Here is a 53,077-nt window from a genome sequence, read left to right as displayed (position 1 = left end):
ACCAGTTGTTCCGCCAGGGGCATCGCTGGGTAGCTATGTGCGGAAGGGATAACCGCTGAAAGCATCTAAGTGGGAAACCCGCCCTGAGATGAGGTATCCCGGGGACTTGATCCCCCTGAAGGGCCCTTGTAGACTACAAGGTTGATAGGCCGGGTGTGTACGCGCAGTAATGCGTTCAGCTAACCGGTACTAATCGCCCGTGAGGCTTGACCACTACTCAACGGATGAACGTTTTCGGACGCATTCGACGGATCGGCACCCGCGCGGGAAGCGCGCGGCGTTTCACGGAACCTGTCTTTCGGCGGCGATGGCGGAGAGGCAACACCCGTTCCCATCCCGAACACGGAAGTTAAGCTCTCCAGCGCCGATGGTACTACGGGGTTACCCCCGTGGGAGAGTAGGTCGCTGCCGAATTGATTTCAGAGCCCTTGCACCGGAAACGGCGCAGGGGCTTTTTTTGTATAATCGATCGGGGACACTCCGCACGGGCGGGGACACTCCTGGGTTTTTTCGTCGGAAAACAAGGAGTGTCCCCGCTTGGAAGTGTCCCCGCCCAGGAGGTTTTTCCGTCCATGTCCGGCCACAACAAGTGGAGCTCGATCAAGCACAGGAAGGGGAAGGCCGACGCCCAGCGGGGGAAGGCCTTCACGAAGATCACCCGGGAGCTGATCACCTCCGCCAGGATCGGGGGGGGGGACCCGGGGGGGAACTCGCGGCTGCGCGCCGCCATCCAGGCGGCCCGCGCGGTGAACATGCCCAACGACAACGTCACGCGGGCAATCAAGAAGGGGACCGGCGAGCTGGATGGGGTCTCCTACGAGGAGTTCCTCTACGAGGGGTACGGCCCCAGCGGGGTAGCCGTGCTCGTCAAGGTCCTGACCGACAACAGGAACCGCACGGTGGCCGAGATCCGGCACCTCCTCTCGAAGCACAACGGGAACCTCGGCGAGACCGGCTGCGTGAACTGGATGTTCTCGAAGAAGGGGACGATCCTCGTACCCCGGTCGGCGATCGGGGAGGAGAAGCTGATCGAGCTGGCGCTGGAGCTGGGCGCCGACGACGTCGCCTCCGACCCGGAGTCCTCCGAGTACGAGGTCCGCTGCGATCCGGAAAGTTTCGACGCGGTCCGGGAGGGGCTGAAAGAAAAGGGGGTCGGGATCGTCTCCGCCGAGGTGGCGATGGTCCCCCAGTCCACGGTCCACCTCGAGGGGAAGGCGGCCGACCGGATGCTGCGCCTCATGAACGCCCTCGAGGAGTGCGACGACGTCCAGAACGTCTGGGCGAACTTCGACATCTCCGACGAGGCGATGGAGGCCTTCGGCGGGTGACCCGCCGCCGCATCCTCGGAATCGACCCGGGCTCCCGGAGCACCGGGTACGGCATTATCGACCTTTCCGGGAGCAACCTGTTACCCGTCGCCTGGGGGGTGATCTCCACCGGGTCGCCCGACTCCTTCCCCGATCGCCTCTTCCGCATCTACGAGGAGCTGACCCGGGTCATCCGGCTCCACGGCCCCACCGAGGCGTCGGTGGAGAAGGTGTTCCTCGCGAAGAACGCCGCCTCCGCCCTCAAGCTCGGGCAGGCGCGGGGGGCCGCCATCGTGGCCTGCCGCGCCTCGGGAGTCCTCGTCCACGAATACAGCGCGAAAGAGATCAAGCTCTCCGCTACCGGCTTCGGCGCCGCGCCGAAGGAGCAGGTCGGCGAGATGGTCTGCCGCCTCCTCGGCATCCGGGTAAAGGTCCCCCCCGATGCCTCCGACGCCCTGGCGATGGCCTTCTGCCGGGCGGTGACCCGGGATCCGGCGTAGGGCCCCGAAGGAGATCCCTTTCCGGACACCCGGGGGTCCCAACGGCCAGTGTGGAACGATGGCGGCACGTGCTATCATGATTTCCCATGATCGACCATCTGCGCGGACGCCTGTCGGGCGGGGGGAAGGATTTCGTTGTCGTGGAATGCGCGGGGGTGGGCTTCCGCGTGCACGTGTCCTCCGTAACCCGCGCCGACCTTCCTCCCGACGGGGAATCCTGCCTCCTGCGGACCTTCCTCCAGGTGCGCGAGGGGGGCTCCGATCTCTTCGGGTTCTCGTCGGAGACCGAGCGGCAGATCTTCCTGGCGATCATCGGGGTGAGCGGCGTCGGGCCGAAGTCCGCGGTCGCCGTGCTGTCGGTCCTGGGGATCTCCGGCGTGCTGTCCGCCTGCGCGCGCGAGGACGCGGCCCCCTTCACGAGGGTCCCCGGCATCGGGAAAAAACTGGCGCAGCGGATCGCGATGGAACTGCCGGACCGGCTCAGGAAAGTGGCGGTCGAATTCACTCCCGCCCCGGAGGATGAGGGACCCGCGGGTCCTTCCGCTCCCGAGGCCGAAGCAGTCCAGGCGATGGTCTCCCTGGGCTTCTCCCGGGCCGAGGCGCAGGTGACGGTGGGCGGCGTCCGCAAGGAGGCCGGGGCGGAGGCCTCCACGGAGATCCTGATCCGGGGCGCGCTGAAGCGGCTTTCGGGACCGCGCCGGTGAGCGGGAACGCGCACGAGGGAGGCGAAGTGGAAGGACGCGTCGTGGATCCGAAGACCGGCGGGGGGGAAGGGGGATCCGAGCTCTCCCTGCGGCCGAAATTCCTCTCCGAGTTCATCGGGCAGGCCCCGATCGTCTCCAACCTTGCGACCTTCATCGAGGCGGCCAGGAACCGGAAGGAGCCGCTCGACCATGTGCTCCTCTCGGGTCCGCCGGGCCTGGGGAAGACGACGCTCGCCCACATCATCGCCAACGAGATGGGGGTGGGGATCCGGATCACCTCGGGGCCGGCGATCGAGCGCAAAGGGGACATCGCCTCGATCCTGACCGCCCTCGAGCCGGGAGACCTGCTCTTCATCGACGAGATCCACCGGTTAAGCCGCGTTGTGGAGGAGCTGCTCTACTCGGCGATGGAGGACTTCGCCCTCGACATCATCCTGGGGCAGGGCCCCTCGGCCAAGTCGATCCGGCTCACCCTTCCCCCGTTCACGCTGGTGGGTGCGACCACCCGGACCGGGCTGCTCACCTCTCCCCTGCGCGACCGCTTCGGGGTCCATTTCCGGATGGAGTACTACCGCCCCGAAGAGCTCGAGGAGGTGATCCGTCGGTGTGCGAGGTCGCTCTCGATCCCGGTGGACGCGGAGGGGGCGCGGGAGATCGCCCGCCGCTCCCGGGGGACCCCACGCGTCGCCATCCGCCTCCTGAAGCGGGTCCGCGACTTCGCCCAGGTGAGCGGTGAGGGGAGGATCCACCGGGAGATCGCCGACCATGCGCTGCTCAAGATGGAAGTGGACCGGGAGGGGCTCGACGTGATGGACCGGAAGATCCTCCGGGTCATTCTCGAGAAGTTCCACGGCGGACCTGTAGGCGTGGAAACGATCTCCGCGTCGGTGAGCGAGGAGCGGGACACGATCGAGGATGTCTACGAGCCGTTCCTCATCCAGCAGGGGTTCCTCAAGCGCACGCCGAGGGGCAGGGTGGCCACGCCCGCCGCCTACCGGCACCTCGGGGTGACCCCTCCCAAGCGCTCCCCGCAGCAGGAGGGTTTGTTCGGGGACGGGTGAATCATCGACGTGCTGGGCGTGGAGGAATTCAAGCCGATCGTCTCCTCCGGCATGGACGAGGCCGGGACGACACGGAGCTACAAGGAGATGATGGGGCGGTACACCGCGCTGCCGTTCACCAGCGCCGAGTCGCTCGATCTTGACCATTACGTCACGAACAAGTCGCTCGACGGCCTCTTTTATATGGTGGCACAGGAGGAGAAGAAGATCCGGACCGATCCGGCGGCGAGAGTCACCGATCTGCTGAAGACGGTCTTCGGGGGGCGGTAGGGGAGATTTTCGGGATGGCCGGGTTCGGGAAGATCCTGCTGATCGCCGGACTGGCGGTCGCGGGGATGGGGCTTCTCCTGCTCCTGACGGACAAGGTCGGATGGATCGGGAAACTTCCGGGCGACATCACGGTCCGGCGGGAGAATTTCACCTTCCATTTCCCGATCGTCACCTGCGTTCTGGTCAGTATCGTGCTCTCCCTCCTGTTCTGGCTCTTCCGAAAATAGAGGTTGTGGATTTCCAACGACATTCCGTGTTGCAGTGATGCAACACCCGCCCGGTTCCCCCGGAATCCCGATGAACTATCTTCCTGAAATGAATGGGTTTCCCTTCCAACTAAAAACGGCATGCGGATTGCATCACCTTCCTTGAAAGAGACCGGGAGAGGTCCGGATGAGGCAATTCCAGCATACGATTTCACGGCCGGTCGAGTTTTCCGGGGTGGGGCTCCACTCCGGCGTTCCCTCGGCGGCCCGGATCCTCCCGGCGGCGCCCGGTACCGGAATCCTGTTCCGCCGAACCGATGTCGGGGCGGAAATCCCCGCCTCGGTCGAGAACGTGGCGGAGACCGCCTATGCGACCGTGCTCTCCAGCGACGGGGTGAGGATTGCGACCGTCGAGCATTTCATGGCCGCCCTGTTCGGCATGGAGATCGACAACGCGGTGGTCGAGGTGAACGCTCCCGAGCTGCCGATCCTGGACGGGAGCGGGCTGGCGATCGCGAAGGGGATCGCCTCCGCGGGATCCGCCGCGCAGCCCGCCCGGAGAAGGTACCTCCGGATCTTCGAGAACGACCGGATCCGCCGGAACGGATCGATGATCACCATGGCACCCTCCGTGGATCTGGAGATCCTGGTCACGGTCGATTTCCCCGGAACTGCGATCGGGCGGCAGTGGGCGAAGTACACCCAGACCCCGGAGAACTTCCTCCGGGAGATCGCCCCGGCCCGAACGTTCGTGCTGCGGGAGCAGATCGAGGCGCTCCGATCGGTTGGACTTGCACGCGGCGGTTCGCTCGACAACGCCATCGTGGTCGACGGAGCCGACGTGCACAATACGGAAGGGCTGCGGTTCCCGGACGAGTTCGCCCGGCACAAGCTGCTTGATTTCCTCGGGGACATCGCGCTGCTGGGGCGGTCGCTGCGGGGCTCTTTCGTCGCGGTCCGGCCGGGGCACACGGTGAACCACGATCTGACGGAATACCTGGCGGCCGCCGGATCTTCCGGTTTCGACGAGAGACGCGTTGCCGCGGGGGAATCCCCCGAAGCCATACCGGTAACTGCCTGAAACCCCACCCGAGTGGCCCGGGAACCGGGCCACTCCCCCCCTGTTTTCGCGCACCTCCGGAACTGTTGCAGGTTTGCCTCATCCGGGTATAATGTCCCGGGAGGCCACGTTGCGCTACCTTGCCGTACCGCTGATCCTGTTCGGCATCCTGCTGGCCCCCGGCCTCTCTGCGGCCGCCCGCCCGGAGCCGAAAATCATCGAGATCCACGGACAGGTCAAGGGCGAGAAGGCGACCGTCCGCTTCCGCCTCTACGACGCCTTTACCCCCGAGATGGTCGAGGCGCTCAAGAGCGGGATCGAAATCTCCTTCCGGACGGTCGTGCGGGTCGAGCGGATCCACCGGAACTGGTTCGACGTGACGGTTGGCGAGGTCACCGTGTCCCGGTCGGTACGGCACGACTCCCTGTCCCGCATCTATCGCCTGAGCCGGGGAGGCGTGGAGGAGACTCTCCCGGACCTGTTCTCGGCGCTTGATGGAATGACCTCGTACGAGATCGTCCTGCCGCTCCGGATCCCGGCGATCCAGGGGAAACTCTACCGGGCCCGTATCCGGACCCGGCTGGACCGTGTCGGCCTCTCCCAGCCGCTCCGCACGATCTTCTTCTTCTCGTCCATCTGGGATGTCGAAACCGACTGGTGGAAGGGAGATCTTTCCGCGCCATGAAGCCGGTTCCCCGCATATCGCCGGAAACGGCACGGGACGGAGAGTCCGCCCGAAGACGGCGGGAGAAGATCGCCATCGGGATCATCCTGATCCTCGTGGCGGGGCTGACGATCCTCGAGGCGAATCTCGCCGCGATCGGGGGGTCGGTCGCCTTCAGCAGCAACATCGTCATCTTCGCGCTGATCAATCTGAACGTCATTCTCGTCGTCCTGCTGATCTTCCTGGTGACCCGGAACCTCTTCAAGGTGATCCTGGACCGGAAGCGGAACATCCTGGGGGCGAAGATACGCTCCCGCCTGGTGCTCATCTTCATCTCGTTCTCCCTCGTCCCCACCATCCTGCTCTTCTTTGCGGCCGCGAACATCACCACGACCGGGATCAAGTCCTGGATCGGCGGACGGGTCGGCGTGGCCCTGAACGAAGCGCTCGACATGGCGCGGAGAAACCTCGAGGAGAAGGCCCTCTCCCTGGCGCCCCTTGCGGACCGGGCGGCGGAGGCCATGGCCTCGGGCGGAGGGGATCCTTCCGCGGAGGAGCTGTGGGCGAAGGCGGGAGGCGAAAAGACTTCCGGGGTTTCCCTGGTCCTTGCGGGGCCGAAAGGGGTGCTCGGGTCGGCCGGGGAGGCATCTCCCGAGACGGTGAAGGAGATCCTCTCCCGGATGAAGGGGGAAGCGGCGGGGACGCCGGGGAAGGAGACGGCCACCTTCGTCGGCGACACCTTCGCCTCCGCGGTCCGCCGACTTCCGGACGGCCGCGCGGCGATCGCGGTCCGGACCCTGTCTGCCGAGGAGGCCCGCGGCATCCGGGAGATCGCGAAGGCCTACGACGAGTACCACCAGGTCCGGCTGCTCGACGACCCGATCCGCGCGAGCTACATCGCCACGCTCGTCCTGATCACCCTGCTGATCGTCTTTTCCGCCTCCTGGATGGGGATCTACCTGGCGCGGCAGATCACGGTCCCGGTCCAGATGCTGGCCGAGGGGACCGAGAAGGTCGCCTCCGGCGATCTCGACGTCCGCCTCGAGTACCGCTCCGACGACGAATTCGGGACCCTGGTCGCCTCCTTCAACCGGATGACGGCCGACCTGCAGGGAATGAAGCGGAACTACGAGGAGGCCAACGTCTCCCTCACCTCCACCTACGAGGAGATGCGCAGGAGGACCCGGTTCATCGAGACGATCCTCACGAACATCTCCACCGGCGTGATCGTGATCGACCGGGGGGGGCGGATCGCGATGATCAACAAGGTGGCGGAGCGGCTCCTTGGGATCCGGACGGAGGCGGCGGTCGGGAAGCCCTACAAGGAGGTCGTCCGGGAGGAGCATTACGAGGCGGTGCGCGCTCTCTCCCGGGAGGTGGGGACGATGCCGGGAAGGACGCTGGAGCGGCAGGTGGGCCTGACGGTCGGCGGGAAGGCGGTCTCTCTGCGGGTGAGCATCGCCGTGCTCCACGACGACTCGGAGGAGTATCTCGGGCTCGTCGTGGCCTTCGACGACCTCTCCCAGTCGATGCGCCTCCAGAAGGTCCTCGCCTGGCGGGAGGTGGCCCGGAGGATCGCCCACGAGATCCGCAACCCGCTGACGCCGATCCAGCTCTCCACGGAGCGGCTCGAGAAGAAATTCGCCGCGGCGCACGAGGGGGACCCGGCTTTCCGGGAGTCCACCCGCACGATCCTCTCCGAGGTCGGGTCGCTCAAGCGGCTCGTCGAGGAGTTCACCCGGTTCGCCCGGATGCCGGCCCCGGCCTTCAAGGAGGGCTCGCTCGCGGCGGAGCTGCGCCCGGTCGTGGAGACGTTCCGGACCTCCTCCCCCGGGATCGCATGGGAGTTCGAGGCGGACGACCTTCCCGACGCCTGGTTCGACCCGTTCCAGATCCGGCGGGCGGTGACCAACCTGCTGGAGAACGCGTCGGCGGTCCTCGAGGGGAAGGGGAGGGTCCGGGTCCGCTGCGGCTACGAGCCGAAGCTGGACCTGATCCGGATCGCCGTCTCCGACGACGGCCCCGGGGTGCCCCCGGGAGACCGGGACCGTCTCTTCGAGCCCTACTTCTCCCGGATGGAGGGGGGAACCGGGCTCGGGTTGGCGATCGTCAGCACGATCGCCGCCGACCACCGCGGAACGGTGAGGGTCCGCGACAACGAGCCTCGGGGGGCGGTCTTCGAGATCGAGTTCCCCGCGCATCCGAAGGGAGGGGGGTGAGGCAGTCTTGCGGCATTCTGTGCTGGTGATCGACGACGAGACGAACATCCGGAAGACGCTCGACGGGGTCCTGTCCGACGAGGGATACCGGGTCCACGCCGCGGAGACGGCCGAGGCGGGCCTCCAGCTTCTCTCCCGCACCCTCGTGGACTGCGTGCTGCTCGACGTGTGGCTCCCGGGGATGGACGGGCTGGAGGCGCTCCGGAGGATCCGGGAGACCTACCCGCTCCTGCCGGTCATCATGATCTCCGGGCACGGGACGATCGACACCGCGGTCAAGGCGGTCAAGACGGGGGCGTACGACTTCATCGAGAAGCCGATCTCGCTGGACAAGCTGCTGATCCACATCTCCCGCGCGATCGAGCAGGGGGAGCTCCGGGTCGAGAACGTGGAGCTCAAGGAGCGGGTGGAGAAGCAGTACCGTCTGATCGGCGGGTCCGCGGCGATGCAGGAGGTCCGGGCCGGGATCGCCGCCGCGGGCCCCACGAACGCGTCGGTCCTCATCACCGGGGAGAACGGCTCCGGCAAGGAGATCGTCGCCCGGGAGATCCACCGGCACAGCAAGCGGGCCGGGAAGCCGTTCATCCCGGTGAACTGCGCCGCCATCCCCGAGGAGCTGATCGAGTCGGAGCTCTTCGGCCACGAGCGGGGCGCCTTCACGGGCGCCGTCGGGAAGCGGCGGGGGCGGTTCGAGCTCGCCTCGGAGGGGACGATCTTCCTGGACGAGGTCGGGGACATGAGCCCCCGGACGCAGGCGAAGATCCTCCGGGTGCTGGAGGAGAAGGCGTTCGAACGGGTGGGCGGCGGGGAGAGGGTTCGATCCGACGCGAGGGTCATCGCCGCGACGAACCGGAACCTTCCCGACGAGGTCGCGGCGGGGCGGTTCCGGGAGGATCTCTTCTTCCGGCTGAACGTCTTCCCCGTCTTCGTGCCTCCCCTCCGGGAGCGAAAGGAGGATATCCGGATCCTCGCCGCGCATTTCGCCTCCGAGGCCTGCCGGGAACTGGGGAAGGAGGAGCGGGAGTTCTCGCGGGAGGCGACGGAGATGCTGCTCCGGCATCCCTGGCCCGGAAACGTCCGGGAACTCCGGAACGTGGTGGAGCGGCTCGTGATCCTGTCGGTGGACAGGATCGTCGGGGACGAGACCGTGCGGCGCGTGCTGGCCGCTGAAGCTCCTCCGGCGGAAGGGGCGGCGGCGGAGACCGTCTTCGAACGGGACGATTACCGGGAGGCGGTCCTGGCCTTCGAGAAGGAGTACCTGCTCCGGAAGCTCCGGGAGAACGACGGGAACATCAGCCGGACCGCGGAGAAGCTTGGGATCGACCGGACGAGCATCCACCGGAAGATGCGGCAGTTCGGAATCTCCCCGGAGGGGGGACGGAAATAGGGGGTGAGGCCCGAGCGGTTCGGCAAGTACTTCGTCGTGCAGAAGATCGCCTCCGGGGGGATGTCGGACGTCTACCTCTGCCGGCTCCGCGGAGAGGAGGGGTTCGAAAAGAAGGCCGCCGTCAAGGTGGTCCATCCCCGGCTCTCCGCCAGGCCGGACTTCCGGGAGCTCTTCATCCGGGAGGCCCGCATCGCCGCCTCCCTCTCCCATCCCAACCTGGTCCAGGTGTTCGATTTCGGGAGGGAGGGGGAGACCTACTACCTCGCCATGGAGTTCATTCCGGGCTGGAACCTCGCGCAGGTCGCGGCCCAGATCCGGACAAGGTCCGTTCCGGTTCCGCTGCCGATCTGGAGATCCTGGACCGAGGGGGTCGTCGAGGGGCTGGGATACCTCCATTCCCGCAGGATCGTCCACCGGGACGTCAGCCCCGGAAACGTCCTGGTGTCCCGCGACGGCGGCGTGAGGCTCGCCGATTTCGGGATCGCCCGTCCGGACCGGGAAGTGGAGCGGCCGCCGCGGGGATGGGAAGGGAAGGCCTCCTACCTTTCCCCGGAGCAGGCCGGGGGCGGGAGGGCGACCTTCGCGTCGGACCTGTTTTCCGCCGCGGTGGTGGCGGCGGAGCTCTTTCTCCCCGGGCGGCTCTTCGAGGGGAGGGACGAGGAGGAGACGCTGTCCCGGATCCGGGAGCATTCCGCCGGGAAGATCCCCGCGGGGTTCTTCCCGCGGGAGGTCGCCGGGATCCTGGTCAAGGCCCTGTCCCCCTCTCCGGAGGAGCGATACCCGGGCGCCGCCTCCTTCTCGCGGGCGATCGCGGAGGCGGTTCCCTCGGTTCCGGCGAGGTCCGACCAGGCCTCCTTCGTCGACCTCCTGTTTCCCGCGGCCGCGTTCGAGGAGGAGACGGTCGTGGAAGGGGGGGCGCCCGCGTGGAACCGGGCGGGGATGGTCCGGGAGAGAAAAGAGGGCTACGGAGAGGCGGCCGGACGGCGCCTCGGGATCGGGATCGCGGCAGGCCTGGCGGCGGTTTCGCTGGGTACCGCGCTCTACCTGGGAGCGGTGAAGGGGCGGGCGCCGGAGCAAGGCGGGGAGGCCCCTCCGTCCGCCGGGGGGAACACGGTTTCCGTCCCCCCTGCTCCTTCCCGGCAGGCTCCCGCGGCACGCGAGGATCGACCGGCGGAGCCGTCCGTCCTCCCGTCCTCCCCGCCCGCATCCGGCGCGTCGGAAAGCCCCCGGGGGCTGCTGATGGAGACGGAGCCGGGAGGGGTGACGGTCGCGCTGGACGACGGTACCTTCCTCGGGAAGACCCCCTTGCGGATCGACCTCTCCTCGTGGGAGGGAAGGACGCTGCATCTTAGCAGGGACGGGTTCGAAGAGAAGCGGATACCGGCGGCGGCGCTCTCCCGGCTGCCCGGGTTCCGGGTGGAGATGGAGCGCCGGATGGGAACGCTCCCGGTCCTTCAGGCGATTCCCTGGGCGAAGGTTTATGACGGCGACCGCTTTCTCGGCGTGACGCCGATCTCCTCCCTGCGCCTGTCCGTGGGCCCGCACCGTCTCCGGTTCGTGAACGAGGCGCTGGGGGTGGACCGGACCGAGACCGTGGAAATCGGGGAGGGGATGAACCCCAGGCTCATCGTCCCGCTGGTGAAGCGGGAGGGGGAGAGTCGCGGCGACTAGCGGCTACGGGGAGGCGGCCTCCTCCCCGCGCGGCGGCTTCAGCAGGAACGCCACGAAGACGGCGATCCCCGTCGCGACGGCCGACAGCAGGTAGCTGACGGAGAAGCTCCCGGCCGCCTTCGCGACGACCCCGGCCAGCCCGGGGCCCAGGGTCTGCCCCGCGCCGAAGAAGAAGGTGACGGCGGAGAATCCCACGGCCGCGCGTTCCGGTCCCAGGTAGTCCACCACCGCGGCCCCCATGATCGTGGGGATCGACCAGGCGGCGATCCCGTAGAGGAACACCGACAGGTAGAGGGCCCAGTTCCCCAAACTGGAGGCGGCCAGTCCGTAGGCCACGGTGTGCACCGCGAATACCGCCATGAACCCCCGTTTCCTCCCGATCCGGTCGGACAGCGAGCCGAAGAGGGGGCCCGAGAACAGCCCGAAGAAGCCGACGAAGGCCCAGAAGCGGCCCGCCAGCGCCTCCGCCATCCCCCGCTCGGCGACCATCGTGGTGACGATGAAGGTTCCGTACACCATGTAGGTCAGTCCGAACAGGAAGTAGATGACCCCGAGGTGGGCGATGATCCCTTTCCAGGGATTCGCGGCGGGGGCAGCCCTTCCGGCCGCCGGATTCCCGGGAGAGGGGTTCCCGGGGTTGCCCGTTTCGCCGACCGGGCGCAGCCCCATCTCGGCCGGCGAGTTGCGCAGGAGAAGCCAGGCCGCCACGGCGACCAGCACCGACAGCCCCCCCAGGATGCGCCACCCGGTTCGCCACCCGTCCGGGCCCAGCGTCCGGTTCAGGAAGGGGACGAGAAAGCCGGCGAAGATGATCGCGATCCCGTTACCGGAGAGCATGTACCCGGTCGCCCCGCCGCGGCGGCTTCGGGCGAACCAGTGCGCGACGACCACCATCATCGGGACGTTCGCCAGGCCGCTTCCGACGCCGGTCACGGTGTAGAGGACGAGCACGGGAAGGAACTCCCCGGTGCTCCCGATCAGGAGCATGCAGACCGAAAGGATCCCGAGTCCGGCCGTGATCGTCGCCCGCGAGCCGAACCGCCGCATGAAGAACGGAGCCATCGCGACCGCCGCCAGGTACCCGGCGAAGTTCCCGGTGCCGATGAACCCCATCCGGTCATACTCGAGCGAAAGCGCCTTTCCCATCGAGGGGAGGAGCATGCCGAAGGCGAACCGGCCAAGCCCCAGGCAGGCGAAGAGGGTGAGCGATCCGGCCAGGACGATGACCCAGCCGTAGTGCATTCTGGAATCGTTCAATGCGCCCCCGCCCGGTATCGATACGGGATCCCCGCCATGATTCCCGGGGGATCGAAGACCTGGCGTTCATGATGGCACATCCGGCGGCCGGACGTGGCTGAAAAAGGGCGGTGTCTCCCGGGCCGGCGGCGGTCTTGCGCCGGGATCCCGAATGGGTCATCGTATCCTCGCGGGGAAGGAGGGGGCATGGACAGGATCGAGCGGGTCGACCGGGTGCTTCGCGGCGAGGCCGTGGACAGGCCCCCGCTCTCCCTCTGGTACCATTTCGGCGTCCAGCATGCCGGCGGCGAGCGGTTCGCTCCGCTCGCGCTTGAATACTTCCGGCACTACGGCTTCGACCTGCTCAAGGTGATGAACGACTACTTCTACCCGATGCCGGAGGGGATCGAGGCGGTCCGCTCTGCCTCGGACCTGCGGCGGGTCGTCCGCTTCGACGTGGAGCGTTCTCCCTGGCGGGAGCAGCTTGCGGCGCTTGGGATCCTCGCGGACGAACTGGATGGAGAGGCCTATTTCCTCGACACGGTGTTCGACCCCTGGCAGACGCTGCGGCGCAGCCTCGCGGGGGAGCATGTCGGCCGGCTGATGGAGGAGGAGCCGGACGGAGTGCTCGCGGCGCTGGAATCGATCACGGAGAATCTGGTCGACTACTGCGGGCGGTCGATCGCGGCCGGCTCGGCGGGGATCTTTCTCTCGATCGCCGCCGGGAAGGAGAGGATCGGCCGGGAGCGGTTCCTGCGGTTCGTGAAGCCGTTCGCCGCCCGGGTCCTTTCGGCGTTGTCCGGACGGGCGATCCTGAACACCGCGCATCTCCACGGGGAGGAACTCTGGTTCGACGAGTGCCTCGACCTCCCCGCGCAGGTCTTCAACTGGTGGGACCGCGGGCCGAAGGGGCCGTCGCTTTCCGAGGTCAAGCCGAAGATCCGCGGCTGCGTCATGGGAGGGATCGACCACACGATCGTGAACCGGCGGACCGGCCCGTTTCTCAAGGAGCATGTGCGGGAGGGGAGAAGGCTCGGAGGGAGGGAGAGGTTCTTCCTGGCGAACGGCTGCTCGATCGACGCCTCGGTGAACCCGGCCGCGATCCGGGCGATCGTCGAGGCGGCGCGGGAGAAGATGCCGTGAACCCGATGGCCGGAAAGCCGGCAGACCCGGAGAGGCTGGTCGACGTGGGGAAGCTCCTGTCCGCCTACTTCACGGAGCGCCCCGATCCTTCCGCGCCGGAGCAGCGGGTCGCCTTCGGCACCTCCGGCCACCGCGGCTCCTCCTTCTCCCGCAGCTTCAACGAGGCGCACATCCTCGCGGTGACCCAGGCGATCTGCGAGTTCCGGGCGACGCGGGGGACCGCCGGGCCGCTGTTCCTCGGGATGGACACTCACGCCCTTTCCGGGCCGGCCTTCGAGACGGCGCTCGAGGTGCTGGCGGCCAACGGAGTCGAGGTGAGGATCGACCGGGAGGGGGGATACACGCCGACGCCGGCGATCTCCCACGCGATCCTCTCCCACAACCTGGGACGGAAGACGGGCCTGGCCGACGGGATCGTCGTGACCCCATCCCACAACCCGCCGGAGGACGGGGGGTTCAAGTACAACCCTCCGCACGGGGGACCGGCCGGCACCGGGGAGACCCGCTGGATCGAGCAGCGGGCGAACGAGTTGCTGGCGGAGGGACTGCGCGGGATCCGGCGGATCCCGCAGGCGAAGGCCCGTTCCGCCGGGACGACGCGAAGGCACGATTATGTCGGATCCTACGTGGCCGACCTGGGATCGGTCCTCGACCTGGAGGCGATCCGGGAGGCCGGACTTCGGATCGGCGTGGACCCCCTCGGGGGGGCGGGGGTGGGCTACTGGGCGCCGATCGCCGAGCGCTACCGGCTTTCGATCGAGGTGGTCAACGACAGGGTCGACCCGACCTTCCGGTTCATGACGCTGGACTGGGACGGGAAGATCCGGATGGACTGCTCCTCCCGGTACGCGATGGCGAACCTGATCCGCCTCAAGGACCGGTTCGACGTCGCCTTCGCGAACGACCCCGACACCGACCGGCACGGGATCGTCACGCCCGGCGCCGGGCTCCTGAATCCCAACCACTACCTCGCGGCGGCAGTCTTCCACCTCTTCTCCGGAAGGACGGGCTGGCCGAAGGAGGCCGCCGTCGGCAAGACGGTGGTGAGCAGCGGCATGATCGACCGGGTCGCCGCCGGCATGGGGAGGCGCCTGGTCGAGGTGCCGGTCGGCTTCAAGTGGTTCGTCGAGGGGCTTCTCGACGGGTCGTTCGGCTTCGGCGGAGAGGAGAGCGCCGGCGCCTCCTTTTTACGGAAGGACGGGACCGCCTGGACCACCGACAAGGACGGCATCCTCCTGAACCTCCTCGCGGCCGAGATGACGGCGGTCCGCGGCCGGGATCCCGGCGAGGTCTACCGGGAGCTGACCGGGCGCTACGGGGAGCCCGTCTACGAGCGGATCGACGCGCCGGCCACCAAGACGCAGAAGGAGATCCTCGCGAGGCTTTCCCCCGAACAGGTCGAGGCCACCGGGCTTGCCGGGGAGAGGATCCTGTCGATCCGGACCGATGCGCCCGGGAACGGGGCGCCGATCGGGGGCTTGAAGGTGGCGGCGGAAAACGGCTGGTTCGCCGCCCGTCCCTCGGGGACCGAGGATGTCTACAAGATCTACGCGGAGAGCTTCCGGGGAACGGAGCATCTGCGCCGGATCCAGGAGGAGGCGCAGGCGCTCGTCGACCGGGTGTTCGCGAAAGGATAGGTCAGCCCGAGATCCTCGCGTGGTAGTGCTGCAGACTCCTCACCGCACCGTGCCCCCTGCGCATCTCCGAGATCCCCTTGGCGGCGGCGATCGCGGCCGCCGTGGTGGTGATGTAGGGGACCTTGTACTTGATGGCCGCCTTCCGGATGTAGGAGTCGTCGTGGGCTCCGGTCTTCCCGACCGGCGTGTTGACGACCAGGTGGATCTCCCGGTTCTTGATGGCGTCGGTGATGTTCGGACGCCCCTCGTGCTCCTTCAGGATCGGCGCGGCGGCGATCCCGTGTTCGGCGAGATACTTCTGCGTCCCTTCGGTGGCGACGATGGAGAACCCCTCTTCGGCGAAGCGGCGGGCCGCCTCGAGCGCGCCCGGCCGGTCGCGCTCGGAGACCGTGATGAGGACCGTCCCCTCGAGCGGGAGGAGCTGGGAGGCGGCGACCTGCGCCTTGAAGAAGGCCTCCCCGTAGTTCTCCGCCATCCCGAGGACCTCGCCGGTGGAGCGCATCTCCGGTCCGAGGATCGGATCGACCTCCGGGAACATGTTGAAGGGGAACACCGCCTCCTTGACCCCGAAGTGGGGGACCGGGCGGCGCGCCAGGGAGAGGTCCGCCAGCGTTTTCCCGAGAATCACCTGGGTGGCGAGCCGCGCCATCGGGAGGTTGCAGACCTTGCTCACGATCGGGACCGTTCGGCTGGCCCGGGGGTTCGCCTCGAGGATGTAGACGATGTCGTCGGCGATGGCGTACTGGATGTTCATCAGCCCCACCACCCCCAGCTCCACCGCGATCTTCCGGGTGTACTCCTCGATCGTGTCGATGTGCCGGCGGGGGATGTTCACCGGGGGGATCACGCAGGCCGAGTCGCCGGAGTGGACCCCGGCCAGCTCGATATGCTCCATCACCGCCGGGACGAAGGCGTCGGTCCCGTCGGCGATGGCGTCCGCCTCCGCTTCGATGGCCTCCTCCAGGAACCGGTCGATCAGGATCGGGCGCTCCGGGGAGATCTCCACCGCCTTGGCCACATACTCCCGGAGCATCTCCTCGTCGTGCACCTTCTCCATGGCGCGCCCCCCGAGGACGTAGGAGGGGCGGACCATCAGCGGGTAGCCGATGGCGGCGGCGATGTCGACCGCCTCCTCGAGGGTGCTCGCCATTCCCGACTCCGGCTGGGGGATCCCCAGCTTCGCGATGATCCGCCGGAACCGGTCCCGGTCCTCGGCCAGGTCGATCGTCGACGGCGAGGTCCCCAGGATCCGAACCCCCGCCGCCTCCAGCTCCGCCGCGATGTTCAGCGGGGTCTGCCCGCCGAACTGGACGATCGCCCCGACCGGCTTCTCCTTCTCGTAGATCGCGAGCACGTCCTCGACGGTCAGCGGCTCGAAGTAGAGCTTGTCGGAGGTGTCGTAGTCGGTCGAAACGGTCTCCGGGTTGCAGTTGATCATGATCGACTCGTAGCCCGCCTCGCGGATGGCGAACGCGGCGTGGACGCAGCAGTAGTCGAACTCGATCCCCTGGCCGATCCGATTCGGTCCCCCCCCGAGGACGAGGACCTTGGGCCGTCCGCTCGTCTTCACCCGGTCGGGGGCGTTGTAGGTGGAGTAGTAGTAGGCGGCGTCCTCCACGCCGCTCACCGGCACCGCGTCCCACGCCTCGGCGAGGCCCAAAGCGATCCGTTTCCCGCGGACCGCCGCCTCGGACACCCCCAGGATCCGGGAGAGGTACCGGTCGGCGAAGCCGTCCTGCTTCGCCTGGACCAGGAGGTCGTCGGGGGGAAGACCCCCCTTGTGCGCCAGCAGACGCTCCTCGAGCAGCACCAGTTCCCGCATCTGCTCGATGAACCAGGGCTTGATGTGCGTCTTTTCGTAGAGGACCTGGGTCGTCGCCCCCTTGCGGAGCGCCTCGTACATGAGGAACTGCCGTTCGCTCGTCGGGTCGGAGAGGGCCTCCATCAGCTCCGGGAGCGTCCTCCGGTGAAAGTCCTTCGCGAAGCCCAGCCCGTAGCGGTCGATCTCCAGGGAGCGGATCGACTTCTGGAACGCCTCCTTGTAGGTCTTCCCGATGCTCATCACCTCGCCCACGGCCCGCATCTGGGTCCCGAGCCGGTCCTGCACCCCCTTGAACTTCTCGAAGGCCCACCGGGCGAACTTGACCACGACGTAGTCCCCGGAGGGGGTGTACTTCTCGAGCGTCCCGTCCCGCCAGTAGGGGATCTCGTCGAGCGTCAACCCGCAGGCGAGCAGAGACGAGACGAAGGCGATCGGGAAGCCGGTCGCCTTCGACGCGAGGGCCGAGGAGCGGGAGGTGCGCGGGTTGATCTCGATGACCACCACCCGCCCCGTCTTCGGGTCGTGGGCGAACTGGACGTTCGTCCCCCCGATCACCTCGATGGCGTCGACGATGTCGTAGGAGTGCTTCTGGAGCCGGTCCTGGAGCTTCGGGTCGATCGTCAGCATCGGGGCGGTGCAGAAGGAGTCTCCGGTGTGCACCCCCATCGCGTCCACGTTCTCGATGAAGCAGACGGTGATCTTCTGCCCCTTGGCGTCCCGGACCACCTCGAGCTCGAGCTCCTCCCAGCCCAGGACCGACTCCTCGACGAGCACCTGCCCGACGGGGCTCACGGAGAGCCCCCGGCTCACGATCGTCTGGAACTCCTCCAGGTTGTAGGCGAACCCTCCCCCCGTCCCCCCGAGGGTGTAGGCGGGACGGATCACGACGGGGAAGCCGATCCGCTGGACGACCCCCCTGGCCTCCTCGAGGCTGTGGGCGATGTCGCTGCGGGGCATGTCGAGTCCCAGCCGGGTCATCGTGTTCTTGAACTCCTGCCGGTCCTCGCCCCGCCGGATCGCGTCCACGTTTACCCCGATCACCTTCACCCCGTACTTCTCGAGGACACCCTCCCGGGCCAGCGCCGAGGAGAGGTTCAGGCCCGTCTGCCCGCCCAGGTTCGGCAGCAGCGCGTCGGGCCGCTCCTTCTCGATGATCTCGGTCAGCGACTCCACGTTCAGCGGCTCGATGTAGGTGACGTCCGCCATCGCCGGGTCGGTCATGATCGTGGCCGGGTTGGAGTTCACCAGGACGATCCGGTAGCCGAGCGTCTTGAGGGCCTTGCACGCCTGCGTGCCGGAATAGTCGAACTCGCACGCCTGCCCGATGATGATCGGTCCGGACCCGATGATCAGGATCTTGTCGATATCGTCTCGCCTTGGCATGGGCCCCCCGATGGTGGATTCGATTGCCGGAACCGTGCGGCAGAAACATCCCCTGCTAGTAAACATGAACGGATCCGGTTTGCCAAGATGTGGAACGACCTCTCTTCGGGATTCCCTTCCGGCCGGATCCGGTTTATGAGTATAGGTGCGGGCGGACGCGGCGACCGGGCACATGCGGAGGGCGGAGATGGACGCCGGAACGGCCTATCGGCGGGCGGCGGAGGCGATCGGGAGGTCGAAGGCGCTGGTCGTCGCCGCCGGCGCCGGGATGGGGGTCGATTCCGGGCTCCCCGACTTCCGGGGGGAGAAGGGGTTCTGGAACGCCTATCCGATGTACGAGCGGCTCGGAATCTCCTTCGTGGGGGCCGCCAACCCGAGGAACTTCCACGGCGACCCGGCCTTCGGCTGGGGCTTCTACGGCCACCGGACGAACCTCTACCGCGACACGCGGCCGCACGAGGGGTTCCGGATCCTCGCCCGCTGGATCGAGCGGTTCGGCCTGGCGCATTTCGTCGTCACCTCGAACGTGGACGGCCAGTTCCAGAAGGCGGGATTCCGGGAGGAGGAGATTCTCGAGGTCCACGGCTCGATCCACCACCTCCAATGCCTTTCCCCCTGCTCCGGCGCGATCTGGCCGAACCGGGAGGAGATCCCGGTCGATCACGACACCATGCGGGCCCTGTCGATCCCGCGCTGCGTCCGCTGCGGCGGTGTGGCCCGCCCCAACGTCCTCATGTTCGGCGACTTCTCCTGGGTCGGCGACCGCACCGCGGATCAGGAGAGCCTCTTCGGGGAATTTCTCGGGGAGATCCGGGGGCGCGCGACGGTGGTCGTCGAACTGGGGGCCGGCACGGCGATCCCGACGATCCGGAGGCTGAGCGAGCGGCTGGGGGAGAGGAGCGGCGTGACCGTCGTCCGGATCAATCCCCGGGAGCCCTGGATCGACGAGCCGCACCTGTCGATCCCCGAGGCGGCACTGGCGGCGCTGCGCGCGATCGACGCGTCGCTGGAACCGGGGTGATCCGGTCCCGGTTGCGGAGTTTCCGGTTCAGCGCTTTCCGCACCACTTCCGGGCGTTCAGGAACATGGTGAGCCACGGAGAGATCTTAAGGTTTTTCTTCCATTCCTCTGGCATAAACCCCCATTGCCACGTAAGAAATGTCCGCTCCGGGTGGGGCATTATCGCCAGGTGCCGGCCGTCGGGGGAGCAGAGCGCGGCGATCCCGTTCGCCGCCCCGTTCGGGTTGAAGGGATACTCCGTCGTCACCTTCCCCCGGTCGTCGACGTAGCGGACCGGGGCGAGCGACTGCGCCTCCACCTTCGAGAGGATCGACCGCTTCGGGAAGAAGGCCCTCCCTTCTCCGTGCGCCACCCAGATCCCCAGCGTGGAGCCGGCCATCCCCTGGAGCAGGATGGAGGGGCTTTCGAGGATCCGTACCGTGGAGAAGCGCGACTCGAACCGCCCGGACCGGTTCCGGATGAAGCGGGGCTGGTGCCGGTCCCCGATCCCCTGCCAGGGGACCCACCCCAGCAGCGCCATCAGCTGGCAGCCGTTGCACACCCCCAGGGAGAAGGTGTCGGGCCGTTCGTAGAAACGCCGGAACTGCTCCTGAATGCTCCGGTTGAACCGGATCACCCCGGCCCATCCCTTGGCGGAGTCGAGGACGTCGGCGTAGCTGAAGCCCCCGACGAAGGCCGCGCCGCGGAAGCGGGAAAGGTCGACCGTCCCCTCGAGGAAGTCGGTCATCGTCACGTCCCAGACCTCGAACCCGGCCTGGTGGAAGGCCGACGACATCTCCCGGTCGCTGTTGCTTCCCTCCTCCCGGATCACCGCCACCGCCGGCTTGTCCTTCCTCCGCAGCAGGGCGGGGGAGGGGGGGCGCGGGTCGAAGGCGAGTTTGTAGGACGGCCCCTTCCGGTCGTAGCTGTTGCGCTTCTCCGCCCGTGCGCATTTCGGGTCCGCCTGCAGGCGCTCCAGCCGGTGGCTGGTCTCCTCCCAGGTCTCCCGCAGGACCCGCATGTCCTCGTTCAGAACGGTCCGGTTCGCAAACCGGATCCGAATCCGCTTCGCCGTCGTCGTCCCGCCGAGGATCCGGAAGTGGACCTTCGTCTTTTTCAACTGCGAGAGGACGGCCCGCTCGTCCCCGGGGAGGTACTCGATCACCAGCCCCGGCTCCTCGGAGAAGAGGGAGGGGATCGCCCCGCGCCCCTCCACGGAAACCGAGAGCCCGCAGTTCCCGGCGAACGCCATCTCGAGCAGCGTCGTGACCAGCCCGCCGTCGCTTCGGTCGTGCCCGGAGAGGACGAGCCCTTTCCCGATCAGCCGCTGGATCGCATCGAACGCCCGCTTCAGGAGCTTCGGGTCGTCCAGGTCGGGCGGCTCGATCCCGACCTGCCCGTACACCTGGGCCAGCGCCGACCCGCCGAGCCGGTCCCGCCCCCCTCCGAGGTCGATGAGGAGCAGCCGGCTTTTCCCCGGCCGCTTGATGTCGGGGGTGGCCACCTTCGTGATGTCGGGGCAGGGGGCGTAGGCCGAGATCACCAGCGTCCCGGGCGACTTGACCGTCTCGGCCGCGGTCCCGGAGCCCACTCTTGCCGCCATCGAGAGGCTGTCCTTCCCCCCGTCGATCGCGATCCCCAGGTCGATCAGGACTTCCCGCAGGGCAACGGCCGCGTCGTAGAGCTTCGCCCCCTCCCCGGGAAGCTTCGCCGCCCACATCCAGTTCCCGGAGCACTTCACGTCCTCGAGCCGGCGGATCTTCGCCCAGACCAGGTTCGTCACCGCCTCGGCCACGGTGATCCGGGCCATCGCGGCCGGGTCGATCAGCGTCTTCAGCGGTTGCTCGCCGATCGAGATCGCCGCGCCGGTCTTCCCGAAGTGGCTCTGGGCGATCACGGCGACGTCCGACACGGTCAGCTGCAGCGGCCCCGCGCACTGCTGCCGGGCGACCAGCCCGGTGACGCTGCGGTCGACCTTGTTCGTCAGGAACCGCTTCGAACCGACCGAGAGCAGCCGCAGCACCCGGTCGAGCGCCTGCCGGACCGTCAGCCCCCGCGGAAGCCGAAGCGGCGCAAGGACGGGAGGGATCCGGTCGAGCCGGAACTTCTTCTGCGGCATGTCGCCCAGGACCTTCTCCAGGTCGAGGTCGACCGGCGTGCTCCCGTCGTTCTCGTCGTGCAGCACGATCCGCCCGTCCCCGGTGATCTTCCCGATGTAGGCGCAGGGGACCTTCTCCCTGCGGCAGACCGCCGTGAAGAGCGGGGCGCTTTCGGGCCGGATCAGCAGCGCGTTCTGCTCCTGGTACTCGGCCCCCCACAGCTCGAGCACGGAGAGGGTGTCGTCCCCGCTCTGGATCTTCCGGACCTCGATCCGGGCGCCCGCCGGGTAGACGATCTCCTTGACGACGTTGCAGTTCCCGCCGGCCCCCTGGTCGTGGATGCTGACGATCGGGTTCCCGTCCCCCATCTCGACGCAGGCGCGCAGGACCCGGTTCACCTTCTGCTCCATCTCGGCGTCGCCCCGCTGGACGGCGTTGAAATCGAGGTCCGCGACATTCTCCCCCTGGATCATGCTGGAGGCAGCCCCGCCTCCCATCCCGATCCGGTAGGCGGGCCCGCCGATCTTCGTGACGAGCATCTCCGGCTCCGGCAGCCCCTTGTCCACGTGCCGGGCGTCCATCTGCCCGATCCCGCCGGTGAACATGATCGGCTTGATCCACTCCCTCCGCTCCCCGCCGGGAAGCCGCATCCCGAACGACCGGGTGAAACCCTGGATCACCGGCTCGCCGAACTTGTTCCCGTAGTCGGAGGCGCCGTTGGAGGCCTCGATCTCGATCGCCAGGGGCGACGCGAGGTTGTCCGGGTAGGCGAACGTATCGTCCTCCCAGGGGAGGCGGTAGCCGGGGATCCGCAGGTTCCCGACGCAGTAGGCGGCGGTGCCGGCGACGACCAGCCCCCCGCGTCCCGTCGCCTGGACGTCCCGGATCCGCCCCCCGGTGCCGGTCTCCGCCCCGGGGAAGGGGGCGACCCCGCTCGGGAAGTTGTGGGTCTCCGCCGTGAAGATCAGGTGGTAGGTCGGGCCGGCCTCCAGGAACCGGGAGCAGCGCCCCGGCTCCTCCGGGAGGATCGTCCGGATCCGGTACCCCCGGATCGCGCTCGAGTTGTCCTTGAAGGCGATCAGGCTGTTTCCCGGGTTCGCCCTGAGCGGATCCTTCACGATCCGGAACAGCGTTTCCGGGATCCGCTTCCCGTCCACCTCCAGTTTCCCCCGGAAGAACCAGTGGCGGGAGTGCTCGCTGTTCGACTGCGAGAGGTCGAAGCACTCGACGTCGGTCGGGTTTCTCCGGAGATCCTTCACGAAGAGGTCGTGGTAGTAGTCGACGTCCCAGGCGTCCAGCCCCAGCCCCAGTTCGGTGTTGATCCTCTGCAGCGCCGGGATCCCCTCCTCGATGAGCGGGACGACGCGGAAGGGTTCCGGGCGGATCCCCGTCTCGAAGGTGGAGAGCGGTTTTGGATAGGGGCACTCGGTCATCCGGTCGTGGACTTCGGACAAAAACCTCGCCGCCCGGTCATTCCCGATCTTCCGGCCCGCGATCAGCCGGTACCGTCTCGACCGCTCGATCCTCCGGATCTTCCCCAACCCACAGGCGTGGCAGACCGAGACCGCGTTCGCGGACCAGGCCGTGGTGAAGTTCATCCGCGGGCCCGCTTCGAGGACCTGCTTTCCGGCGAGAAAACTTCCGGGTGCGAACCGGTCCGCCTCGAAGGTCTCGGCCAGGAGCCACCGGAGCGTTTCGATCTCCGCGTCGGTCAGCGGCTCCGAGGTCTCGACGTTGAAGCAGTGCTCCGATTCGATCCCCCGGAGGTGGGGGGAGACGTGCTTCCGGACGAATGCCAGAAGGTCGGACCGCTTCGTCCCGGAGAGGGCGGGGCTTCTGTGGAAATGGAGCAGCTTCATCGGGTGTCGTGAGAGACATCGCAATCATATCCGGGAAATCGGAAAAGCTCAAGCGGCGCCTCGGCGGTTTCCCGGTCCGGATATAATGGACGGAACGGAGTGGCTTGCGAAGGAGGCGTCGATGGAGGCGTTCGACAGGCGGACAGCTTCCGCCATCCTTCTCCTGCTTTTCGCCGCGTCGGAGTCCTTCGCGGGCGAGCCGGTTCACCAGGATCTTCGGCTGACCCTGTCTCCGGAGCGTCACGCCGTTTCGGCGGTGGACACGGTGACCTTTCCGCAAGGGTTTTCGGCCGGGGAAGGGGGGATCCGGTTCGCGCTCCATGGGGGACTGGCGCCCAGGCCGCTGACTCCGGGGTCGCGCATCGAAAAGACGGACGGCCCGGCGGGGGATCCCCCGGTCGAGACCTACCGGATGTTCCTGCCGCCCGGGACAAGGACCGTCTCCCTGGAGTACGGGGGCGCGATCGACCATCCGCTCCGGCAGGTGGGCGAGGAGCATGCCCGCGGCCAGAAGGAAACCCCCGGGGCGATCGGGCCGGAGGGGGTCTATCTCACGGGGGGCTCCGGCTGGTACCCCCGGTTCCCGGGAAAGCCGCTGCTCACCTTCCGGGTCGAGGTCCGCCTTCCCGCGGGCTGGGGCGCCGTGAGCCAGGGGGAGCGGGAGATCCGGGAGACGGGCGATGATGGTGTCCGCGTCGCCTGGGAGTCCCGGGTCCCCCAGGAAGAGATCACCCTCATGGCCGGGCGGTATACAGAATACCTGCACGACGCCGGCAAGGCGAAGGCGATGGTCTTTCTCCGGGAGAGGGACGACGCGCTGGCTGCGCGCTACCTCGACGCCACGGCCCGATACCTGGCGCTCTACGAGGAACTGATCGGCCCGTATCCCTTCCCGAAGTTCGCCCTGGTGGAGAACTTCTGGGAGACCGGCTACGGGATGCCCGAGTTCACCCTCCTCGGGCCGGCCGTCCTGCGGCTTCCCTTCATCGTGGACACCTCCTATCCGCACGAGATCCTCCACAGCTGGTGGGGGAACGGGGTCTACATCGACTACGGGAGCGGGAACTGGGGCGAGGGGCTGACCGCGTACCTTTCCGACCATCTCATGAAGGAGCGGCAGGGGGCCGGTGCGGAGTACCGTCAGACCACCCTCCAGAAGTATGCCGACTACGTCCTCGCGGGGCGCGACCTGCCGCTCACGGAGTTCCGATCCCGGCACGGGTCGGTCACCGAGGCGGTGGGGTACGGAAAGACCCTCATGCTCTTCCACATGCTCCGGCAGTCGCTGGGGGACGAGACCTTCCGGAAGGGGCTGCGGACCCTCTACCGGGATCACCGGTTCCGGACGGCGGGTTTCGCAGAGGTCCGCAAGAGCTTTGAAGAGGCCGCCGGACAGGATCTTGCGGACCGGTTCGACCCGTGGGTCGCCCGCGCCGGGGCGCCCCGGATCGCCGTCCGGTCGGCCCGCGCGGAGCCGGAGGGCGCCTCCTTCCGCCTGCGGGCGAGCCTGGAGCAGCTCCAGGAGGGGGAGCCGTTCCCGGTCCGCGTGCCGCTGGCCGTGACGCTGGAGGGCAGGGAGGCCGCCTGGGAGACCGCGGTGGAGATGACGGGGAAAGAGGCGCGGATCGATCTCCTCCTGCCGGCCCGGCCGCTCCGGCTGGACGTGGACCCGGGGTTCGACCTCTTCCGGAGGCTTTCCCGCGGCGAGATCCCGCCGGCGCTCACCCAGGCGTTCGGCGCCGAGCAAGTCCTCATTCTCCTTCCCTCCGGGGCGGACGAGGTGTGGCTGGACCGCTGGAGGAAGCTGGCCAAGACGCTCTCCGGGGCCGGCCCGGGAAGGGTCGAGATCGGCCTCGACGCGGATGTTTCCGCGCTGCCCGCCGACCGGTCGGTCTGGCTTTTCGGGCGGGAGAACCGGTTCCTCCCCCGGCTGACCGAGGGGCTTGTGTCCTACGATTCGAGGATCGGGGAGGATTCGGTGCTCCTGGAGGAGAAGGAGTTCAACCGGAAGGGGCATGCCTTCACCCTCGCGGTCCGCCATCCCGACAACCCGGAGCTGGCGTTGCTGTGGATCGGGGCCGACGACATCGAGGCGCTGGCCGGGCTGGGCCGGAAGCTTCCCCACTACCACAAGTACAGCTACCTGGCCTTCGAGGGGAAGGAACCGGCCAACGTGGCGAAAGGCCGCTGGGCCGTCTCCGACTCCCCGATGACGCTTCATCTTCCGCGGGAGGATGGCTCCGTCTCGCGCGTCCCGATGGCCGCCCTGGCGCCGAGGAAGGCGCTGGTCGAGGCGCCCGATCCGCCTGTGAGGGAGAGGACCGCTCCGGGCGGTCCGGGAGGGAGGCGTTGAGCGGGTACGCGTACCGGGAGGTTCCGAGGGTCGGCAAGCGGCTCTTCCGGCTGGGGCTCTCCGGCACCTACGACCTGGGGGAAGCGGGGTGCCGCCAGGCGCTCGAGCGGGTCCAGTATGTCTTCTGGAGCCCGAGGATGAAGACGCTCACCCCGGCGCTGCGCGACGCGCTGGCCCGCGATCGGGAGCGGTACGCGGTCTCCGCCGGGCCCTTCCTCGGATATTTCCCCGGCGCCGTCCGCCGTGCCGCCGAGAACGCGCTTCGGACACTGGGCGTCGACTCGCTGGACGTCCTCCAGCTCTACTGGCTGGGGAAGATGTCCGCTTTCACCGGGGCGGTGCAGGAGGAGATGTGCCGGCTGCGCGAGGAGGGGAAGGCCCGGGCCCTGGGGGTCTCCATCCACGACCGGCCGCGGGCCGGGCGCCTTGCCGCCGACTCGATCCTCGATCTGCTCATGATCCGCTACAACGCCGTCCACCCGGGGGCGGAGAGGGAGATCTTTCCGCACCTGGCCAAACGCCGCCCGGCGGTGGTTGCCTACACCGCGACCGCCTGGCGCAAGCTGCTGCGTCCCCCCCGCGGGTGGAAGGGGAGGGTTCCTTCCGCCGCCGAGTGCTACCGATTCTGTCTTTCCAGCCCGCACGTGGACGTCGTCCTCTCCGCGCCGCGCACCGTGGACGAGATGCGGGAGAACCTCGCGGCGGTCGACGCGGGGCCCCTTTCCGGAGAGGAGATGGCCTTCCTGCGGGAGTTCGGCCGCGCCGCGCACGGCTAGCCCGCCGCTTGCGCGGCCCCTGAGCACCCTTCCTGTCCGGGGGAAAAGGAACCGGCCGGACGGGGCGAACCCCGGCCGGCCGGTGGAAGGAACGGCCTCCGCAGGCACGGGGAGGCCAAGGGAAACGGGTTCCTACTTCAGCGAGGCGACCAGCCCCTTGACGGCGGCGACCGACTTGTCCATCATCGCCTGCTCGTCCTTGTCCAGCTGGAACTCGATGATCCTCTCCACGCCCTTGGCGCCCAGCACCGCCGGCACGCCGACGAAGTAGCCCTTCACGCCGAACTCGCCGTTGAGGAAGACGCAGGAGGCGAGCACCCGCTTCTGGTCCTTGAGGATCGACTCGACCATCGCGATGGTCGAGGAGGCGGGGGAGTAGAAGGCGGAGCCGGTCTTGAGAAGCGCGACCACCTCGCCGCCCGCCTTCCGGGTCCGGTTCACCATCGCCTCCATGACCTCTTTCGCCTTGGCGGCGTTTCCGTACTTCTTCTCCAGCAGCTCCATGACCGGGATCCCGCAGACGCTCGCGTAGCGGACCAGCGGGACCATGTCGTCCCCGTGGCCTCCCAGCGTCAGGGCGACCACGTCGCGGACCGACACGCCCAGCTCCCAGGCGATGAAGGTGCGGAAGCGGGCCGAGTCGAGCACGCCGGCCTGCCCGATCACCCGGTCGTAGGGGAACCCGGTGATCTTCTGGCAAAGGGTGACCATGGCGTCGAGCGGGTTCGAGATGACGATCACGAACGATTTCGGGGCATGCTTCTTGATCCCCTCGGCGACCGTGCTCATGATCTTCGAGTTCACCTCGGTCAGGTCGTCCCGGCTCATGCCCGGCTTGCGGGGGAGCCCCGCGGTGACGATGACGACGTCCGAGCCCTCGATGTCCGCGTAGTTGTTGGTCCCCTTCAGGGAGATGTCGAACCCGTCGACCGGGGAGGCCTCGGCGATGTCGAGGCATTTCCCCTGGGGCATCCCTTCGACGATGTCGAACAGCACGACGTCGCCCAGCTCGCGCTGGGCGCACAGTTGGGCAAGCACTCCGCCGATCTGACCACCACCGATGATCGCGATTTTCTTCCTGGCCACGGTATCCTCCTTGACTGGATGTGTATACAGCATACAGAAAGCGGAAAAACTATACCACTCCTCTCACCGGATGGGAATAGCGGATGAGGCCCGTTTCCTCTGCCTGGCCCGGATCCGGAACCGGAAGAAGTCGTACCCCCCCCGGTGGTTCGGCGGCCGGCCCGCATCTCCGGCAGGTTCCCGGGGAAAAAAGGGTTGACACGGTAATTCAGATAAGTAAGATATATCAGTGTAATCAGAAAAAGCTAATAATTGAGAGCTGGCTGACGCAGGCGGGAAGGGGGAGTTCGATGAAGGAAACCCGGCGGAAGGACGATTCCTGCTACTCGACGGGCGGGATCGGGGGATGCAAGGTCGAATCGCTGGTGTCGGTGGACGACCGGGGGCAGTTGGTCCTGCCCAAGGAGATCCGCGACCGGACCGGCATCAAGGGAGGCGACAAGCTGGCGGTCGTCACCTGGGAGAAGGAGGGAAAGGTCTGCTGCCTCACCCTGATCCGGGTCGAGGAGCTGACCGGGATGGTGAAAAACCTGCTCGGACCGCTGATGGGCGACGTCCTGGGCAACCGATAGGGGAGGAGCGGACGATGGGACCTGGAGAGATCCGGAAGACGGTGCGGGAACGGTATGCGGGGATCGCGCGGCGGGAGGGTCCCTGCTGCGGAGCGGAAGCGGACGGCCTCGAACAGGAGCTGGCCGAATCGGTGAGCCGGAGGATCGGCTATTCGGAGGAGGAGATGGAATCGGTGCCCGAGGGGTCGAACCTCGGGCTGGGGTGCGGCAACCCGACGGCGCTGGCCTCCATGAGGCGCGGGGAGACGGTCCTCGACCTGGGGTCGGGCGCCGGGTTCGACTGCTTTCTCGCGTCGAAGGAGGTGGGCCCGGAGGGCCGGGTGATCGGCGTCGACATGACCCCCGAGATGGTCGAGAAGGCTCGGGAGAACGCCCGGCGCGGGGGGTACGGAAACGTCGAGTTCCGGCTCGGCGAGATCGAGAATCTCCCGCTCCCCGACGCCTCGGTCGACCTGGTGATCTCCAACTGCGTGGTCAACCTGTCCACGGACAAGCAAAGGGTCTTCGAGGAGGCGTTGCGGGTCCTGCGGCCGGGGGGGAGGCTGTTGATCTCCGACCTGGTCCTGGAGCGGCCGCTGCCGGACGCGGTCCGGGAATCGGTTTCGGCCTATGTCGGCTGCGTCGCCGGAGCCCTCCCGAAGGAGGAGTATCTCGAGGCGCTCCGCTCTGCCGGCTTCCGGGAGGTGGGGATCGCGCAGGAAAGCCGGTTCCCCGTCTCCTGCTTCGCGACCGATCCGCTGGTGAAGGGGCTGATCGAGGAGGCCTCCCTCCCGCCGGGCGCGATCGAGGCGCTGGAGGGGACGGTGGCCAGCATCGAGGTCCGGGGCCTGAAACAGGAGGAAACATGCTTGCGGGAGGAGGATGCCATGGAGCTCTCGACATCCGGACGAAGGAGCTGATCGCCATCGGGGCGGCGGTGGCGGCGCACTGCCAGCCCTGCCTGAAGTTCCACCTCGACAAGAGCCGGGAAGAGGGGATCGGCCCGGGGGAGATCGCGGAGGCGGTCGAGGTCGTAATCGTAATCCACGAGATCTACGGGCTCACCGACTGGATCCGGGCCGTGGCCGACCGGCTGGCTGCCGACGGGTTCATCGCGATTGCGCCGGACCTTCTCTCCGGCATGGGCCCCGGAGGCGGGGGGACCGACAAGTTCGCAAGCCGCGACGGCGCGAACCTGGCCGCCTCCAGGCAGGGCTGGCCCGCCACGATCGGGCACCTCCGGAAATACCTGGAATAGGAGTCCGCCCCCTCCATGAGAAAAGAGGACTCCTTCCGGGACTTCGTGCTCGACCAGCTGCGCTCCCTCGAGGGGATCACCTGCCGGGCCATGTTCGGCGGATCGGGAGAAGTACCGAAGCCGCGGGATGGTCCCCTTCGCCCCGAGCGAAACGCAGGTCCTGAAGAACTATTACGAAGTCCCGGAGGAGATCCTCGAGGACGGGGAGGATCTTACCTCCTGGGCGCGGGAGGCGTCGGCACGCAAGGGGAAGAAGAAGGCGCCGGCCGGGAAAAAGAGATGAACGCTCCCCTGTCCCGACGACTGTTTCCGGACATGGCGAAGACTTCGCTTGCGTATCCCGGAGAGAAGTGGTACGCTGCCTCCAGATCAAATACTCACGAGACACAATCCTCTCCTCAAGGGACATTTCGAAGAGGCGGGCCCACCGCAATGGCAGGGCGCTCAAAGCTTCTCCTGAAACTTCACCATGCGGAAAGATCGGACGGGGCAACAGCCCGCTCCCATTGTGCTTGGTGAAAAACGACAGGAGAAGAAAAAAGCATGGCAGAACAGACCACGTCCAAGGAAAGAAACCCGTTTGAAGGGTTCGGGCTCCGTCCCGAGCTCCTCCGCGCCGTCGCGGAGAAGCACTACACCACCCCGACCCCCATCCAGGAGAAGGCGATCCCCTTCGTGCTCGAGGGGAAGGACCTCATCGGCTGCGCCCAGACCGGCACCGGGAAGACGGCCGCCTTCGCCCTCCCGATCCTGCACCGCCTCCTGGGGACACCCCGGAACGGGAACGGGCGGCGGCCCATCCGCGTCCTCGTGCTGACGCCGACCCGGGAGCTGGCCTCCCAGATCGCCGAGAACTTCGACGAGTACGGCAGGCACACGGGCCTGAAGACAGCCATCGTGTTCGGCGGCGTCAGCCAGCACCCGCAGGCGCAGGCCCTCCAGCGGGGGATCGACATCCTCGTGGCCACGCCCGGACGGCTGCTCGACCTCATGTCGCAGGGGCTTGTCAACCTGCGGACCGTCGAGACCTTCGTCCTGGACGAGGCCGACCGGATGCTCGACATGGGCTTCATCCACGACATTCGGCGGATCATCGACCGGTTGCCCGTGAAGCGGCAGACCCTCTTCTTCTCGGCGACGATGCCGATGGAGATTCGAGGGCTCGCCGACACCATCCTTCGCAACCCGGTCCGTGTGGCCGTGACCCCCGTGGCGACTCCGGCCGAGGCCGTGGCGCACCAGGTCCACTACGTGGAGAAACCGGAGAAGATCGAGCTGCTCAAGCACCTCCTGGAGGGGTCTTCCGTCAGGAACGCGCTGGTCTTCACACGCACGAAGCACGGCGCCGACGGGGTCACCCGGCAGCTTGTCCGTCACAAGGTGATGGCCGAGGCGATCCACGGCAACAAGTCGCAGAACGCCCGCGAGAAGGCGCTGGGGCGCTTCAAGCGGGGCCAGACGAGGGTGCTCGTGGCGACGGACATCGCCGCCCGGGGCCTCGACATCGTCGACCTGTCCCACGTGATCAACTTCGACCTTCCCAACGAGCCGGAAAGCTACGTTCACCGGATCGGCCGCACGGGCCGGGCCGGCGCCTCCGGCATCGCCCTGTCCTTCTGCTCCTTCGATGAGCGCCCCTTCCTCGCCGGGATCGAGCGGCTCATCCGCAGGCACCTTCCGGTGGCGGAGGTCCATCCGTTCCGGTCCGACCGCAATCCCGGTCCGCCGACCGACCTCGACCCGAGGCGGGCGAACGGCGTGCCGGTACTGTCCATGACCCGCGCCGAAGAGCTGTTCCGGCCGGGCCGCATGGATGCCTTCCCCGGCCGTTCCGACGGCCGGCCGGGCCGGTCGCGACGCGAGTCCAAGTGGAGCGCCGGGTCCGGAAACGGCAAGCAGGGCAACCGCGGCGCGGAGCGCCGCGGTCACGCGCGATAGGAATCCCCGCATGAATTTAACCGTCCGCATCCAAAGAGATCCCGAGAATCGTGCTCATGACCTCTTTTGCGGCCCTACCGCTTTACAAGGAGGTTTTATGGGCAAGAAACTGTACGTCGGCAATCTTCCCTTTTCCGCAACGGAGGATTCGCTGAAAGAGGCGTTTTCGCGTTTCGGAACGGTGGAATCGGTGAACATCATCACGGACCGGGACACGGGCCATAGCAAAGGGTTCGGCTTCATCGAGCTCTCGAGCAATCAGGAGGCGGCCGAGGCGATCGCCAAGATGAACACCGCCGAAATGGACGGGCGGACGCTCAAGGTGTCCGAGGCCCTTCCCCAGGCGCCCCGCGATGGAGGGGGAGCGCGGGGAGGCTATGGCGGCGGCGGCCGCGGCGGCGGCGGATACCGCCGGTAACCGTCCGTCCCCGTAACGTTAAATGTCTTCGGGGGCCATGGGTCCTTCATGGCCCCCGGACGACCCTCCCCTATGCGATATCAGCATCCGCCGCATCCGGACAAACGCGCGCATGATGGCGATATTGACATGGACCGCGCCCGGGCTTCTGTAAGGTCACAATTTGTGGCCTTAAAGATTCGGCCTCATCCCGTGAGAGTTGGAACATGAAATCCTCCGGGAATCGTTCTGCGATCCGTTTGACAGCCTGATGGAAGACCTTTGTAGGCACGCCGTACAGTTCCGCAAGATCAGCGTCCAGCATGACACGGTGCCCCCGAATGGTGAAAATCCGCCGGGAGATATCTTCAGCCCGAAGTGGTGGTTTTGAAGTCACAGATTGTGACTTCAAGTCATCGCTCATGCCGTATGGATACTCAAATCCTGTGCCAAATTCGCGACAGCGACTGCCGCATCCCTCTGCCAGGATGATATGGTGATACCGATATGGTAAGCAAAACCCTCTACATGCGGGGCCTTCAGTGCCACAAGTCGCTCTGGCTGGACCGCAGGCAGCCGGAGGTGCGCACCGCGCCCACGCCCGATCTTGTCGCCCGGTGGGAGGCCGGCACCGAGGTCGGCGTATACGCCCAGCTGCTCTTTCCCGGCGGGGTGGAGATCCCCTTCGACGGCCAGACCAAGGTGCAGCAGCTCGCCCAGACCAAAGACCTGCTCGCCAAGGGCGCGCAGACGATCTACGAGGCGACCTTCTCCCACGAGGGGGTCTTCGTCCGCGCCGACATCCTCCGCAAGGCCCGCGACGGCTGGGAGCTCTACGAGGTAAAAAGCGCCGCCGACGTCAAGCCGCACTTCTCCGAAGACGTGGCCATCCAGTATTTCGTACTTACCGGGTGCGGCATCGACCTGCGCCGCGCCTTCCTTGTCCACATCGACACCGGGTACGTCCGAAGGGGAGAGATCGATCCGCAAGCGCTGTTCGCCATGCAGGACCTGACCGGCATCGCCCAGGAGTTGCAGGCCGCCATCCCCGGAGAACTCGCCCGCATGCGCAAGGTCCTGGCCGCCGGACTCCCCGCGATCGACATCGGCCCGCACTGCACCGACCCCTACGAGTGCGACTTCATCGACCATTGCTGGCGGCACATCCCCGAGAACTCGATCTTTGATCTTTCGGGCAGGGGAGTCGACAAGTGGGAGCTCTACCGGAAGGGGATCGTGCGGATGGACGACGTCCCGCTCGAGCGATTCAACAGCGCCCAGCGGATGCAGGCCGAGTTCCACCGCAACCAGGGCGAGCACGCGGACCCGGACGCGATCCGGGAGTTCCTGGAGGGGCTTCGCTTTCCCGTGTGCTTCCTCGACTTCGAAACCTTCGACTCCGCCATCCCCCCCTTCGACGGCACCCGGCCCTACCAGCAGATCCCGTTCCTCTATTCCGTCCACCGGCAGGGTTCCCCGGGCGGCCCCGTAACCCACACAGAGTTCCTGGCGCCCCCGGGCAAGGACCCGCGCGACGAGCTGACCGAACGCCTGCTCGCCGCCATCCCGGAAGGAGCTTGCGTCCTCGCCTACAACAAGACGTTCGAGACCCGGGTGCTCAAGGACCTGGCCGAGCGGTTCCCCGCGCACAGGGAGCGACTGCTCGCGATCGCAGAGGGGATGCTCGATCTCATGGTCCCGTTCCGCCGCCGGGAGATCTACCACTGGCGGATGTGCGGCTCCTACTCCCTGAAAAACGTCCTGCCGGTCCTGGTGCCGGAGCTCACCTACGAGGGGATGGCGATCCAGGAGGGCAAGGAGGCCTCCCTGGCCTACCTCGCCTTGGAAAAGAACGAAAGCGACAAGGAATTCAGGAAGGCGGAGAAGGACCTGTGCGCCTACTGCCGGCAGGACACGCTCGGTATGGTGAAGCTCCTGGAGAAGATGCGGGAGTTGGCGAAGTGATCCCACCGTTCCACGACACCCCGCCCGACCGGGTGACGGTGGAGGTCGCCCTCCACAACGAGATGGACCTCCGCCAGCACCTCGCCCGCTGGATTCCGTACTTCCGGGTTCTTGAACCGGACCGGTATCGTGAGTACGTGGCCCGGGTGGCGGGGGAGTGCGCGATACCGACCCTGACGGTCCATATGGTGGAAAATACGAGGATATAATGGAACCACGGGATACGGTTATTCCAGCTTCAACGCAATCGCCGACTCCCTGCGGGTTCCATGCGATATTACGCCGGGAGGATGAAGGGAGGAGCGTACATGGCCGTCCAGGGGAACAGCCCGGCGCCGGAGTTCGAGTTGTCAGGGGTCGTGGGGAAGAAGTTCCGGAAGGTCAAGCTGTCCGACTACAGGGGGAAATGGGTCGTCCTGTTTTTCTACCCGCTGGACTTCACCCCCATCTGACACCGATTTCACGAAGAGCAGGTTTCGAAAGAGTACGGGGTCCTGCTGGAGAGGCTCGGGGCCGCGCTGCGGGGGACGTTCCTCATCGGTCCGGACGGCCTCGTCCGGGCGTACATCGTTCAGGACTTGACCGTGGGAAGGAGCGTCGAAGAGATTCTGCGGCTCGTTTCCGCGCTCAGAACCGGGGAGCTGTGCCCCGTCGGCTGGCGCCCCGGGGAACCGTTTTTGCCGCCGATCCCGAAAAACACCGGGAAATGAATGATAGAGACCTTATTCCGGAAGGTCGGATTCCAGGCGTTCGGTCAGCGTAAAGAAGTGATGCCCCATGATGGCCAATGTGACCGCCAACCCCAAATGTCTCCGGGTGCGGAATAACGTACTTCCGAGGAACTTCCAATAGGTTTTCCGGTATCGCGCGAAGATCCCCTGCCGGATGAACGAGTGGATCAGGGCGAAGTAGTCCGATGATATATGGCGAATTTTCGGCGAGGGTCCAAGCCGGGAGAGCAATGCCCGGGCGCGCTCGAAGTACTCTGTTGGGCTATAGATGGATGACATCACGTCCCGATATCCCGCGAGGAGGGTATCCGGGTCCATCCGCGGGATGAAATTCAGCAGGGCCGCCGTGTTGTCGCCCATGCTCTGCCGCAGGATCCGGCCCTCTTCGGACAGGCGGCGCCACAGCCGCGTGTTGGGCAACGCCGTCAGAAGGCCCACCATGGAAACGGGGATGGCCGCCTCCCGGATGAAGGCGATCATCTTCTCGAAGATTTCCGGGGGGTCCTGATCGAATCCCAGGATGAAGCCGCCCATGACCTCCATGCCGTGCTCCTGGATGCGGTGCACGCTTGCGAGCAGATCGGAATTTGCGTTGTGGTGCTTGCCCGCCGCAAGGTGGCACTCCCTGACCGGGGTTTCGATGCCGACGAATACCTTGACGAAGCGGGCCGCCCGCATCAGGGAGAGGAGTTCCTCGTCCTCCGCCATGTTGATCGAGGCCTGTGTGAACAGGGAAAAGGGATTCCGACGGCGGCACATCCAGTCGGCCAGCCGGGGAAGCAGCGCCTTGATGGCCTTTTTGTTCCCGACGAAATTGTCGTCGACGATGAACACGGAGCCCCGCCAGCCGGAAGAGTACAACTGGTCGAATTCCGCGAGGACCTGCTCCGCCGTCTTGGTGCGCTGTGTCCGTCCGAACAGCTCGATGATGTCGCAGAACTCGCAGGAGAAGGGACAGCCGCGCGAATATTGGACCGGCATGGCGCTGTACCGCCGCATCTTCGCGAGGGCAAACTCGGGGGGCGGAAGCCGTGTCACGTCCGTCCAGTGGGGTGCCTTGTACCAACGCTTCCCTTGGTCCGTCTCCAGGTCGCGGACCACTTCTTCGATCACTCCCTCGGCTTCGCCCTGGACGACGTGGTCCGCATCCCGGTAGGCGGGATGCTCTCCACTCGTGATCGGTCCCCCCAAGACGGTTCTCAGCCCCACCGATCGGCAACGGGCGATCAGATCCGAAAGGAAGGGAGCCTGGACCAGCATGGCGCTTAGGAATGCCACGTCGGCCCAGGCCAGATCCTTGTCGCGTAGTTTTTCAACGTTCAGGTCGACCAGTTTTCGTTCCCAGCGCGGCGGCAGCAGTGCGGAAACCGTGAGAAGCCCCAGGGGGGGATAGGCGGAACGCTTTCCCAGGAAGGGCAGGGCGTGACGGAAGCTCCAAAACGTATCGGGAAATTCCGGATAAAGAAGCAGGACCTTCATCGGTACACCAGCAGGGAACGAAGAAAACGCTGTTGCCTATTCTGTTTCGATCTCTTCGCTATGGTAAATGATTCAAACGATCAATACAATCAAGGCGCAGATTATTCAGGTCTTGGATGCAGGGAAAACCAAGAGATGCCTGAAGGATGACAAATGAGTACCTCGATGATCGTCTCGCTAGCCATGGGTTTTCTGGGGTGCGATCATCGGGCTTGCCATCGTGGCGGGAAGATCATGGGTCAACCTGCTCCTGATCCCCGTCGGCATCACCGTGGTGCTGCTGATCCTGGCCGCACTTCATTCGGCCATGGAGGCCTTCCGGGTGTCCATCCTCTTCCCCTTCTTCTTTCTCGTGTACTTCCTGGGCTCGTACATCTCCTTCGTGATCCGGGGAAAAAGGAAAAACCGGTGATGGGGATGATGGTTCGGAAGGCCTACGGAGTCTCGAGCTTGTAGCCCACTCCGTACAGGGAATGGATCCATTCCTCGCCCGGGGCGGCGGACGCGATCTTCCTGCGCAGCTTTTTCACGTGGCTGTCGATCGTGCGGTCGCTGACGACACGCCGGTCGGGGTAGATCCGGTCCATCAGGCGGCTTCGGGAAAAGATGCGGCCCGGGTTCTCCGCCAGGATGTGGAGCAGCTGGAACTCGATGGCGGTCAGATCCAGCGCCCTGCCGTGGAGCGTCGCCTGGAAACGGTCCTGGTCGAGCGACAGCCCGCCCCCGGCGGGGGACGGTTGTTTGCCCGCACGGCGCAGCACCGCCTTGACGCGCGCGACGACCTCACGGGGGCTGAACGGCTTGCAGATGTAGTCGTCGGCTCCCAGCTCCAGCCCGAGCAGCCGGTCGATCTCCTCGACCCGCGCCGTCACCATGAGGATCGGGATGGCGGAGAAGGAGCGGATCTCCTTGCAGATCTCCATCCCGTCCTTGCCCGGCAGCATCAGGTCGAGCAGGACCAGGTCGGGGGCCTGCTTCCGGACCCAGGGGACGGCTTCCAGGCCGTTCCCCAGGCAGTGCGGCTCGTATCCGGCCTGTTCGAGGTAATCCCGCAGCAGGTCGGCCAGCTTCGGCTCGTCCTCGACCACCAGGATTTTCTTCGGCATCGTTTCCTATCCGCTCATGGGGAGCTCGATCTTCACCCAGAGGCCTCCCAGCGGGGACGGGAAGGCCGCGATGGTTCCCGCGTGCGCCTCGACGATGCTCCGGCAGATCGACAGGCCAAGCCCCGCGCCGCCCATCTCCCGGTTGCGGGAGCTGTCCACCCGGTAGAGCCGGTCGAACAGCTTATCCAGGTCGCCCTCGGGGACGCCGGGCCCCGAATCCTGGAAATGGACCGTTGCCGCCGCGTCGCCCCGTTCGACAAAGACCCGAAGCCGCCCGCCGGGGTCGGTGTATTTCAGGGAATTCTCCAGGAGGTTGGAATACAGCTGGTGGAGCCGCTTGGAGTCGGCGAACAGGGGGCATGCCGTGCCGGTCGGAAGATCGGTCTCAAGGGAAATCCCCTTGCCGGCATATTCCGGGCGATACAGGTCCAGTGCCTGGGCCAGAGCCTCGGCCAGATCGGTGTCGGCCTTGCTGTACGTCAGGGCTCCGAGGTCGGAGAGGGAGAGATCGTAGAGGTCGTTCACCAGCCGGCTCAACCGGATCACCTCGCCGTGCAGGGAGCCGATCGCCTGGGGGGTCGCCGCGCGGATCCCGTCCTGCATGGCCTCGATCTCGCCGCGAAGGATGGACAGGGGCGTTCGCAGCTCGTGGGAGATGTCGGCGATCCACTGCCGGCGCGTCTGCTCGTGTTTCTCGAGAGTCAGGGCCAGGGTGTTGAAGTCCCGGGAAAGCCGGCCCATCTCGTCGGAGGACTCCACGGGAACACGCGTGTCGTAGTGTCCGGACGCCAGCCGGTGCGTGGCCGACGCCAGGACCCGGATCCGTTTGACCATCCGCTGCGCGAGGGGAATGGCGACCAGGGCCGCCAGGAAGACCATCGCCAGGGCAATGATGGCGAAGGCCTGCTTCTGTTCCGTGACAAAGCGCAGCTGGCGGGCGTCCGCGATCATTTTCAGGGGGAGCAACCCCAGGTACCCCACCGTTTTCTCCTCATGCAGCAGGGGCTTGAGCGGCAGGTTCTCCGGGAGGTCGGGGGGGGCGAAGATGCCCTGTTTCCCGGCATCCAGCAGCACCACCCTGCGCGCGAAGAGGTGGCGCGGTTCCGGCCGCATCTGCCCGGGCTGGCGCCCCGGTTCCCGGAACTGGTCGGGGAGGGAAGCACGGAGCAGCCGGCGCCAGCGTCTGGGATCGTCTTGCAGGAATCGCCAGGACCTCTCCAGGGCATACGCCTCTTCGAGCACCCCGGCGAGGGACTCGACGCGCTCCAGGTCCGCCTTGTTGACATAGTCGAGAAAGCCGCGGTGGAAGCTCCACCGCATCACCAGGAACATGCAGGCGACCACCCCGCAGGCGACTGCCAGCATGGCGAGAAACAGTTTGGTTTGGATCCGGATCTTCACCGCTGCTCCCGGAGAAAAAATCCAACGCTACGATTCCAAATAGCACAGGGGAATCGAGGAAAACCAGACATATCCCGACTTCTTCGCGAATTTCCTCATTTCCTCCTCATTTCCTCCACATTCGGCGGGTGTAATCAATCATGAAGGTGGAAATCCATCACGGAACGGAAAGGAGGTCGCGATGAAAAGGATGGAAGCAACGATCAGGAAAACGGCGGTGATTTTGGCGCTTGCGGCCATGGTCCCGGCCGCGGGGATAGCCTTCGGCGGCAACTGGGGCGGTGGAAGATCCAAAGGCCCTCCGCAGGAGGCGATCGACGCGTGCGCGGGCATGAGCGAGGGGGACGCGGTCCAGTTCACATCGCCCCGCGGCGATGCCGTGTCCGGCATCTGCCGGGACATCCGGGGCGGGATGGTCGCCGTTCCGGAAGGGAAGTTCTCAGGAAAGGACGGGGCAAAGGGTCCCGGGAAGCGTTTCGCCCGGATGGCAAGGAAACTCGATCTGACGGAGGCCCAGAAGGATCAGGTCAAGGCGATCCTTACATCCGAACGGGAACAGGCCGAGCCGCTCCGGCAGCAGCTTGCGGAGAACCGGGAGAATCTCCGGAAGGCCATCGAGGCCGAGCCGTTCAACGAGGCAACCGTGCGCGCCTTGGCGCAAAGCCAGAACGAAACGCGCGTCGAGCTGGTCGTGTCCCGGGCCCGGACCAAGAGCCAGATCTTCGCGCTGCTCTCTCCCGAGCAGCGGGAATTGGCAAAAAAACTCGGCCCGATGGAGGAAGGCCGGCACGGCCATCGCAACCGGAGGTAACGTCCTGACGGACGAATGGCAATGCGGAGAGCGGTTGCCGGGGTTTTTGTCCCGGCAACCGCTTCTTCTATCCACCCGGCGAACAAGAAGCTTTCGATCCTTAAGCGAATGCCGGATTGAGGGGAAGCGCTTTACTCCTTGGTCGTGAACATCCCCGGCCCCTTTTCCCCTAGTCTCCCGACCACCAGGAAAAGCTCTGAAGCGAGGTACCCCCCGGTGAGGACGAGGGCGGCGCGGACCAACCCCCGGACCATGAAGAGGATTCCTGCGAGAAAGTCGGTCCCTCCGGAGGCGGGGACGAACCAGGAGACGTCCCGAAGCAGATTGTAGGCGTTGCCCCGGGTAAACCAGATCAGGAGCCCTCCGCCCAGGGAGACGGAAGCGGAAAAGGCGGCGTATGCCTCCCCGGCGAGGAGCGACAGGACGGCGCACAGGGGAATGAGGGTGAACTCTCCATCGGGGAGGGATGCGATGTGGCCGGCACGAAGGATCGTAGCATGGACGACCATGTAGACGCCGGCGGCGAGACAGACCATGTAGACGATTCCGCCGAGGATCCCGGCCGCTTCCTGGCGGGAGATGAACTTCCAGGCGTCGACGAGCGCGACGAGTCCGGCGAACACGATCACGGCGGCGGAAATCCTGAGAAACCGTGCAAAATAGCCGCGGAAGGCGGACCCTTGGGCAAGGGTGTCGATGACGTGTCCGAAAAACAGGTAGCCTTCCAACGTTGCGGCTCCTTGTTTTGCTGCCGGGCGCGACGCAGCTTCCGGAGCGTGGATGTCTGCCGCGGCCGCCGGATGCATCGGACGGTTGTCAGTTGTCATGTTTATTCCCCCGGTTGCCCATCTTTTTATGTTCCTTGCGTTTTTGGTGATCATCGCCTCGGCCAACCTCTTTGAGCTCCCGGTAATGGGAGTTTTTCCACTGTCCGTACGGGACATGTTTTGCCTTTGCGTACCGGACTCGGTAATCCTTCGGAACCCGGACCACCTCCACCGGGACGACCCGGCGCTCCACCACCACCCACGGGCCGTTGCAGACCCGGGAGCGGTACCACCGGTCTCCTCGCGGCGACCACCAGAACCCCGCGTAGAAAAAGAGATCCGGATCCGAATCGGGAACGAAATAGACTCCGATCTCGGGGATCAGGACAATCCCGGCGGGTTCCACCACGACCACCGGCGGTGTGCCGATGTTGATGTTGAGGTTCAATCCCGCCGGCGCGGAATCGGGCAGGCTGGAAAGGGCAAGAACCGCGAGGACCGTGAAGACACCCGCCCTTGGGAAACGTCCTTTCATACGTACCTCCTTGTCTCAGTGTGCCCCTGACAACCATTGTCGAAGGCATGTCGTATCCATACTTATCGGCGCGTCAAGGCAGGATCTTCAACCGTCCGGGAAACCCTCTTCAGGCTTCGGGAGGCCTGCGTCCGGGCGGCCGGGTGAAGGGGGGCCGGACAGGGAGTGTGGGACGGCTTCCGGCATGCGCTTTGCTAGAGTGCATTTCGGAGGAATCCCGTCGGCGGGACGAAAACGGGTGTTTCCCGAGGCAGGGGAGGAAAATAATTCAATCCGTTCGGGTAGATAGACTGTAGGCACGACAACCCTTTCGCGATGAGACAGAAAAATGTCAGTCGATGGGACAAAGTTTGGCGGTCCATGGCCGCGCTGATTGTCGCGGTGCTGATGCTCTGCGGGACCAAAGGTTTGGCCCAGGATTGGTACATGATGGATTTCAATTCCGGGTATGGAACAGAATTCTCGGTGTTGGACACCTGCAAGTTGTGCCACACGGATGCTCCGTTTTACTACCCAACGATCAACGGTTTCGGATCCGATTTCGCCCGGTCTGACCTCGGGGCCCACACGTTCAACCAGGCGCTGGAGGATTGGGATTCGGACGGGTTGGCGTGGCGGTCCCCGAAGACGCCGGGGGGGCGGCCGAGCTCTCGAGTACCGTGTCGGCGGCCGGAGGCTGCTCCGTTGGCGGCTCCGGCGGAGGGTGGAGCGAGGCCTTCGGTTCCTTCGGGATCATCGCGTTCGTCTGGCTGGTCATTGCGCTCCTGAGGAGAAATCCGGGGAAAAAGGCGTAAACCCATGCAATGAATAAGGGTATGCCCCACGAACAGGGGGAAGGGGGCGGCGGCCGGGTGTTTTTGGCTGCCGCCTCCTCCCCGCTCCTCCCGCATCCGCTTCCGCATCCCATGAACAGCGTTCGACGGAACCCGGCAGGTTGCCTGCGTCATCTATAAGACAGTCTGGTATCTTGGGATACAGCGGACAACAAAGGCCGGGGGAGGTTCGCGATGGAACAAAAAGCGTTGGGGAAAAGCGATCTCAAGGTGTCGCGGTTGGGGCTGGGCTGCATGGGGATGTCGGAGTTCTACGGGACGGGCGACGAAACGGAATCGATCCGGACGATCCACCGGGCGCTGGAGATGGGAATGAACTTTCTCGACACGGCCGATATCTACGGGGTGGGCCGCAACGAGGTGCTCGTCGGGAAGGCGATCCGCGACCGCAGGGACAAGGCGGTGCTGGCGACCAAGTTCGGCAACGTCCGGGGGGCGGACGGGAGCTGGCTGGGCGTCAACGGGAAGCCCGAGTATGTCCGAAGCTGCTGCGAGGCAAGCCTCAAGCGGCTGGGAGTGGCCGTGATCGACCTGTATTACCAGCACCGGGTCGATCCGGAAACCCCCATCGAGGAGACGGTCGGGGCGATGGCGGAACTCGTGCGGCAGGGAAAGGTGCGGTACCTGGGGCTGTCCGAGGCGGCGCCCGCGACGATCCGCAGGGCGTGCGCGGTGCACCCGATCGCGGCGTTGCAGTCGGAATACTCCCTGTGGACGCGCGAGCCGGAACAGGAGATCCTGCCGACCTGCCGGGAGCTGGGGGTCGGCTTCGTTCCCTACAGCCCGCTGGGCCGGGGGATCTTCGGGGGGAAGATCAAGAGCCTGAACGACGTGGAAGAGGGAGACTACCGGCGCAACAACCCCCGCTACGCCGCGGAAAACCTGCCGCACAACCTGTCTCTCGTGGAGCGGCTCGAGCAGATCGCCGTCGAAAAGAAGTGCCGGCCCGCCCAGCTTGCCCTGGCGTGGCTGCTCGCCCGGGGGCCGGACATCTTCCCCATCCCGGGGACCAAGCGGGTGGAGCGGCTGGAGGAAAACGCCGGGGCGCTCAAGGTATCGCTGACGCCGGGGGATGTCGCGCGGCTCGCCGCGGCGTTCCCTGTCGGAGCAGCCAAGGGGACGCGCTACCACGAACAGGCGATGAAGGCCCTGAACCGGTAGGGGATCCCCTGCAAGGACGTCGGTGCCGGCGTTGCGGACGACGAGCCCGGAGGCCGGCTTCCGCATTTTCATCGCCCGTTTTTCGCCTTGACAGCCCCTTGCACCGCTCCATATCGTGAAATCCTGCCATTCCGTGGGCGCAGACCGCAGCAGGCCTTGTGGGCCGGAATCGAAGGTTCCGGCGTTTTCATAAAGGAGCAGAGGTGCTGATCGGGCGAGGCGTTCGTTGGTTCAATAAACAACGGCACGTCAAGGGGAAAAAAGGAGGAAGGAGCGATGCGGAGAGGACCGTTGGTTGTCGTTTGTGCCCTCATGGGGCTCATGGCGTTTCTACCCTCCGGATCGGTTCAGGCCCAGACGATCCGGATCGGCATCAACGCCCCGCTCACCGGGGATATCCCCAAGGTGGGCGAGGGGACGAAGTTCGCGGCCCAGATGTGGCTCGAGAACGTGAAAGCCGCCGGGGGGCTTACGGTGGGCGGGAAGAAGTACCCGGTGGAGCTCGTCATCGAGGACAACGAGTCCAAGGCGGAATCCGCCGTGAAGGCCGCCACCAAGATGATCACCGAGGACGAGGTGCTCGTCATGGTGGGACCGCAGGCCTCCAAGCAGGCGGTGCCCGCGGGCGGGATCGCGAACAACTACAAGACGCCGATGATCACCCCGTGGTCCACCAACCCCGACACCACCAAGGACCGGCCCTACGTGTTCCGCGCCTGCTTCCTCGATCCCTTCCAGGGGCCGGTGCTGGCCAATTTCATCACCCAGGAGTTCAAGTTCAAGAAAGCCGCGGTCCTCTACGACGTGGCGAGCGACTACCCCAAGGGCCTTGCCGAGTTCTTCAGGAAGGCCTGGGAAGGGCTCCACGGGGCCGGGTCCGTCGTGGCCTACGAAAGCTTCACCACCAAGGACACCGACTTCAGCTCCCAGCTGACGAAGATCAACAATTCGGGCGCCGAGGTGCTGTTCACCCCCCAGTACTACAACGAGGTGGCCCTGATCGTGCAGCAGGCCCACCAGCTGGGGTGGAAGAAACCGATCGTGGGGAGCGACAGCTGGGGCTCGGCCGAGACGGTCACCCTCTGCGGCAAGGACTGCTACGGGCTCTTCTTCAGCACCCACTACGCGGCGGCCGGCGCCACGGGGGCGACCAAGGCGTTCATCGACCGGTACCAGAAGAAGCACGGCTACGTGCCCGACGACGTGGCCGCGCTCACCTGGGACGCCATGCTGCTCGTGCAGCAGGCGGTCCAGGACACCGGCGGGCTCACGGGGGACCTGAAGAAGGACCGGGACAACGTCCGCTCGGCGATGGCCCGGACCCAGAAGTTCAAGGGGATCACCGGCGAGATGACCTTCACCGGGGGGGGCGACCCGAGCAAGTGCGCCGTCATCGTCCGGATCAGCGACAAGGGCCAGTTCGAGTTCTACAAGTCCGCCTGTCCCTAGGGAGCGTCAGCGCAGGAGAGGCGATTCCGCGATCGACCCCGCACGATGACGTAAATTTGTTTTGACGGAAAGGCGGGCCCGGGACGTATTGTCCCGGCCCGCCTTTGTCGAAAGCGCAGGCGACGAAGCGATGGTCATTTTCCTCCAGAACCTGGTCAACGCCCTCCAGTGGGGGAGTTTCTATGCCCTGATCGCGCTGGGGTACTCCATGGTGTACAGCATCCTCATGCTCTTCAACTTCGCACACGGCGACATCTTCATGGTCGGGGCGTACATCGGCTTCGGGGTTTCCATGGGCCTCATCGCCCTTGCCTCCCTGGGCGCCGTCGCCATGCCCAGCTGGTTGCTCCTCGTGCTGACCATCCTCTTCTCCATGTTCCTGACCTCGTTCGTCGGCCTGATCGTGGAGCGGGTAGGGTATCGGCCCTTGCGGGACGCGCCAAGGGCCTCGGCCGCGATCACGGGACTGATGATCGGCATCATTCTGGAGACCGGCAACCTGGCCCTGCTGGGGGCGCGGAGGGTCAGTTTCCCTTCCCTGATCGAGACCACGACCTATAACTGGGGCGGCGTGTTCCTCACCAACAAGAAGATCATGATCGTTCTCGTGTCGCTGTTCCTCACCTTCGCCCTGCACCAGTTCGTCCGTAGGACGAAGTGGGGGATGGCCATGCGTGCGATGGCCTTCGACTTCGCCGTCGTGCCCCTGATGGGGGTGCCGCTGAACACCATGGCCGCCCTCACGTTTGCGATCGGGTCCGCGCTGGCGGCCGCCGCGGGGATCCTCTTCGGGGTCGCCTATCCGGTATTGGACCCGTATATGGGCATTCTCATCGGATGGAAGGCGTTCGTGGCCGCCATCCTGGGGGGGCGGGGCTCAATCATCGGGGCCACGCTCGCCGGCTTCCTGCTGGGGTTCACCGAGATCTTCGTGGCCATGATCTTCCCCTCGACGCTGCGCGACCTGATTGCCTACTCCATCATCCTGCTGATCCTGACGATCCGGCCGCACGGATTTTTCGGGGAACCGTACAGCGCGCGGTTGAGGCTGTAGCCGCCCACGGTCATGGAGAGAGGAAGCGGGACGGGGGTGGAAGGGGTGAGGGCGACGGGCCGGAATCTCTGGAAGACGTTTTCCCGGGTCCCCCTGCTGGGCTGGCTTGCCGGCGTCCTGGTCGCGGTCACGCTGGAACGCCTCGCGGGCGCTCCCCTCGCGCTGGCCCTGGGGCTGCAGAAAGTGCCGGTCCTGTTCGGTTTCGTGATCATGCTGAAAAAACCCGCCCTGATCCCCGGGGCGGTCCTGTACGTCCTGCTGATCTACGCGGTGCCCACGGCCGTCGTGACCCGGCTTGGCATCTCCCCGGCGAACCGGCTCGCCGCATGGCTTGTCCGTTTCCCGAAGGCGATCCCGGTCGCCGTTCACCTGGCCCTGCTGTACGCGGCCCTGCACCTCTGGGCGGGAATCAGCGACTACCGCGTCCTCGTGCTCAAGCTCACCCTGATCGCCGTGATGGTCACCCTGAGCCTGAACGTGATCAACGGCTACATGGGCGAGTTCTCCTGCTCCCACCCGGGGTTCATGGCCATCGGCGCCTACTTCGCCTCGGTGTTCACCGTGGGGCTGTTCGTCAACGATCAATTCTTCGGCGGCGTTTTCCTCTCCCCGGCCCTGGGGCCGTTCCTGTTCCCGGTCGGCCTGGTCCTGGGCGGATTCGTGGCATCGTTCGGGGCCCTGGCCGTCGCGATCCCCTCCTTTCGAACGAGGGGCGATTACCTGGCCATCATCTCCCTGGCGTTCCTGTTCATCGTCAAGAGCCTGATCGAGAACCTGGAATTCGTCCGGGGGTCGCGGGGCCTGAGCGGGCAGCCGGATTGGGCGACACTCCCCACGGTGTTCGCCTGGACCGTCCTCTGCGTGTGGAGCGTCAACAATTTCGTTCGCTCGACGGTCGGGAAGGCCCTTTGCGCGGTGCGCGACAACGAAATGGCGGCCGAAGCCATGACGGTGAACACCCGGCGGACCAAGATCGTGGCGTTTCTCTTCGCGGCCTTCTGGGCGGGCGTGGCGGGCGGGCTTTTCGCGCACGTGCTCCGGTACGTGAACCCGTCGACCTTCGGCATCCAGAAGCTCGCCGAGGTTCTGGCCATGGTCTACTTCGGGGGGCTGAACTCGGTGTACGGGTCGATCGTCGGCGCCGTCAGCATCAGTCTCCTCGGGGAAGCCCTGCGCCCGTTGGAGATTTTCAAGTGGATCATCATTCCGCTCCTGCTCATCCTCGTGATGATCTATCGCCCGACGGGGCTGATCGCGTTCAAGGATCTCGACGTCACGGCCCTGATCCAGCCGAAGCGGAAACCGGAGGGTGAGGCATGACGGCGCCGTTCCTCCAGATTCGCAACATGTCCCATGACTTCGGAGGATTGCGCGCCGTCCGGAACTACAGTCTGGAGGCGGGATCCGGCCAGATCCGCGGGTTGATCGGCCCCAACGGGGCGGGAAAGACCACCATCTTCAACCTCATCACAGGCATCTACCAGCCCACGGAAGGGGAGATCCTCCTGGACGGCCGGAAAATCAACGGCCTTCCGCCTCACCGGATCGCCTCCATGGGGGTGAGCAGGACTTTTCAGAACCTGCTGTTGTGGAGACACATGACCGTCGTCGATCACGTAAAGCTGGCCCGCTACTCGAAGATCCGGTACGGATTGTTCGGGGCGTTCTGCGGCACACCCGGGCATCACCGGGAGGAAGCCGAGATCGAGGAGAAGGCGCTGCGCCTCCTGGAGATGATGGGGATCCGCCATCTCGCGGATCAGGTCGTCCACAACCTGCCGTACGGCGCCCAGAGAAGGGTGGAGATGGCCCGTGCTATGGCCACGGAACCCAGGATCCTGCTCCTGGACGAGCCGACGGCGGGGATGAACCCGGAAGAACTGGTGCAGATCATGGAGATCATCCGCCGGGTCCACGGCGAGTTCGGGCTGTCGATCCTTCTCATCGAGCACAGGATGAAGGTGGTCATGGAGCTGTGCGAGACTATCCAGACACTCGACTTCGGCGCGCTCATCGCGGAGGGGACGCCCGAGGAGATCCAGAACGACCCCAGGGTCATCGAGGCCTATCTGGGCAAGGAGAGGGCGGTCTGATGCTGCTGTCGGTGGAGGACCTGCGGGTTTCCTACGACAACATCAAGGCCCTTCACGGGATCGGCTTCCGGATCGACGAGGGGGAGATCGTGTGCATCATCGGAGCCAACGGGGCGGGAAAAAGCACAACCCTGCGGGCGATTTCCCGACTTGTCCCGGTCCAAGCGGGGACGAAAATGACGTTCCGGGGAAAGGACCTGCTCCAATACCCTGCGGACAAGGTGGTCAGCGGGCTCGGCATCTCCCATGTACCCGAAGGAAGGCGCCTGTTCGACAACCTGACGGTCCTGGAGAACCTTCGGCTCGCCACCTTTGCCAGGAAGGACGGAAAGGCGATCCGGAACGATCTGGAACGGGTATTCTCGATCTTCCCGAGGCTTTTTGAGCGGCAGGGCCAGAAGGCCGGAACGCTCAGCGGAGGCGAGCAGCAGATGCTGGCCGTCGGGCGGGCGTTCATGAGCGGCAGGAAGATGATGCTCCTGGACGAGCCCTCCATGGGGTTGGCTCCCCTGCTCATGACGAGCGTGTTCGACTCGCTCAGGGAGATCAACCGCGAGGGAACCACTCTCCTGGTCGTCGAGCAGAATGCCCGCATGGCGCTTCAGTTCGCCGGTCGAGGGTATGTGCTGGAGAACGGCCGGATCGTGCTCGAGGGCGGGTCCGAGGAACTTCTTTTGAACCCCCGGGTCAAGAAAGCCTACCTCGGGGGATGATCGCCGGTTTCCAAAACGGGTTGACTTCGGTTAGGATGAAGATATAGTTTCCGGAACCGAATCTTTGAAATCCAGCCCGCCCTGTAGGAGGCAGATGTGTCCTATGCGAAACCTCACGCGGGAGTGCAGCCAGTAAGGCATCAGTGGAACAGGATCCCCGTCTCGGAGATCGGTTTTTCCTCTCCCACCCGTCTGGAAAACGGGAAATTGTTCATCCATATCGATGAGTTGGCCGAACTGTTGCAATCCGATCCCAACATCGGGGATGTCCGGTTCGAGATTGCCCGTCCCGGGGAATCGGTCCGGATCATTCCCGTCAAGGACGTCATCGAACCCCGGTTGAGCCTGATCCCGGGGTATCCGGGTTTTCCCGGAGTGCTTTCCGCATGGGATCCGGACGCCGGCGGGGTTCCCTCCGGGGAGATCGCGTCGCTGTCCGGGATGGTCGTGACCACCGTGGGATCGATCGTGGGCTTCCAGGAAGGGTTGATCGACATGTCCGGCCCGGGCGCCCGGTACTCGCTCTTTTCCGGAAAGCTCCACCTGGTGCTGGACATCACCGTGAAGGAGGGGACGAAGCGGCACGATCACGAAAAAACGGTCCGGATGGCCGGGATCAAGGCCTCCGATTACATCGCCAGGTCCGTCCTGAACGGGCCGCTGCCCTCCGGCAGCAGGGAAACCCTGACCAACCCGGAATATCCCGGCTCCCCCGGTTCCCCGAAACGCGCCGGGCGAAACGGGTTGCCCCGGATCGCCTACCTGTACATGCTCCAGTCGCAGGGCCTGCTGCACGACACCTACTATTGCGGGGTGGATGTCAAGACGATGCTGCCCCGGCGGATCGTGCCGACGGAAGTGCTGTTCGGCGCCATCGTCTCCGGAAATTGCGTCTCGGCGTGCGACAAGAACACGACCTATCATCAGCAGAACAACCCCATCATCCTCGAGCTCCTGCGCAGGCACGGGACGGACTGGGATTTCGTCGGCTGCGTCATCACCAACGAGAACGTCACGCTGGGGGACAAGCAGCGGTCGTCCACGCTGTCGGCCGAGCTCATCGCCTCGCTCTCTCCCGACGGCGTCATCGTTTCCAAGGAGGGGTTCGGCAACCCCGACGCCGATCTCATGATGAACTGCTCCAAGATCGAGGCGCACGGCATCAAGACGGTCCTGCTCACCGACGAATTCGCGGGACAGGACGGCGCCTCGCAATCGCTGGTCGACAGCCACCCGAAGGCCGACGCGATCGTGTCCACCGGAAACGCCAACGAAGTGATCGTGCTTCCGCCGCTGGAAAAGGTGATCGGAGACGACCGCGTCATCACGGAGCTGGCCGGCGGCTCCAACAAATGCCGCCTTCCGGGCGGCAGCGTCGCCATCGAGCTGCAGGCGCTCATCGGGTCCACCAACCAGCTGGGTTTCGAAAGAATATCCTCGAGGTTCAAATAGATGGCCGCGACCTCCCGAAACAGGAAAACCCGGATCGTCCATTACGTGAACCAGTTCTTCGGGGGCGTGGGCGGCGAAGAGAAGGCCGACTGCGAGCCCTTCACGATCCAGGGTCCGCAGGGACCCGGCCGCCTCCTGGAGAAGATGTTCCGCGAGGAGAACGCGGACGTCGAAATCGTCGCCACGGTCGTCTGCGGCGACAGCTATTTCGCCGACAACCAGGAAAAGGTCCTTCGGGAACTGATTCCCGCGATCCAGGGACACCGTCCGGATCTGGTCGTCGCCGGGCCGGCGTTCAATGCCGGACGATACGGAATGGCCTGCGGCGCGATCTGCCAGGTTTTGGAGCCGCTGGGCATTCCTTCCGTCACCGCCATGTACAAGGAGAACCCGGGGGTGGACCAGTACCGGAAGACGGTTCTGATCGTCGAATCCGCCAACAACGTGACCGGCATGGAAGATGCGGTCCGGAAGATGGTCCGGCTCTGCATCAAGAGGCTGCGCGGGGAGGAGATCGAGTTCCCCAAGGCCGAAGGGTGCTTCGAGCAGGGCATCCGGAAGAATTATTTCCATGAGGAGCCGGCCTACCGGCGCGCCATAGACATGCTTCTTCGGAAGATCCACGGGGAGCCGTTCGACACCGAATATCCGATCCCCTTTTTCGACCGTGTCGAGCCGCGGCCGGCCCTTGCCGACCTGAAGGGGATAACGATCGCCCTGGTCACCTCCGGCGGCATCGTACCCAAGGGAAATCCGGACCATATCGAAAGCTCGAGCGCCTCCAAGTACGGGAAATATTCCCTGGAGGGACTGGAGACGCTGGATGCCAAAACCCATCAGTCCGCGCACGGCGGATACGACAACACCTATGCCAACGAGGATCCCAACCGGGTGCTTCCCATCGACATGATGAGGGAGCTGGAAAAGGAGCTGGGGTTCAAGCCGCACCCGTGGTATTACGCCACCGTGGGAAACGGGACCTCGGTGGACAACGCCCGGAAATTCGCGAAGGAGATCGCGGTCGAGCTGATCCGGGACGGAGTCCAGGCCGTCATCCTCACTTCCACTTGAGGAACATGCACTCGTTGCGGGGCAACGATGGCAAAAGAGATCGAGAGGGCGGGGATTCCGGTGGCTCACGTGTGCTCCATCATCACCATATCGCAGACCGTGGGGGCCAACAGGATCGTTCCGGCCGTCGCCATACCCCATCCGCTGGGAAACCCCAAGCTCCCGCTGGCGGAAGAGAAAGAGCTGCGGCGGAACCTGTTGAAGAAAGCGTTTGCCGCGCTCCAGACACCCGTCGAAGAGCAGACCGTCTTTTCATGACACCGGCCAACGACGGGGATCCATCCGGATGAGCATGGGAGAGCATCTCGTCGAGGTCGGCGAGGGGGATTTCGAGAAAGAGGTGGTGGAGTCGGGGATTCCCGTTCTCGTGGACTTCTTCACTCCTCCATGCGCCCCCTGCAAGGCCCTCGTTCCCGTCCTGGAGCGGGCGGCCAGGAAATTCCCGAACGTCAAGGTCGTCAAGGTCAACGCCTGGAACAGCCAGGGCCTTTGTGCCCGGTTCAAGATCGTGGGTGTTCCGGCGCTTCTGTTTTTCAAGGGCGGACAAAACGTTCTCCGGATCGACGGGTTCGACGACTCAACCGAAAAACAGATCGAAGACCGCTTGAACGATATCCTGGGGAACTGATGTGATTGCAAGCCAGGTCATCATCCAGGCATGTGCCAATATCCTCGTTCATCTTCCCGATTTCGTACGTCACGGCTCCAAGCCATCCAGAGAGATAAAGAAGCATCCGGACCTCGAGGAAAAAATAAAAGGTCGTTTACGTACCTTTGAGGAAGCCGTGCGCTACGCCCCCAATCAGGTCTTCATCGGAAACATGGAGCCGGACGCGCTTCGATCGCTGGAAAAGCCGTGGTTCCGACATCTCCTGAATCGTGACGGCGCGTTCGGCCGGACCGGCCCGTTCGGGGAGATCATGCCCCAGGAGGAGTTCTACGCTCTCCTGAAGGCGGCGACGGACGAATCCTCCTACGACCTGGTCTGGCTGGAAAACCGTTTTCTGAAGGAAATCGCTCTGCCGGCGATCGCCGATCATCCCCTGTGCCGATCCGACGATCTGCTTCAGAAGTTGCGCCATGGCAAAAGCGGAGAGGAAATACGGAAGAAAATAGACCTGGACCATTCGGTGCCTCTCTACCATCAGGGTGCCCTGATCGGCTGTTTTCAGAGGCATCATGACGAGGACGAATCGCTTGCGGCCCTCGTGCTGATGGAGAATCTGATGACCAAGGCTTCGGCGTTTCTGGCGCTCCGGCATCTGCTGGACCGTTCGAAATGCGATGCATCGGAGATCGATTTCATCATCAGCTGTTCGGAGGAGGCAGCCGGCGACCGGTATCAGCGGGGCGGTGGCAACCTGGCCCGCGCCATCGGCGAAATGGCCGGGTGCCGCAGCGCCATCTCCTGCGACGTCAAATCCTTCTGCGTCGGCCCCCATTACGGCATTCTCCACGCGGCCGCTCTGGTCAAGGCCGGGTTGTTCCGAAAGGTGGCCGTCGTGGCCGGGGGGTCGCTCGCCAAGCTGGGGATGAAATTCCAGGGGCATCTCGATAAAGACATGCCGGTTCTGGAAGACCTGATCGGGGGAGTGGCCTTCCTGGTGACCGAAGACGACGGCTACTCGCCCATCCTTCGGCTCGATCTGCTGGGGAAATACCCGATCGGCGCGGGAGGGTCGCAGCAGCGCATCCAGGAGAGCCTGATCCTGGAGCCGCTGAAGGCCCACGGATTGAAATTGACGGACATCGACCGTTATGCCACCGAACTGCAGAATCCGGAGATCACGCTGCCGATCGGCCAGGACGACATCCCCCTGAAGAACTACCGGCTGATCGCGGCACTGGCCGTCCAGCAGAAAGAGATCGAAAAGTCCCAGATGAACGAATTCATCGAAAAACGGGGGCTGGTCGGCTTTGCGCCGACGCAGGGGCACATCCCCGCCGGCGTTTCCTATATCGCGCACGGAATCCGGGAAATCCTGGAAGGGAAGAAAAAGCGTATCATGATCGTAGCCAAAGGGAGCCCGTTCCTGACCCGGATGACGAACCTGTCGGACGGTCTGTCTCTCGTGCTGGGGGAAAATCCGAAACGTGCAGAGGAGGGGAGCAATGCTTGAAGGGAAAAAAGTGATCGCCTTCGGGGACGGCCAGGAGATCAAGGCCGAGTCGCTGAAAAGGTGCCTGGAGGCGGCCGGGGCGCAGGTCATACTGGTCCGGGATGCCTGTTTCGTCTGAACGGCCGCCCTGGCGCTTGACTCGGTGAGTCAGGAAGAGATCAAGAAGGCGGCGGATGAACATACGTCGGAGAACCTGATCGTGGTGTGGGGTGTCACCAACGAGCAATATCTCGAAATCGGCTCCCGGACGGTCATGGAGGGCGACCCCAGCTGGTCCGGCCCTTTGGCGGGAGAAGGTCTTCATCTGAAGGTCTTCCATGTTTTGGAACCGGGAATCAAGGATCATATTCCGCAGGAAGTGTACGACGAAGAGCTGATGCTTCTGGAGCTTGCGGTCGGCGACGAAAAGATCGGGAAAACGATTGCCATGATGGAGGGGTTCCGCGCGCAGCCGGTGACCCGGTAAGTCGGTTTCGTCTCAGGAACTGCCGCGTTTCGTTTTATCGAGGATGCCGTGCGGGACGCTCTCGAACGCATCCTGGAATGTCTTCTCGGGCTCCGTCAGGCGATCCCTTTCGCGACTCCCCCCGGAACCGGTTATTTTTCGGAGCACGCTCCTGCAGGACACCCCAGGGGTTGCGTTCGTTCCACGAGTCGGACATCCTTCCGATACAGGAGGACTCCCATGCCGCTTTCGCCCTGGAAGAAGCTCTCGGAGTCGGTTCTGTTCCGGAACCCCTACTGGACCTA

The 53,077-nt window shown here is 65.6% G+C and carries 47 protein-coding genes and 2 rRNA genes; 40 read left to right on the top strand and 9 right to left on the bottom strand.

All coding sequences use genetic code 11. The features are described from left to right. From A2X88_10300 to A2X88_10240, 13 genes are all read left to right on the top strand, one after another. Window positions 1-215, top strand: a 23S ribosomal RNA gene (locus A2X88_10300); the annotation flags it as partial. 82 nt (window positions 216-297) lie between these two features. Next, a 5S ribosomal RNA gene (rrf, locus tag A2X88_10295) occupies window positions 298-414 on the top strand. A 158-nt stretch (window positions 415-572) separates the two neighbouring features. After that, the gene (locus A2X88_10290; protein ID OGP35838.1) at window positions 573-1,328 is read left to right on the top strand and encodes a transcriptional regulator; all 756 of its coding nucleotides are present in this window, start codon (window positions 573-575) and stop codon (window positions 1,326-1,328) included. Further along, complete coding sequence (locus tag A2X88_10285; protein ID OGP35837.1) at window positions 1,325-1,807, top strand: crossover junction endodeoxyribonuclease RuvC; 483 nt, start codon at window positions 1,325-1,327, stop codon at window positions 1,805-1,807. The genes A2X88_10290 and A2X88_10285 overlap by 4 nt, the downstream gene beginning before the upstream one ends. A gap of 86 nt (window positions 1,808-1,893) precedes the next feature. Continuing rightward, window positions 1,894-2,511 (top strand): Holliday junction DNA helicase RuvA, encoded by a 618-nt coding sequence (locus A2X88_10280; protein OGP35836.1) that lies wholly within the window; start codon window positions 1,894-1,896, stop codon window positions 2,509-2,511. Between the two features lie 26 nt (window positions 2,512-2,537). Then, entirely contained in the window at window positions 2,538-3,572 is a 1,035-nt protein-coding gene (locus A2X88_10275; GenBank protein ID OGP35835.1) for a Holliday junction DNA helicase RuvB, read from the top strand. 9 nt (window positions 3,573-3,581) lie between these two features. Next, window positions 3,582-3,842, top strand: a complete 261-nt coding sequence (locus tag A2X88_10270) for a hypothetical protein (protein OGP35834.1) — start codon at window positions 3,582-3,584, stop codon at window positions 3,840-3,842. A 14-nt stretch (window positions 3,843-3,856) separates the two neighbouring features. Next, a complete protein-coding gene (locus A2X88_10265; protein ID OGP35833.1) occupies window positions 3,857-4,069 on the top strand; it encodes a hypothetical protein in 213 nt (70 codons plus the stop codon). A 166-nt stretch (window positions 4,070-4,235) separates the two neighbouring features. Further along, on the top strand, window positions 4,236-5,129 hold the full coding sequence (locus A2X88_10260) for a UDP-3-O-[3-hydroxymyristoyl] N-acetylglucosamine deacetylase (protein OGP35832.1): 894 nt from the start codon (window positions 4,236-4,238) through the stop codon (window positions 5,127-5,129). Between the two features lie 91 nt (window positions 5,130-5,220). After that, the gene (locus tag A2X88_10255; GenBank protein OGP35831.1) at window positions 5,221-5,793 is read left to right on the top strand and encodes a hypothetical protein; all 573 of its coding nucleotides are present in this window, start codon (window positions 5,221-5,223) and stop codon (window positions 5,791-5,793) included. After that, window positions 5,790-7,991, top strand: coding sequence for a hypothetical protein (locus A2X88_10250; GenBank protein OGP35830.1), 2,202 nt, complete (start codon window positions 5,790-5,792; stop codon window positions 7,989-7,991). Before A2X88_10255 ends, A2X88_10250 begins: the two co-directional genes overlap by 4 nt. Window positions 7,992-7,998: 7 nt before the next feature. Continuing rightward, the gene (locus A2X88_10245; GenBank protein OGP35829.1) at window positions 7,999-9,378 is read left to right on the top strand and encodes a Fis family transcriptional regulator; all 1,380 of its coding nucleotides are present in this window, start codon (window positions 7,999-8,001) and stop codon (window positions 9,376-9,378) included. Between the two features lie 3 nt (window positions 9,379-9,381). Next, complete coding sequence (locus A2X88_10240) at window positions 9,382-11,049, top strand: hypothetical protein (protein OGP35828.1); 1,668 nt, start codon at window positions 9,382-9,384, stop codon at window positions 11,047-11,049. A gap of 3 nt (window positions 11,050-11,052) precedes the next feature. On the opposite strand, the gene A2X88_10235 is transcribed toward A2X88_10240, so the two are convergent. Beyond that, window positions 11,053-12,324 carry an MFS transporter gene (locus A2X88_10235; protein OGP35827.1) on the bottom strand — a complete coding sequence of 424 codons (1,272 nt, stop codon included), beginning with the start codon at window positions 12,322-12,324 and terminating at the stop codon, window positions 11,053-11,055. A gap of 168 nt (window positions 12,325-12,492) precedes the next feature. Here A2X88_10235 and A2X88_10230 point away from each other — a divergent pair, with 168 nt between their 5' ends. Both A2X88_10230 and A2X88_10225 read left to right on the top strand, forming a co-directional pair. After that, window positions 12,493-13,428, top strand: coding sequence for a hypothetical protein (locus A2X88_10230; protein OGP35826.1), 936 nt, complete (start codon window positions 12,493-12,495; stop codon window positions 13,426-13,428). Between the two features lie 5 nt (window positions 13,429-13,433). After that, a complete protein-coding gene (locus A2X88_10225; protein ID OGP35846.1) occupies window positions 13,434-15,065 on the top strand; it encodes a phosphoglucomutase, alpha-D-glucose phosphate-specific in 1,632 nt (543 codons plus the stop codon). A 1-nt stretch (window position 15,066) separates the two neighbouring features. On the opposite strand, the gene A2X88_10220 is transcribed toward A2X88_10225, so the two are convergent. Beyond that, entirely contained in the window at window positions 15,067-18,270 is a 3,204-nt protein-coding gene (locus tag A2X88_10220; protein ID OGP35825.1) for a carbamoyl phosphate synthase large subunit, read from the bottom strand. 187 nt (window positions 18,271-18,457) lie between these two features. Here A2X88_10220 and A2X88_10215 point away from each other — a divergent pair, with 187 nt between their 5' ends. Beyond that, entirely contained in the window at window positions 18,458-19,291 is an 834-nt protein-coding gene (locus A2X88_10215; protein ID OGP35845.1) for an NAD-dependent deacetylase, read from the top strand. Window positions 19,292-19,318: 27 nt separating this feature from the next. Here the strand turns inward: A2X88_10215 and A2X88_10210 are convergent, their stop codons facing one another. After that, window positions 19,319-23,227 carry a phosphoribosylformylglycinamidine synthase gene (locus A2X88_10210; protein OGP35824.1) on the bottom strand — a complete coding sequence of 1,303 codons (3,909 nt, stop codon included), beginning with the start codon at window positions 23,225-23,227 and terminating at the stop codon, window positions 19,319-19,321. 85 nt (window positions 23,228-23,312) lie between these two features. On the opposite strand from A2X88_10210, the gene A2X88_10205 reads away from it, so the two are divergent. Next, window positions 23,313-25,580, top strand: coding sequence for a hypothetical protein (locus A2X88_10205; GenBank protein ID OGP35823.1), 2,268 nt, complete (start codon window positions 23,313-23,315; stop codon window positions 25,578-25,580). Continuing rightward, window positions 25,577-26,356: a hypothetical protein gene (locus A2X88_10200; protein OGP35822.1), complete on the top strand. Its 780-nt coding sequence runs from the start codon at window positions 25,577-25,579 to the stop codon at window positions 26,354-26,356. The genes A2X88_10205 and A2X88_10200 overlap by 4 nt, the downstream gene beginning before the upstream one ends. 132 nt (window positions 26,357-26,488) lie before the next feature. Here A2X88_10200 and A2X88_10195 read toward each other — a convergent pair whose 3' ends face one another. Next, a complete protein-coding gene (locus tag A2X88_10195; GenBank protein OGP35821.1) occupies window positions 26,489-27,442 on the bottom strand; it encodes a malate dehydrogenase in 954 nt (317 codons plus the stop codon). 290 nt (window positions 27,443-27,732) lie between these two features. Here A2X88_10195 and A2X88_10190 point away from each other — a divergent pair, with 290 nt between their 5' ends. The 7 genes from A2X88_10190 to A2X88_10160 all read left to right on the top strand — a co-directional run bounded on the left by A2X88_10190 (window position 27,733) and on the right by A2X88_10160 (window position 33,760). Then, window positions 27,733-28,014 (top strand): AbrB family transcriptional regulator, encoded by a 282-nt coding sequence (locus A2X88_10190; GenBank protein OGP35820.1) that lies wholly within the window; start codon window positions 27,733-27,735, stop codon window positions 28,012-28,014. Window positions 28,015-28,028: 14 nt separating this feature from the next. Continuing rightward, window positions 28,029-28,913 (top strand): arsenite S-adenosylmethyltransferase, encoded by an 885-nt coding sequence (locus A2X88_10185; protein OGP35819.1) that lies wholly within the window; start codon window positions 28,029-28,031, stop codon window positions 28,911-28,913. Next, window positions 28,859-29,251 carry a hypothetical protein gene (locus A2X88_10180; GenBank protein ID OGP35818.1) on the top strand — a complete coding sequence of 131 codons (393 nt, stop codon included), beginning with the start codon at window positions 28,859-28,861 and terminating at the stop codon, window positions 29,249-29,251. Before A2X88_10185 ends, A2X88_10180 begins: the two co-directional genes overlap by 55 nt. A 543-nt stretch (window positions 29,252-29,794) precedes the next feature. Continuing rightward, a complete protein-coding gene (locus tag A2X88_10175) occupies window positions 29,795-31,189 on the top strand; it encodes a DEAD/DEAH box helicase (protein OGP35817.1) in 1,395 nt (464 codons plus the stop codon). Window positions 31,190-31,286: 97 nt separating this feature from the next. Then, complete coding sequence (locus A2X88_10170; protein OGP35816.1) at window positions 31,287-31,607, top strand: RNA-binding protein; 321 nt, start codon at window positions 31,287-31,289, stop codon at window positions 31,605-31,607. A 486-nt stretch (window positions 31,608-32,093) separates the two neighbouring features. Continuing rightward, entirely contained in the window at window positions 32,094-33,551 is a 1,458-nt protein-coding gene (locus A2X88_10165; protein ID OGP35815.1) for a hypothetical protein, read from the top strand. Then, window positions 33,548-33,760, top strand: coding sequence for a hypothetical protein (locus A2X88_10160; protein ID OGP35814.1), 213 nt, complete (start codon window positions 33,548-33,550; stop codon window positions 33,758-33,760). Before A2X88_10165 ends, A2X88_10160 begins: the two co-directional genes overlap by 4 nt. 513 nt (window positions 33,761-34,273) lie before the next feature. On the opposite strand, the gene A2X88_10155 is transcribed toward A2X88_10160, so the two are convergent. After that, window positions 34,274-35,761, bottom strand: coding sequence for a hypothetical protein (locus tag A2X88_10155; GenBank protein OGP35813.1), 1,488 nt, complete (start codon window positions 35,759-35,761; stop codon window positions 34,274-34,276). A 220-nt stretch (window positions 35,762-35,981) separates the two neighbouring features. On the opposite strand from A2X88_10155, the gene A2X88_10150 reads away from it, so the two are divergent. Then, the gene (locus A2X88_10150) at window positions 35,982-36,173 is read left to right on the top strand and encodes a hypothetical protein (protein OGP35812.1); all 192 of its coding nucleotides are present in this window, start codon (window positions 35,982-35,984) and stop codon (window positions 36,171-36,173) included. Window positions 36,174-36,195: 22 nt separating this feature from the next. On the opposite strand, the gene A2X88_10145 is transcribed toward A2X88_10150, so the two are convergent. Next, a complete protein-coding gene (locus A2X88_10145; GenBank protein ID OGP35811.1) occupies window positions 36,196-36,867 on the bottom strand; it encodes a two-component system response regulator BaeR in 672 nt (223 codons plus the stop codon). A 6-nt stretch (window positions 36,868-36,873) separates the two neighbouring features. Continuing rightward, a complete protein-coding gene (locus tag A2X88_10140) occupies window positions 36,874-38,268 on the bottom strand; it encodes a hypothetical protein (protein ID OGP35810.1) in 1,395 nt (464 codons plus the stop codon). A gap of 181 nt (window positions 38,269-38,449) precedes the next feature. On the opposite strand from A2X88_10140, the gene A2X88_10135 reads away from it, so the two are divergent. Continuing rightward, window positions 38,450-39,079 (top strand): hypothetical protein, encoded by a 630-nt coding sequence (locus A2X88_10135; GenBank protein ID OGP35809.1) that lies wholly within the window; start codon window positions 38,450-38,452, stop codon window positions 39,077-39,079. A 131-nt stretch (window positions 39,080-39,210) separates the two neighbouring features. Here the strand turns inward: A2X88_10135 and A2X88_10130 are convergent, their stop codons facing one another. Further along, on the bottom strand, window positions 39,211-39,807 hold the full coding sequence (locus A2X88_10130) for a hypothetical protein (protein ID OGP35808.1): 597 nt from the start codon (window positions 39,805-39,807) through the stop codon (window positions 39,211-39,213). Window positions 39,808-39,895: 88 nt separating this feature from the next. After that, a complete protein-coding gene (locus A2X88_10125) occupies window positions 39,896-40,381 on the bottom strand; it encodes a hypothetical protein (GenBank protein ID OGP35807.1) in 486 nt (161 codons plus the stop codon). Between the two features lie 611 nt (window positions 40,382-40,992). On the opposite strand from A2X88_10125, the gene A2X88_10120 reads away from it, so the two are divergent. The 13 genes from A2X88_10120 to A2X88_10060 all read left to right on the top strand — a co-directional run bounded on the left by A2X88_10120 (window position 40,993) and on the right by A2X88_10060 (window position 52,793). Further along, window positions 40,993-41,175: a hypothetical protein gene (locus tag A2X88_10120; GenBank protein ID OGP35806.1), complete on the top strand. Its 183-nt coding sequence runs from the start codon at window positions 40,993-40,995 to the stop codon at window positions 41,173-41,175. Between the two features lie 213 nt (window positions 41,176-41,388). Continuing rightward, on the top strand, window positions 41,389-42,375 hold the full coding sequence (locus A2X88_10115; protein OGP35805.1) for an aldo/keto reductase: 987 nt from the start codon (window positions 41,389-41,391) through the stop codon (window positions 42,373-42,375). Between the two features lie 276 nt (window positions 42,376-42,651). Beyond that, window positions 42,652-43,824 carry a branched-chain amino acid ABC transporter substrate-binding protein gene (locus A2X88_10110; protein OGP35804.1) on the top strand — a complete coding sequence of 391 codons (1,173 nt, stop codon included), beginning with the start codon at window positions 42,652-42,654 and terminating at the stop codon, window positions 43,822-43,824. A 130-nt stretch (window positions 43,825-43,954) separates the two neighbouring features. Then, on the top strand, window positions 43,955-44,878 hold the full coding sequence (locus A2X88_10105) for an ABC transporter permease (protein ID OGP35844.1): 924 nt from the start codon (window positions 43,955-43,957) through the stop codon (window positions 44,876-44,878). Window positions 44,879-44,890: 12 nt separating this feature from the next. Further along, the gene (locus A2X88_10100; GenBank protein ID OGP35803.1) at window positions 44,891-46,198 is read left to right on the top strand and encodes an ABC transporter permease; all 1,308 of its coding nucleotides are present in this window, start codon (window positions 44,891-44,893) and stop codon (window positions 46,196-46,198) included. After that, complete coding sequence (livG, locus tag A2X88_10095) at window positions 46,195-46,971, top strand: high-affinity branched-chain amino acid ABC transporter ATP-binding protein LivG (protein OGP35802.1); 777 nt, start codon at window positions 46,195-46,197, stop codon at window positions 46,969-46,971. Before A2X88_10100 ends, livG begins: the two co-directional genes overlap by 4 nt. Beyond that, entirely contained in the window at window positions 46,971-47,684 is a 714-nt protein-coding gene (locus A2X88_10090) for an ABC transporter ATP-binding protein (GenBank protein OGP35801.1), read from the top strand. Before livG ends, A2X88_10090 begins: the two co-directional genes overlap by 1 nt. Before the next feature lie 123 nt (window positions 47,685-47,807). Continuing rightward, complete coding sequence (locus tag A2X88_10085; protein OGP35843.1) at window positions 47,808-49,136, top strand: hypothetical protein; 1,329 nt, start codon at window positions 47,808-47,810, stop codon at window positions 49,134-49,136. Then, entirely contained in the window at window positions 49,137-50,207 is a 1,071-nt protein-coding gene (locus A2X88_10080; GenBank protein OGP35800.1) for a beta-aspartate methyltransferase, read from the top strand. A 27-nt stretch (window positions 50,208-50,234) separates the two neighbouring features. Then, the gene (locus A2X88_10075; protein ID OGP35799.1) at window positions 50,235-50,465 is read left to right on the top strand and encodes a glycine reductase; all 231 of its coding nucleotides are present in this window, start codon (window positions 50,235-50,237) and stop codon (window positions 50,463-50,465) included. A gap of 34 nt (window positions 50,466-50,499) precedes the next feature. Further along, on the top strand, window positions 50,500-50,835 hold the full coding sequence (locus A2X88_10070; protein ID OGP35842.1) for a hypothetical protein: 336 nt from the start codon (window positions 50,500-50,502) through the stop codon (window positions 50,833-50,835). A gap of 1 nt (window position 50,836) precedes the next feature. Further along, entirely contained in the window at window positions 50,837-52,327 is a 1,491-nt protein-coding gene (locus A2X88_10065; protein OGP35798.1) for a hypothetical protein, read from the top strand. 127 nt (window positions 52,328-52,454) lie between these two features. Beyond that, window positions 52,455-52,793: a hypothetical protein gene (locus A2X88_10060; GenBank protein ID OGP35797.1), complete on the top strand. Its 339-nt coding sequence runs from the start codon at window positions 52,455-52,457 to the stop codon at window positions 52,791-52,793. The last annotated feature ends 284 nt before the right edge of the window (window positions 52,794-53,077 follow it).

It is taken from the genome of Deltaproteobacteria bacterium GWC2_65_14 (assembly GCA_001797615.1).
Lineage (GTDB): Bacteria > Desulfobacterota > Deferrimicrobia > Deferrimicrobiales > Deferrimicrobiaceae > GWC2-65-14.
The sequence above is the reverse complement of the archived record's forward strand: the minus strand, read 5'-3'. Positions and strand labels throughout refer to the sequence as shown.

What these genes read in the sequence shown, in the direction of transcription:
- A2X88_10290 (OGP35838.1), top strand. Translation starts at nt 573, where the DNA reads ATGTCCGGCCACAACAAGTGGAGCTCGATCAAGCACAGGAAGGGGAAG.
- A2X88_10280 (OGP35836.1), top strand. Translation starts at nt 1,894, where the DNA reads ATGATCGACCATCTGCGCGGACGCCTGTCGGGCGGGGGGAAGGATTTC.
- A2X88_10265 (OGP35833.1), top strand. Translation starts at nt 3,857, where the DNA reads ATGGCCGGGTTCGGGAAGATCCTGCTGATCGCCGGACTGGCGGTCGCG.
- A2X88_10260 (OGP35832.1), top strand. Translation starts at nt 4,236, where the DNA reads ATGAGGCAATTCCAGCATACGATTTCACGGCCGGTCGAGTTTTCCGGG.
- A2X88_10255 (OGP35831.1), top strand. Translation starts at nt 5,221, where the DNA reads ATGTCCCGGGAGGCCACGTTGCGCTACCTTGCCGTACCGCTGATCCTG.
- A2X88_10250 (OGP35830.1), top strand. Translation starts at nt 5,790, where the DNA reads ATGAAGCCGGTTCCCCGCATATCGCCGGAAACGGCACGGGACGGAGAG.
- A2X88_10230 (OGP35826.1), top strand. Translation starts at nt 12,493, where the DNA reads ATGGACAGGATCGAGCGGGTCGACCGGGTGCTTCGCGGCGAGGCCGTG.
- A2X88_10225 (OGP35846.1), top strand. Translation starts at nt 13,434, where the DNA reads ATGGCCGGAAAGCCGGCAGACCCGGAGAGGCTGGTCGACGTGGGGAAG.
- A2X88_10220 (OGP35825.1), bottom strand. Translation starts at nt 18,270, where the DNA reads ATGCCAAGGCGAGACGATATCGACAAGATCCTGATCATCGGGTCCGGA.
- A2X88_10215 (OGP35845.1), top strand. Translation starts at nt 18,458, where the DNA reads ATGGACGCCGGAACGGCCTATCGGCGGGCGGCGGAGGCGATCGGGAGG.
- A2X88_10210 (OGP35824.1), bottom strand. Translation starts at nt 23,227, where the DNA reads ATGAAGCTGCTCCATTTCCACAGAAGCCCCGCCCTCTCCGGGACGAAG.
- A2X88_10205 (OGP35823.1), top strand. Translation starts at nt 23,313, where the DNA reads ATGGACGGAACGGAGTGGCTTGCGAAGGAGGCGTCGATGGAGGCGTTC.
- A2X88_10190 (OGP35820.1), top strand. Translation starts at nt 27,733, where the DNA reads ATGAAGGAAACCCGGCGGAAGGACGATTCCTGCTACTCGACGGGCGGG.
- A2X88_10185 (OGP35819.1), top strand. Translation starts at nt 28,029, where the DNA reads ATGGGACCTGGAGAGATCCGGAAGACGGTGCGGGAACGGTATGCGGGG.
- A2X88_10180 (OGP35818.1), top strand. Translation starts at nt 28,859, where the DNA reads ATGCTTGCGGGAGGAGGATGCCATGGAGCTCTCGACATCCGGACGAAG.
- A2X88_10175 (OGP35817.1), top strand. Translation starts at nt 29,795, where the DNA reads ATGGCAGAACAGACCACGTCCAAGGAAAGAAACCCGTTTGAAGGGTTC.
- A2X88_10170 (OGP35816.1), top strand. Translation starts at nt 31,287, where the DNA reads ATGGGCAAGAAACTGTACGTCGGCAATCTTCCCTTTTCCGCAACGGAG.
- A2X88_10165 (OGP35815.1), top strand. Translation starts at nt 32,094, where the DNA reads ATGGTAAGCAAAACCCTCTACATGCGGGGCCTTCAGTGCCACAAGTCG.
- A2X88_10155 (OGP35813.1), bottom strand. Translation starts at nt 35,761, where the DNA reads ATGAAGGTCCTGCTTCTTTATCCGGAATTTCCCGATACGTTTTGGAGC.
- A2X88_10145 (OGP35811.1), bottom strand. Translation starts at nt 36,867, where the DNA reads ATGCCGAAGAAAATCCTGGTGGTCGAGGACGAGCCGAAGCTGGCCGAC.
- A2X88_10135 (OGP35809.1), top strand. Translation starts at nt 38,450, where the DNA reads ATGAAAAGGATGGAAGCAACGATCAGGAAAACGGCGGTGATTTTGGCG.
- A2X88_10125 (OGP35807.1), bottom strand. Translation starts at nt 40,381, where the DNA reads ATGAAAGGACGTTTCCCAAGGGCGGGTGTCTTCACGGTCCTCGCGGTT.
- A2X88_10115 (OGP35805.1), top strand. Translation starts at nt 41,389, where the DNA reads ATGGAACAAAAAGCGTTGGGGAAAAGCGATCTCAAGGTGTCGCGGTTG.
- A2X88_10110 (OGP35804.1), top strand. Translation starts at nt 42,652, where the DNA reads ATGCGGAGAGGACCGTTGGTTGTCGTTTGTGCCCTCATGGGGCTCATG.
- A2X88_10105 (OGP35844.1), top strand. Translation starts at nt 43,955, where the DNA reads ATGGTCATTTTCCTCCAGAACCTGGTCAACGCCCTCCAGTGGGGGAGT.
- A2X88_10100 (OGP35803.1), top strand. Translation starts at nt 44,891, where the DNA reads ATGGAGAGAGGAAGCGGGACGGGGGTGGAAGGGGTGAGGGCGACGGGC.
- livG (OGP35802.1), top strand. Translation starts at nt 46,195, where the DNA reads ATGACGGCGCCGTTCCTCCAGATTCGCAACATGTCCCATGACTTCGGA.
- A2X88_10090 (OGP35801.1), top strand. Translation starts at nt 46,971, where the DNA reads ATGCTGCTGTCGGTGGAGGACCTGCGGGTTTCCTACGACAACATCAAG.
- A2X88_10080 (OGP35800.1), top strand. Translation starts at nt 49,137, where the DNA reads ATGGCCGCGACCTCCCGAAACAGGAAAACCCGGATCGTCCATTACGTG.
- A2X88_10075 (OGP35799.1), top strand. Translation starts at nt 50,235, where the DNA reads ATGGCAAAAGAGATCGAGAGGGCGGGGATTCCGGTGGCTCACGTGTGC.
- A2X88_10070 (OGP35842.1), top strand. Translation starts at nt 50,500, where the DNA reads ATGGGAGAGCATCTCGTCGAGGTCGGCGAGGGGGATTTCGAGAAAGAG.